Below are 57,671 nucleotides of genomic sequence, written 5' to 3'. Positions count from 1 at the left end.
TCGTCGCGGCGAAGAAGACGTACGCCCGCCTCTACGAGCTGCAAGCGCGAGGATATTCCTGAAGTGGCTTAAGGTCCGTCCAGCGCCGCCGTTCTAGCGAGGGATGCCCAACCTCAAGAAGCTCGCGATGGAGGACTCGGAGTGGTTCAGCGACGACGAGGGCCGCAAGCGCAGCGGCAAGGTCGTCCGCGTACGCCGGCGCGAGTCGCCGATGTCGCCGCGGGTGACCCGCAAGATGGCGAAGATCGACGCCGCGCTCCTGCTGCACGCCTCCGGCATCGACCCCCGCGCCTCTCTCGCCCCCACCGCCCCACCCCCCGCGCGCAACGTCGCGCCCGCGCGCAACGTCGCGCCCGCGCCCGCGCGCAAGGGGCCGCCGCCGTTGCCGGTCGCGTTTCCGTTTCCCTTCGCGAACGCGGCGAATCCGCTGACGGTGACGACGACGAGCGAGGACTTCGTCGACGTCCGCGACAGCTGGCTGATGCCGGCGCCGGACGATCCGATCGCGGCGCGCTCGCTCAAGAGCCTCGTGCCGCGCGAGCCCGATCCGTTCTCGATGCGCCCCCCGACGTACTCGTTCCTCCCTCCGCGCTGAGCACGCGGAGCCCGCCCGCGCCTCCAACTGGCCCCTGGCCTGGCCCTGGCCTGGCCGGGCCATATGGTCACGCGCGATAACCTCCCGAGATCGCTCGCGCGCGCCGTTGGCCTGGCGCGTGCTGGAGCGGCGCCCATGAGCGACGGAATCAATCAGGTGTTTCTCATGGGCAACCTCGGCGGCGATGCGGAGCTCCGCACGTCGGAGAAAGGATCGGTGCTGAAGATGAACCTCGCGACGACGGAGTCGTGGCTCGACAAGGACAACGTCAAACAGGAGAGGACGGAGTGGCACACGGTGAAGGTCTTCGGCCGGCGCGGTGAGGCGCTCGCGAAGCACCTTCGCAAGGGCACGAAGCTCTTCGTGCAGGGCCGCATCCAGTACGGCTCGTACGAGAAGGACGGCCAGAAGCGCTACACGACCGACGTCGTCGCGCAGGAGATCAGCTTCGCGGGCGGACCGTCGAACGGCGCGTTCGTCTCGAAGGGCTCCGACCCGAAGCCACAGTCGCTGCCCTTCTGATCGTCACGCCCGCGCGGCGCTTGGAGCGCGAGCAGGAATCGAAGCCCCTCTCGCCGCGGCTCCCCTCTCGGGGGGTCCGGGGGCGCTGAGCGCGTCTTCGCGCGAAGGCCCCCGGCGGGAGAGCTCGAGAGGGCAGAGCCCTCTCGAACAAGAAAGACTCAGAACGAGGAGCCGGGTTGCTTCAAGAACGCGACCTCCTCCGAGGTCGAGTCGCGCCCGAGGATCTCGTTGCGGTGCGGGAAGCGGCCGAAGCGCTCGATGATCTCCGCGTGCTGCTTCGCGTAGTCGAGGCCGTTCGCGACGTACTTCTGGAGGTCCGGCGGCGCCTTGTCCGCGAGGACGGCGAACGCGGCGATGCACTTGCGCTGGAGGTCGCTGTCCTCCGCGTGCATGAGCGGCATGTAGAGGAACGTCCGCTCGATCGGCTCGAGCTGCCGGTCCTCGCCGGTCGAGAGCGCCTCGAGCGCGAGGTCGCGCGCGCGATCGTCGCACGCGAACGCGCGCGCGTCGCCGCGGTACATGTTGCGCGAGAACTGATCGAGCACGATGACGAGCGCGAGGCGGCCGCGCGGCGTCTCCTTCCATTCGTCGAGCTTGCCGGCGGCGGCGAGCGCGTGCGTCTCGCCGAAGCGCGCGCGGACCTCCGCGTCGAACGCGGCGTCCTTCGTGTACCACTTGGTCGACGACGCGAGCGGCGGCGACCCGGGCGGACCGAACCAGAACTCGAGGACCTCCGCCGGGCTCATCGCGCTACGCCTTGCTCAGGAGATCGTCGAACGCGCGATCGAACTCGTCGTCCGCGCCGACCGCGACCTGACGCACCGGCTGCTTCGGCTCCGCCTTCGCGAGACGGCGGACGCGCTCCTGCACGTCGCGGTAGTTCGGGTCGCGCCGCATCGCCTTCTGGAAGTACGAGAGCGCGTCCTTGATGAGCTTCTTCACCTCGTACGCCGCGCCGATCTCGTAGCAGAGCACCGTCTCCTGCTGCGGCTCCTTGATGCGCGCGTTGAGGCCCTGGAGGAACGCCTCGATCGCCTCGTTCACGCGGCCGCGCTCGATCTCGATCATGCCGATCATCGAGCGGCAGACGCACTCGCGATCGGGATCGCGCGCGGCGGTGTCGAACTCGCGGATCGCGTCGTCGAGGAGGCCCATCTCCTTGTAGGCGATCGCGAGGTCGTAGTGCGCGCCCGAGTCGTCGACGCTGATCTGCTTCGCGACGCCCTCCTTGAACTTCGCGAAGACCTCCTCGACGTCGACCTGCTCTTCCTGGTTCGCGTGGCCTTCCGCCGGCTCGATGTTCGCGTAGTCGAGGCTCTCCAGCGCGTCGAGCGACTGCGCGATGTCGAACGCGCGGTCGTTGCCCTCCGCGCGCGGCTTCTCGCGCGCGCCGCTCCCGCGCTGCTCCTCTTGTGACTCGATCTCGGCGAGGCGCTCGCGGAGGAGCGGATGGTTCGGGTGCCGCGCGAGCTGCTCGGTCAGGATCGCGCGCGCGTCGTCGAAGAGGCCGCGCGAGCAGAAGAACTCCGCCTCGTCGAGCGCGTCCTCGAGCTCCACGCTCGCGCCCGACGGCGGCGGCTTCGACATGCTCCGCGGCACCATCGAGATGCGCCCGAACGCGGGCGGCGCAGCGGAGACGCGGATCTCGGCGGCGCTCTCGGGGTGGACGACGGGCCCTCCTCCCGTGAGCCCGCCCGCGAGCGGCGGCGGCCGGCGCGACCCGCCGTGCAGCGGGCGCAGCGGCGGCGGAGGCGGTGGCTCGTCTTCCTCCGGCGGCAGCGAGTGGATGTCGCCCTCGTAGTCCTCGACCGCCTCCGGCTCGTCGAGCGGGAAGCTCGGGAGCGCCTCGCTGCCGACCGGCGCCTCCTCGTCGTACGCGGCCGCGCCGCGGACGTGCACCTGCCGCTCGTCGGCGTAGTGCGAGGCGACGTCCGACGCGCCCATCTCCTCGAGGTCGTACGACGGGAGCCGATCGTGCGTCGCTTGCGGCTGCTCGTCTTCGTAGACGCCGCCGTCTTCGTAGCCGCCGTCCGCGCCCACCTCGATGTCGGCGCTCTCGTTCTCGTCGACGATCTCGTAGCCGAGCTCCTGGAGCATGTCGATCGCGCGCTGGTTCTGCGGATCGAACGCGAGGACGTCCTGCAGCGCACGCGCGGCCGAGTCGCCGTCGAGCGCGTCGACGTAGAGGCTCGCGATGACGAGCATCTCCTCGACCGCCTCTTCCGTCTGCTCCGACTCGATGAGCACGTCGCGATAGACCTCGTGGAGGTCCATCGATCGCGGCTCGACGTCGAGGCCCGCGCGCAAGACGTCGAGCGCCTTCGCGTACAGCCGCACGCGCCGGAACGCCGCCGCGTCCTCGAGCGTCTTGTTGACCATCTCGGTCGTGTCGGCGCCCGACGGCGGAGGCTCTTCGAGCTCGTAGCCCTGCTGCTCGTAGCCCTGCTGCTCGCCGTACCCCTGCTGCTCGTAGCCCTGCTGCCCGCCATAGCCTTGCTGCTCGTAGCCCTGCTGCTCGCCGTACCCCTGCTCCGCGTAGTCGCCCTCGGGCTCGGGCTCGAGGTTCGATTGCCCGAACCCGTACGGCTGCTGCTGCCGCATCGGGCGGCGGTACGGATCGTCCGCCTCCGCCGTCGGTTGATCGAGCTCGTCGTAGGAAGCCTCCGCGCCGTAGCCGTCGTTCGGGTCGCCGTAGCCCGCGTCCTCCTCGACGACCTCCGCTTCGTCGACGACCTCCGCGTCGTCGTACGACTCGTACTCCTGCTGCTCCTCGTCGGAGATCTCGTGGACGCCGTGGCGCGCCGCGGGGTACGCCTCGGTCTGCGCGCGCGGCGGCACCGGCTGCGTCGCGCCGCGGTTCGGCTGCGGCGGCAGCGGCGCGGGGCCCGGCGGCACGTACGGAATGACGGGGCGCGGGGCGGCCTCGTTGCCGTACACGGCGGCCGGCTCGTTCGGGTACTCCGGGTACGGGTTGCGCTGCGCGGGCTGCGGCGTCGGCGGGGGAGGCGGCGCGCCCGGACGAAGACCACCGCCGAACTGCGGGGCCGGCGCGCTGAACTGCGGGGCCGGCGGGCTGTACGGCGGCTGCGCGCCGAACTGCGGGGGCTGCTGCGCGCCGAACTGCGGGGTCTGCTGCCCGCCGAACTGCGGCTGCGGCGCGCCGAACTGCTGGGCCTGCTGCCCGCCGAACTGCGGCTGCGGCGCGCCGAACTGCTGCGCCGGCGGGTTGTACTGCGGAGGCGGCGCGTTGTACTGCGGGGGCGGAGGCTCTCGCTCCGGCGGCGGCTCCGGCTCCGGCGCGGACGCCGCGACCGCCGCCGCGCCGTAGGGCGGCGCTTGCGCCGCGCCGCCGCCGCCGGTCTGCGCGAGGCGGCGCACGCCCTCGTCGTGCGGCGCGACGCGGTTCAGCCGCTCGAGGATCTCGCGGAAGAGATCCATCTTGCCCGTGTCGCGCGCGACGCGGGCCATCTCCTTCTGCACCTCGATCGCCTTCGCGCCCTGCCCGATCGCGTTGAACGCGCGCGCGAGGAGCGACAGCGTGTCGAAGTCGCGCGGGTTCGCCTGGAAGCAGACCTGCAGCTTCGCGAGCGCCTGCATCCCGTCCTGCGCTTGCCCGCGCGAGAGGTACAGCTCGGCGCAGATCTTCGCCTGCTCGGGATCCTGCTTGTGGTGCAGCAGCCGCTCGAGGACCTTCAGCGCGTCGTCGCGTCGCCCGATGCCCTGCAGCTGCTGCGCCGCCGTCTTGAACTCGTCGACCGCGCCTTCGACGTCCTTCACGCGCGAGAGCGCCTCGGCGAGGCGCAAGTGCGGCAACGGGTTCGTCGGATCGAGCTCGACGATTTTCCTGAAAACCTCGATTGCCTCCTGATCCTTCTGCTGTCGCTGGAGGCGCGTCGCGACCTCGTCGAGCGCGGCGAGCGCGTCGCTCGTCAGCCCGAGCTGCTGGTAGAGCTCCGCGAGCTTGGGCGCGATGTGGCCGTACCGCTCTTCGAGCTGCGGCACGTGCTTCGCAATGATCTCGCGGATTTGCTTGTATACTGCAATCGCTTTGAGCGCGAAGCCCTGCGTCGCGTAGAGCTTGCCGACCGACTCGTAGGTGTTGATCGCGTCGGCGTAGGCCGACTGCTTCGCCTGCAGGTCGCCGATCTTCAGCAGCGTGCGGGCGTCGTTCGGATCCGCCTCGACGAGCTTCCTCAGCTCGACGACCGCCTTGTCGAATTTTTTCTTCTCGACGAACTTCTGGGCGGCCTCGAGAACCTTGTCTCGGTTAATCGCCACGTCGTCGAGCGCCTTCCTGTTGGAACATGCCGCGGATGACTGAGAATAACGGTACTTCCGAAAGGTTGCCTAGTCGCGCGTGACGGATCCGGCATTCTCTCGTGTTCGAGAGGGGCGCCGCCCCTCTCGAGCTCTCCCCGCCGGGGGCCGGTCGCGCGAAGACGCGCTCTACGCCCCCGGACCCCCACGAGAGGGGGGCCGACAGTGCGCCTAGGCGCCTACCTCGCGCTCGCGCGCGCGCAACGCCTCGCCGGCAGTGTGTGCAATTCGCGTCTCGACGGCAGCGCGCCCAACCTCTCACTCCACCGACAGCGCGCAACCTCCTACCGAAACGCGGCCGCGTGACGATAAGTGGTTGAACCACTGGATGAGCGTACCTAAGTTGGCGGGCGTGAATCTCCGCGTTCTCTTCGTTTTCGTGCTTTTTGCCGTCGTGTCTGGGTGCGTCGTGGGGTCTCCGATCCCGAAGCAGAAGTTGCGCCTCTACGTGCCGGCGAGCGGGGAGCTCGGGGTCATGGCGCGCGCGGAGGTCTCGGGGTGGGAGACGCAGCTCGGCGGATGCGAGGTGTACATCGGCGTCGTATGCGAGGACTCACGCTCGCTCTCCGGCACCGTCGACGCCGTGACGTGCGAGCCGGCCGACGCGTGCGGCTCGATCACGCTCGAGGGCCCGCGGGCGACGTGGATCCCGCTCCGCACGTCCTACGTCGTCACCGTCGCCGGCACCGTCGACGGCGAGCGCCTCGAGGAGACGCGCACGTTCACCGCGACGCCGCCGCGCGTGAGGTTCGAGGGCGTCTACGCGCTCGCGAACGACCCGCCGCCCGCGGCGTTCGCCGGCGAGCCGCTGACGATCTGCATCGCGAAGGAGGCACGCGAACGCATCGTGTCGCCGCTCACCGTCACCGCGGAGCTGGGAACGACCGAGCTCGCGCGCGATGACCAGGACGGCTGCGTCACCGTCACACCGGCGCGGAGCGGCGCGCTCGTCGCCACCGTCACGCTGCAGCTCGAGCCACCGGTCGAGCTCCGCCGTCTCCTCTACGCGATCCACACCGTCGACGAAGCGGAGCGCGTGGAGCTCGACCACCTGCGCTGCTCCTCGATCGACCGCGTCTGGCTCGTGGCGTCGGAGAACCACGAGAACCACGAGAAGGATCGCGCGCCCGGCGAGCGCACCTACGGCGCGACGCTCCCGTTCGTGCTCGCGTTCGAGGACGGCGCGAAGCTCCCCGCGCCCGCCTCCGTCTTCACGTACCGCGACGGCGACGAGGTCGTCGCGGCCGCCGCGGGCCCGAACGGCGGAGTGAGGCTCGAGGTCCGCAAGGAGCCGTCGCCCGCCGCCAGGCTCGAGGTCCGGGCGGGGAGGTTCGCCCGCGACGTGCCGGTCTCGGTCATGTCCCCCGGCGGGCGCTGCGACGGGAAGTAGGCGGAAACGCCGCGCTGGAAGCCATCGGCCATCAGCGGTAGGGTGGCCGGTCATGGCCACGCAGTCCGCGCTGTACAAAGCACCTTTTGGCCCCGGCGGCGCGAGCGAGATCGACGTCCAGATGGCCTCGAAGCTCCTCGCCGTCGCGCTCTCGAAGGGCGCCGACTACGCGGACGTGTTCTTCGAGTACCGCGCCGCGGGCGGCTTCGTCTACGACGAGGGCATCCTCAAGAGCGCGTCGCGCGGCGTGTCGATGGGCCTCGGCGTCCGCGCGCAGCAGGGCGACGCGACGGGCTACGCGTACACCGAGCGCCTCGACTGGGACTCGATGAAGCGCGCCTCCGAGACGGCCGCGTCGATCGCGACCGGCGGCGGCTCCGCGATCCCGCAAGCGGTGACGTCGCACGCGCTCCCGAGCCGCTACGACCTCGACCGCGTCACGCTCGACGTGCCCGGCATGGACAAGCGGAAGCTCCTCGAGCGCGCCGCCGCCGCCGCGCACGCGCACGACCCCCGCGTCGTGAAGGTGGAGTGCTCCTTCGCCGAGGAGATCCGCGAGATCCTCGTCGTCACGAGCGACGGCCGCCTCGCGCGCGACGTGCAGCCGCTCATGCGCTTCGGCATCCGCGTCATCGCGGAGAAGGACGGCAAGCGCCAGGAGGGCTCCTCCGGCGGCGGCGGCCGCACGACGATCGGCTACTTCGACGGCAAGTCGCCGGAGTGGCACGCGACGCAGGCGGCGACGCAGGCGATCACGATGCTCGACGCGCAGGAGGCGCCGGCGGGGCAGATGGAGGTCGTGCTCGCGCCCGGCGACAGCGGCATCCTCCTCCACGAGGCGGTCGGCCACGGCCTCGAGGCGGACTTCAACCGCAAGGGCACGAGCAACTACGCGGGTCAGGTCGGCAACATGGTCGCGAGCGAGCTCTGCACCGTCGTCGACGACGCGACGCTCCTCATGTCGCGCGGCTCGATCAACGTCGACGACGAAGGCCACGAGCCGCGCTCGAGCACGCTGATCGAGAACGGCAAGCTCGTCGGCTACATGCACGATCGCCTCTCCGCGAAGCACTACAACCTCGGCCCCTCGGGCAACGGCCGCCGCGAGAGCTTCGCCTGCGCGCCGATGCCGCGCATGACCAACACGATCCTCGTCGCGGGCCCCCACGATCCGGAGGAGATCCTGAAGAGCGTGAAGCGCGGCGTCTTCGCGAAGCGCTTCGGCGGCGGTCAGGTCGACATCTCGAACGGCGACTTCGTCTTCTCGCTCACCGAGAGCTACCTCGTCGAGGACGGCAAGATCACGGCGCCGCTCAAGGGCGTGAACCTGATCGGCAACGGCCCCGACGTGCTCCGCAAGGTGTCGATGCTCGGCCACGACGTCGAGACGTCGGACGGCGTTTGGACCTGCGGGAAGGACGGGCAGAGCGTCCCCGTCGGCGTGGGCTGTCCGACGATCAAGATCAGCTCGATCACGGTCGGCGGCACGAAGGTGTGAGGGTGTGACGGCGAAGGCCTTCGTCCTCGTCGTCGCGCACGAGCCCGACCTCGAGGCGGAGGCGGGCGCCGCGAACATGCTCCGCACGCTCGGCGCGGAGGTGAAGACGCGCGGCCTCTGGGAGGACGCGGGCGGCCTCTTCGAGGACACGCACGCGAAGGTGCGCGCGATCGTGATCGAGACGGGCGAGCGCCCCGACCTCGCCGCCTCCGCCCTCCGCGCCGTCCGCAAGACGACGGAGCTCGCGCAGACGCCCGCCATCGTCGCCGTCTCCGCGCGCCAGGTCTCGCGCATGGACCCCGCGAGCGGCTTCGACGACTTCATCGTCACACCCTGCACCCCGGTGGAGCTCTACGCGCGCATCCGGCAGCAGGAGTGGAAGCGGAGCGAGTTCTCGACCGAGGAGCGCCTCAAGGTCGGCCCCCTCCTCATCGATCGCGCCGCGCACGAGGTCCTCGTCGAGGGCCGCGCGGTGGTCCTCACCGCGAAGGAGTTCGCGCTCCTCTCGTTCCTCGCGCAGAACCGCGGCCGCGTCTTCTCGCGCGAGACGCTCCTCTCCCGCGTGTGGGGCGCGCGCTACGAGGGCGGCCCGCGCACGGTCGACATCCACGTCCGCCGCCTCCGCATGAAGCTCGGCGAGTCGCTCCCGCTCGAGACCCTCCGCGGCGCCGGGTACAAGCTCCGCACCCCGAGCGATCGATGAACGATCGAGAGACGATCGAAGGACGAAATATGGGCCTCGCACTGACGTCGTCTCGCGCGCGAGGTCTCGGTGTGGGGCGTTTCGAGCGTCTTCTCACCGGGGAGGTCCTCGGGTGAAACCTCGCGTCGCGATCAGCGTGGGATGCCCCTGCGGGATCGGCCCCGAGGTCGCGGTCGTCGCGGCGGCGCGCTTCGCGCGGAAGGCGCGCGTCACGCTCGTCGGCGATCGCGGCGCGCTCCTCGCCGCCGCGCGCCTCCGCGGCGTCGACGCCACGAAGCTCGAGGTCGTCCAGCCCACCGCGTCGCTGCCCGCGCCGGAGCGCCGCCCCGGCGCGCCCGGCCGCGCCGCGGGCGCCGCGCAGCTCGCGTGGATCGACGCGGCGACGGACATGGTCCGCGCGCGCGAGGCCGACGCGCTCGTGACGGGCCCCGTGTCGAAGGACGTCATCGCGCGCTCCGGCGGCGCGGTCGCGCGGCGCTTCCGCGGCCACACCGAGCACCTCGCGGAGCGCCTCGGCGCGGCGGAGGTGACGATGGCGTTCTGGAGCGAGAAGCTCACGACCTCGCTCGTCACCACCCACCTCGCGCTCGCCGACGTCCCGCGCGCGATCACCCCCGCCGCCGTCGCGCGCGCGACCTTCTGGACCGGCGACTTCCTCGCCCGCCTCGGCGCGCGCGGCGCCCTCGCGGTCGCGTCCCTCAACCCGCACGCAGGCGAGGGCGGCCTCCTCGGCAAGGAGGAGTCCCGCGCGATCGCGCCGGGGATCCGCCGCGCGCGCGCCCGCCTCGCGAAGGCGCGCGTGGCGATCGACGTCGTCGGCCCGGTCCCGGCCGAGAGCGCCCTCCGCCTCGGCGCGACCGGCGGCTACGCCGGCGTGGTCGCGATGTACCACGACCAGGCGACGATCCCGATGAAGCTCCTCGGCTTCGGCGAAGCCGTCAACGTCTCCCTCGGCCTCCCGATCATCCGCACGAGCGTCGACCACGGCACCGCCTACGACCGCGCCGGCAAGGGCACCGCCGACGCCCGCGGCATGCTCGAGGCCATCGCGCTCGCGCTGCGGCTCGGTGCTTAGCGCATGATCCGAACCACGAAGCCCAGCGCCATCGTCGCTGCGACGGTGGCGCTCGTCGCGGCGATGGGGCGGTCGGGGCGGTCCTTGCTGCGCCAGAGCAGGAGCGCGGCGGCGAGCGCGAGGAGCTCGGCGAAGACGCGGATCGCGGCGTCGCCGTTCTGCTCGTCGCGTGTGACGCCGAAGAGGGTGACCGGGTCCCCGTCGTAGCGGAAGCCCGTCGCGACGTGGCCGATGTCGACGAGGCACCACGCGCGGACGTCGTCGCAGTGGAGCTTGCGCGGCGTGCAGTCGAAGCCGGTGGACAGCGGGGTGTCGGGGCGCTCGGAGGAGAGGTAACAGGTCCCGCGCTTCCACTCGTCGCGGCGGATCCGGTACGCGGTGCCGTGCACCGTCAACGCCGGGCCGTTCGGATGGAGCTCACCCGCGCTCGCGAGCGAGGTCACGTACGAGACCGGCGGCTGCGCGATCCAGAGACGCCACGACATCGGGAGCGACGGGAGCAGGCACGCCGTCACGAACGCGACCGCGGTGATCGCCCACGCCGCCGGCGGCGCGACGCGCGGCACGACGTAGAGGACGACCCCCGCGAGGAAGCCGAACGCGGAGAGGAGCCCGAGCGCGAAGACCGACAGGACGAAGATGGCGCTCGCGTCCCCGGAGGAGACGGGGCTGTCGTCGAACGCCGCGAACGGGACGAGCGCGAGCAACATCGCGATGCCCGGGATGTGCTTCTGGTCGCGCCAGTCGCCGCGCGCGGCGAGCGCCGCCTGGCCGAGCGCGAGGAGGAAGAGCGGGATCGAGGCGACGAACGAGCCCCAGTCGTCGGCGTCGTGCGGGCCGATGAGCGCCGTCGTCGAGAGCAGGAGCGCCACGAGCGCGGCGACCGACGCGAGGCCGATCGCGACGCTCATCGGCGATGCGGGAGGTAGACGAGCGCGTAGCCGAGGTACGTGATCACGACGAGGAAGAAGAGCACCGCGGCGACGTTCCATTGCCACGGGGTCTTCGTCCGCGGCGGCGTCTTCGTCGCCATCATCATCTGCGTCGCCGCGACGACGATCGCGTTGATGCGCTTGTCGGCCTTCGCGCCCTTCTCCGCGTCGTCCTTCAGATCGCGGTAGCGGCCGGCGAGGTCCGGGAGCTTCTCCGATTTGAGCGCGTGCTCGAGGATCGCGTTGTGGGGTTTGTCGTCCTCCCACGCCTCGAGGCAGCGCTTCCAGAGCGCCTCGAAGATCGCGTCGTGGTCGCCGATCTCGGCGAGCTCCTCCGGCGAGGGCGAGGGCGCGTCGTCCTGGACTTCGCTCACGGTCACGGCCTCATCATAGTAGCCGGAGGACGCGGAGGACGAGGCCGCATGCGATCGCCGAGGCCGCGAGCGCGCTCGCGGCGAGGACGGGCCGTTCGTCCTCGTGCTCTCGTCGCTCTGTCCGCCACGCCTTGAAGAGGAGCCACGCCGCGACGAGGGCGAGGACCTCGGCCGCGCCGCGGACGGAGGTGGTCACGCGGGAGCTGACCACCTCCGCGTCGTCCGGCGGTCGCAGGACGATCCCGCCGCCGTCGTACGACGCGCCTTGCGCCCATCGACCGTCGGAGACGACGCACGCGCGGAGGTCGTCGTCGCAGTAGACCGGCTCCTCTCGGATGCACGCGCGCTCGACGACGCTGTTGGTGGTGGGGGAGCGCTCGTGCCAGAAGACGATCTCGCAGTCGGAGGAGCCCATCGTCGCGCGGCGCAGCTCGAAATGGATCCCGTGCGCCACGACCGGCTCGCCCGTGATCGTCACCACGCCGGCGACGGGGCTCCGCGTGATGCTCGCGCCGTCGTGGTGCCGCCGCGGCTGCCACGGGCCGGGGAGGGAAGGCACCACCGCCGCGCCGACGAAGGCGAGCGCGGTCACCGCCGTCGCGAGCGGGAGCGCGACGCGCGGCGCGCGGCGGAGGCCGGTCCCGATCCACGCCGCGACGCAGGTGAAGACGAAGAGGACGGCCGCGAAGCCGAGCGTCAGGATCGCGTCCATGTCGTGCGCCACGCTCGCGCTGCTGAAGTCGATCGAGCCGCGGGCGACGACGGCGACGAAGAAGAGGGGAGAGAGCGCGACGATGCCGGCGACGTTGTTTGGATCGCGCCAGCGGCCGGCGGCGACCACGATCGCCTGCGTCAGACCGACGACGAACACCGGCGCGATCGCCGCGGCGAAGAGCCACGGATGGTTCCACGGGCTCGGCGTCGAGAGGACGCCCACCGTCACGGCGAACGCCGCAAAGACCGCGACGAAGGCGAGGAGCACCGACCGCACGAGGACGTCGTTGGACGGCACTCCCTACGAGGTCTTCACTTCGCGCTGTCGATCCAGATCGTCACCGGGCCGTCGTTGAGGCTCGTCACCTTCATGTCGGCGCGGAAGCGGCCGGTCTCGACCTGGATCCCGGTCGCGCGCGCGGCGGCGACGAAGTCCTCGTAGGCGCGCTCCGCCTCCTCCGGCGGCATCGCGCCGTCGAAGCTCGGGCGGCGGCCCTTCCTCACGTCGCCGTAGAGCGTGAACTGGCTCACGACGAGGAGCGCGCCGCCGACGTCGACGACGCTCTCGTTCATCTTGCCGTCCTTCTCGAAGATGCGGAGCCCGAGCACCTTCGCGAGGACGAAGTCGCGCTCGGCCGCGCCGTCGCCCTTGCCCGCGCCGAGGTAGACGAGGAGCCCCTTCTCGATCGCGCCGGTGACCTCACCCCCGACCTCGACCTTCGCCCACGCGACGCGCTGCACGACCGCGCGCATGTCAGATCCGGAGCGCGCGCCGGAGCTCGGCGACCTTCGCGAACCACTCCTGCCGCTCGTACGGCTCGTTCAGGATGTGGAAGTCCTTCTTCGAGAGCCCCACGCACCCGAAGCAATACGTGCAGCCGCTGCAGGCGACGCAGCGGACGAGGTACGCGCTCTGCGTGCAGCGCTCGCAGCGCTCGCAGTGGGAGCACGCGACGCAGCCGGTCGACGCGGTCGTGTGCGAGCACTCGGTGCAGTCCGTCGAGCTCGTGCAGTAGTGCGAGCGCGCGACGTTCTTGCAGTCCTTCAAGAAGGTCGAGTCCGTGCAGCGCTCGCAGCGCTCGCACGCGAGGCAGCCCGCGTTCGCGGTCACCTGCGCGTGGCTCTTCGCGAGCTCCTGGAAGCGCTTCTCGAAGTCGCTCGGCGTCATTGGGCGCGTTCGTAGATCGCTCTCGAAAAAAGATCCTCCGTTTCTTTGGCCCAAGTCGCCAGATGTAGGACTTTACCCACATACGCCGGCGTACCGCGCCGTGCGCAGAGGAGGACCTCTCATGAAGCCCGTCGTTTCGTCGCTTGTCGCACTCGTGATCTCGATCGCGCCGTTGTCAGCGATGGCGGCCAAGTCCGCGCACGGCCACCACGCCAAGAGCGCCCACGTGCAGAAGAAGGTCGAGAAGAAGTCCGACAAGTCCGACAAGTCCGCGCTCGTCCGCGTGAAGGCGGGCAAGAAGGACGGCGCGGCGATCAAGCCGGTCGTCCACCACGCGAAGGACGTCGACGTGAGCGGCGCGGGCCACCACGAGCCCGGCATGACGCCGCCGAAGAAGAACGATCACGGCGGCGCCCTCGTCTCGGCCTCGATGACGACGAAGATCGCCAAGGTGGACAAGAAGGCGAAGCCGGGCAACGAGCTGCCGAAGCTGCCCGCGCACGTGAAGAGCGGCAAGCCGAGCAAGGGCGGCGCCGAGAAGGGCGCGCGGAAGCCCGCGAAGTCCGAGCCCGCGTCCGCCGACGATGGCGAAACCTCGCGCGACGAGGAGCTCGCCGAGCTCGTCGCGCGGATCCGCGGCGTCCACGGTGACGCGTCCGCGAAGTCGGCGCCTTCGGCCCAGGGTCCGAAGCAGGTGAGCCACAACGCGCCCGCGCGCCCGCCGTGCACCAAGGAGCCGGTGGAGATCGTGCGCGGGCCGGAGGCCGAGCGCTTCGAGCTGACGAAGTGCGACGGCACGATCGCTCCCGGCGCGCTCGAGCGCTTCTCCGTCCTCATCCGCCCCGGCGGCACCGCGCGCCCCACCGCGCCCGCGTCGGAGCTCGCGAAGAAGCCGGGGCCCGACATCGCGCCCGGGATCAAGCGCGTGGACGCGCGCCTCGTCGAGCGCGTGCAGCGCCTCGCCGATCACTTCGGCAAGCCCGGCGCCCCCGCGCGCTTCTTCGTCATCTCCGGCTACCGCCCCGCGTCGATCGGCAGCATGCACTCGAGCGGGCGCGCGATGGACTTCCGCGTCGACGGGATGAAGAACGAGGACGTCGTCTCGTTCTGCAAGACGATCAACGACACCGGCTGCGGGTACTACCCGAACAGCTCCTTCGTCCACATGGACGTGCGCGAGCCCGGCACCGGCCACACGACCTGGATCGACGCGAGCGGCCCGGGCGAGAGCCCGCGCTACGTCACGCAGTGGCCCGAGCCGGCGAAGCACACGAGCCCGCTCGACCGCGTGACCGCGACGGAGTCGATCCCGACGACGCGGCTCGAAGAAGAGGGGGAGGACCTCCTCCGCGCGCGGCGCCCCACCAGCGACGACGAGCAGCCGATCGACTCCGGGATGGTCTCGCCGTTCTGAGCCCTGACAGCTGAGTCAGTCCGCGGCACGCCGATCATGCCACGAGGACGCGCGCTCCCGAGAAAGGGCGCGCGTTTTCGCGTTTTGTGGGCCATTTCGAGCGGGCACGGCCTTCGCAATCCTCCTCCGCATGAAGCGAATCTGGACGGCGGCGATGGTTCTCTCGGCTCTCGGCCTGGCGGCGTGCGGCGGCGACGACGACGCCTCGGCGTTCTCTGTGGCGGGGCGGACGGCCAGTGACTCTCCCAGCGGCGAGAACGCGGGCGCGGCTCCGTCGGGCGGCACCAGCAGCGGCGGCAGCAGCACCAGCAGCGGCGGCATCGCGGCGCCTCCGTCGCCGAACGCGCCGTCGAGCGACGAGACGCCGGGCGCGCAGGCCGGGCTCCTCACCGCCGGCGTGTGGGACGACAACCTGAACTTCGAGTTCTACAAGAAGTACATCGGCCTCTCCTCGAACCTGGCCGGTCTCCCGTCGTTCTCGATCACGGAGCGCGAGCAGGCGCGCGCGCAGTGGACCGCGCGCGGCGCGAAGACCGAGCTCGACATCGCCTTCCTGCTCGACACGACCGGCAGCATGGGCGACGAGCTCAAGTACATCCAGAAGGAGATCGACGGCATCGCGCAGTCGATCAAGGACAAGCACCCGCAGATGACGGCGCGCTTCGGCCTCGTCCTCTACCGCGATCACGGCGACGCCTACCTCACGCGCGAGCTCGACTTCACCGGCCTCGACGAGTTCAAGGCGAAGCTCGACGAGCAGTCGGTCGGCGGCGGCGGCGACTACCCGGAGGCGGTCGAGGAGGGGCTCGCCGCGACGCTGAAGCTCTCGTGGCGCGCCGGCTCCGTCGCGCGGATGGCCTTCTGGGTCGCGGACGCGCCGCACCACCACGGCGACGAGGGCTCGGTGAAGGACTCGATCCTCGGCGCGGCGGCGAAGGACGTGCACATCTATCCCGTCGCCGCGAGCGGCTCGGACGAGCGCACCGAGTTCACGATGCGCACCGCCGCGCAGATGACGGGCGGCCGCTACGTGTTCCTCACCGACGACTCGGGCGTCGGCAACGCGCACGCGGAGCCGAAGATCCCCTGCTACCACGTGACGCGCTTCGACGGCGCGCTCGTCCGCATGGTCGAGAGCGAGCTCACCGGCCAGCACGTGCAGCCGGACGCGAAGGCCATCCTCCGCTCCGTCGGCAACCCCGTCAACGGCCAGTGCGCGACGAAGTCGAGCGGCACAGTAAGCATCTATTGAGTTCGAGAGGGCTCTGCCCTCTCGAGCTCTCCCGCCGGGGTCTCTCCGCGCGCGCGGGGCGCGCGCTCCGCCGCCCCGGGCCCCCGAGAGGGTTGCCCGAGCGATCATGGCGGCGTGGCGGGCTCAGCTTGGGAGCGCGCAGAAACCCTCGTAGTCGATGTATTTGGTGATGCTGGGGGTGGGGCCGCAGACGATGCAGTTTGGGTCGCGGCGGAGCTTGAGCTCACGGAACTTCATCTTGAGGGAGTCGTAGGTGAGGAGGCGGCCGGCGAGGACGTCGCCGCGGTTGAGCAGGAGCTTCACCGCCTCCGTCGCTTGGAGGACGCCGATGACGCCGGGCAGGATGCCGAGAACGCCCGCCTCCTGGCAGCTCGGCGCGAGGTGGGGGGGCGGCGGCTCCGGGTAGAGGCAGCGGTAGCAAGGGCCCGCCTGGATGCCGAGCTTCTTCGCCGCCTTGTCCGGCACGAAGGTCGTGAGCTGGCCGTCGAAGCGGAAGATCGAGCCGTGCACGACCGGCTTGCCGAGGAACACGCTCGCGTCGTTCACGAGGTAGCGCGTCGGGAAGTTGTCGGTGCCGTCGACGACGACGTCGTAGTCGGCGAAGAGGCGATCGACGTTCGAGCTGTCGAGCCGCTCCTTGTAGCCGACGACCTTCACGTCGGGGTTCAGGTCCTTCAGCACCTTCTCCGCGCTCTCGATCTTCGGCGCGCCGATGCGCGAGGTCGCGTGGAGGACCTGGCGCTGGAGGTTCGACGCGTCCACCGTGTCGGCGTCGACGAGGCCGAGCGTGCCGACGCCCGCGGCCGCGAGGTAGAGCGCGGCCGGCGAGCCGAGGCCGCCCGCGCCGATGAGGAGGACCTTGCTCTTGAGGAGCTTCGCCTGTCCGCTCTCGCCGACCTCCGGCAAGAGGAGGTGGCGCGAGTAGCGATCGCGCTGCGCGTCGGAGAGCTGCGGCGGCGTCTCGATCGGATAGCCGAGGTCCTTCCAGCGCACGAAGCCGGGGTTCGCGGTCTCGACGTTGGTGTAGCCGAGCTCCGCGAGCGTCTTCGCCGCGAGGGCGGAGCGCGTGCCGCCCGCGCAGTACGCGACGATCTTCGCGCCCTTGTCGGGGAGGCGCCCCTCGACCTGGATCTCGAGGAAGCCGCGCGGGATCGAGACCGCGCCGGGGATGAAGCCGGCGCGGTACTCCTCCTTCTCACGCACGTCGAGGAGCGTGTAAGGCTCGTTCGCGTCGAGGCGCCGCTTCACCTCGTCGAGCGAGACTTCCTTCGTTTCGCGGCGCGTCTGCGCGATGAGATCGGTGTAGGTCGTGGGCATGACAGAGGATCCGTTATAACGGACATAGGATGCTCCGTCGAGCCGCGCCGTTGCGTCAGCGCGCGGACGCGAGGAGACCGCGCTGGCGCAGGCGCATGAGCCCCGCGTTGACGGCGTCTTCCGACGCGTCGAGGGCGCGGACGAGCTCGGCGAGGTCGAGCTCGCGCTTCGTCGCGCTGAAGAGGCGGCGATCGAAGTCGAGGTCGGCGAGGCAGCGCTTCGACACCGTCTCGACGACCGCCATCGCCGCGTCGCCCGTGCGCGCCGCGTAGTACGCCCCGCCCGATCCGACGCCGAGCCGCGTGAACGCGCGCTCCAGCACCTTGTCGTAGAAGGGCGTGACGGACGGGATCATCCCGAGCGCGTGGAGGAAAATGCCGTTCTCCTCCAGCGTGTTCGCGACGTCGTCGAGCGACATGCCGGTCGGATCGATCGCGAACCGATCGGGGTGCGGTCCGCGCTCTTCGCTGCACGCGTGAGGCGGCGCGTCGCCGACGAGGACGCAGACGCGGTACGCGCCCGCGCGCCACGCGAGATCGACGACCGCGGCGAGGCCGGAGAACACCGCCTCCGCCGCGTCCGTGTTCTCGGGCGGGCTCTGCACCTTCAGCTTGTCGAGCACCGCCTTCGTCTTCGCGCTGTTCGCGGCGAAGGGATGGACCTCGACGAGCTTCACGACCGTGCCGTGATCGCGGTAGCCGACGACCGCGACGCGCACGTCGACTCCCTCCGTCGCGCGGAGCGCATCGAGGATGCGTACCATCTGCGCGCGCGCCGCCTCGATGAACGGCGTCATGCTGCTGGTCAGGTCGACGCAGAAGACGAGATCGAGCTGGGAGATGACGTCGCTCATGAGGCGGCGCAACCTGGGCACGGCGCGGCCACGGCGCAAGATGGTATCCTCCACCGCGATGGCGAAACCGGTGCGCACGGAGACGGCGGTCACGCCCGTCGCTGCGCCTCCGCCGCCGGCGGAGAGCTCGCCGTGGAAGGCGGGCGATCGCCTCGGCCGCTACCAGCTCGTCGCTCCGCTCGCGGCGGGAGGCATGGGCGTCGTGTTCGCCGCGCGCCTCACCGGCGCGCACGGCGTCGAGCGCCTCGTCGCGCTGAAGACGCTCCGCCCCGTCACGTCGAAGAGCGATCGCGCCGCGCTCCTCCGCGAGGCGCGCGTCACCTCGCGCCTCCATCATCGCAACGTCGTCGGCACGCTCGACCTCGGCGAGGTCGACGACGTGCCCTACGTCGTGATGGAGCTCGTCGACGGCGTCTCGCTCGCGCGCCTCGCCACCGCGTTGAAGGAGCGGCGTGACGAGCTCTCGCCCGAGCTCGGGGCGTGGATCGTCATGCAGGCCGCGAGCGGCCTCCACGCCGCGCACGAGCTCTCGGACGCGAACGGCGCGCCGCTCGCGCTCGTGCATCGCGACGTCTCCCCGCAGAACATCCTGCTCTCCACGAGCGGCGAGGTGAAGATCGCCGACTTCGGCATCGCGAAGTTCGAGGGCCGCGAAGAGGCGACCGCGACCGGGATGATCAAGGGCAAGTTCGCGTACATGGCGCCGGAGCAAGCCAACGCGCTGCCGCTCGATCGACGCTGCGACGTGTTCGCGCTCGGCATCGTCCTCTGGGAGCTCCTCACGCTCGAGCGCCTCTTCCACGCCGACACGCCTTCCCAGATCATCCTCAAGGTCGTCCACGAGGTGGTGCGATCGCCGGCGGAGGTCCGCCCCGGCGTCGGCGACGACCTCGCCGCGATCGCGCTCAAGTGCCTCGCGAGGGAGCCCGCCGCGCGCTACGCCACCGCGGCCGACGTCGCGGACGCGCTCCGCCGCGTCCTCCGCGCGCGCGCGCCGGTCGACGAGAGCGATCTCGCGCGCCTCGTCGATCGCTGGTTCGGCGTCGAGCGCCGCGAGGCGATGACGCAGCTCACCGCGAGCGTCGACGGGACGACGATGACGATGGCGGAGGAGAGCCAGGTCGCGGCGAGCCCCGCCCGCACCGCGCCCTCGCGCGGCGCCCGCTTCGGCGTCGCGGCGACCGCGTTCGTCGTCGTCCTCGGCGCCGGCGGCGCCCTCGCGTGGCGGATGCGCGCCCCCACCGTCGACGCGCGCGAGCCCTCCGCGGCGGCTCCTCCCGAGCCCGAGGTCTCCGTCTCGCCGCCGTCTGCGGTGGAGTCCGCGCCGCCGCCGGTGCCCGCGCCGCCGCATCCGAGCGAGACGGCGTCGGCGGCTCCACGTCCGCCGCCGAAGCGCCCGCGGGCGGCGCCGGCTCCGAAGTCGAGCGGCGGCTCGACGCTGTTCCCGACGCTTTGACGATCAGAAGGCGCCGCCGACGCGGAGCTGCGAGCCGTCGAAGCCGACGGTGACGCGCTTCGACGGGCCGAGCACCGCGATCGCGATCGTGATCCCGGCGAGCACCGCCGGCACCGCGTACGAGACGTAGTGCAGCGTTCGCCACGTCTCGTACGTGTCCTTCGCGTCGGCGTAGCGTCCGCTCCCCCGGCCGAGCGCGCGCGCGTCGTCGCCCTTTCCGTCCGCGACGAGGTACGAGGCGACCGGCAGCGCGACGCTCGCGAGCGTCACGCCGGCGCCGACCCAGACCCACGCCGACACGCCGCGCGGCGGCGGTGGCTCCGGCGGCGGCGCAGGTGGCGGCGGCGCGGGCTCCTCCGGCGGCGAGGTGTCGACGACCACGGTTTTACCCTTTTCGACGATCACCTCGCGGCGCTCGATCTTCTGCGTGCCGACGTTGACCTCGATCGCGTGCGTGCCCGGCGCGAGCCAGACGACGTAGCCGGCGGGGCGCGGCTCGGAGGTGCCGACGCGCGTGAGCACGATCGGACCGCTCTTCGGCGCGCGCACGTCGACCGCGCCGTGGGTCGACTCGAGCTGCTCGAGCCGCGTCGTCGCGTCGGCGCTGCGGGCGACGAGGTCCTTCCCCACGTTCTCGCGCCGCTTCACCTGCGCGACGAAGGCGCGGTACCGCTCGATCGCGCGCGTGACGTCGCCGCTCGCCTGGTACGCGACCCCGAGGTTGTACAGGATCTTGTAGCCGCGGCCCTCGCCGAGCGTGGCGAGCAGGTTCTCCCAGGTCGCGATCGCGGCCGGGCGATTGCCCTTCTCGTACTGCTCCATCCCCGCGCGGAAGACGGCCTCGTGCTCCGGCGTCGGCGGCGGCTCGTTCGCGCGCGCGGCGGCGGCGAAGAAGAAGAGGGCGGCCGCGGCCGCGGCAGCGCGCTCACGCATCGTCGACCTTCGCGCCGAGATCGGAGAGCACGCGATAGAGGTTCGCGCGCGACATGCCGAGCCGATCGGCCGCGCGCTGCACCGAGCCGCCGCACTCTTCGACGACGCCGGGGATCACCGCGCGGTGGTACGCGTCGAGGAGCTGCCGCTTCGCCTCGGCGTAGGGGTGCGCGGCGAGCGCGGCGAAGTCGAAGCCGCCGCGCGCGGGCTCGTCGTTGCCGGAGGGATCGAAGAGCATCCGCTCGTCGGTGTTGTCGAACGTCGCGAAGCGATCGATCACGTTGCGGAGCTCTCGCACGTTGCCGGGCCAGTCGTAGCCGGTGAGGACCTTGACGAGCGCGGGCGGGAGGACCGCGTTCGCGTCGCCGCTCGCGATGCGGAGGAAGCGCTCGGCGAGGAGCGGGATGTCCTCCTTGCGATCGCCGAGCGGCGGCACCGACACGTGCACGACCGCGAGGCGATAGAACAGATCCTGCCGGAACTCCTTGCAGCGCACCGCCTCCTTGAGGCGCCGGTTCGTCGCCGCGACGACGCGCACGTCGAACGAGATCGGCGCGCGCCCGCCGATCCGGCGGACGGAGCGGCTCTCGAGCGCGCGGAGGAGCTTCGGCTGCGCGTCGAGCGGCAGCTCGCCGATCTCGTCGAGGAAGATCGTGCCGCGATGGGCTTGCTCGAACGCGCCCGCGTGCGCCGCGACCGCGCCGGTGAAGGCGCCGCGCTCGTGGCCGAAGAGCTCGCTCTCGACGAGGTTGGCGGGGATCGATCCGCAGTCGACGACGACGAACGGCCCGTCGCGGCGCGGGCTCTCGGCGTGGAGCGACGACGCGAGGACCTCCTTGCCGGTGCCGGACTCGCCTTCGATGAGCACGGTCACGTCCTTCGCCGCCGCCATCTCGAGGACGCGGAAGACGTGGCGCATCGACTCGCTGTGCGCGACCGCGCTGCCGAAGGTCGTGCGCGGGGAGAAGGGGAGCTTGAGCGGCTCGCGCCCGAGCGTGAGCGCGAGGCGGGTCGATCCGAGCGTGAGCTCGACGTCGCTCGTCACGCGCAGCTCGGTGACGCGCGCGCCGTGGAAGAAGGTGCCGTTGCGGCTCCCGCGATCGACGATGCGGACGCCGCCCGGCTCGCCGTGGACCTCGAGGTGGCGGCGCGACACGAGCGGATCGGAGAGGCGCAGATCGCACTGCGTGCCCGATCCGACGTGCACGGCGCCGCCTTGCGTCTGCACGCTCTGCCCCGCGTCGGGACCTTCCACCACGACGATGCGCGCGTCGCGTACGAGGAGCGAGTGGATGTCCGCGAGGGCGACGCCTCGCGTTGTCGGATCGTCTCCAGACACGGCCGCTCAGCCTATCAGGGCACGTAGAACGGGACGATACAGTCGACCTCGACCTGGCCCGTCGCGGTGAGCAGCATGTTCGTCGGCGCGCGGCCGTTCAGCACGAGCCCCGGGAGGAGGGCGACGTCGGTGAACTCCGCGCTCGGCGTGACGTCGGCGCTCGGCGGGTTGGAAGGCGCCTGCGCGCCGCCGAACGAGGCGGTGAGGGTGGACGTCCCGCGCGCGCGGATCATGAAGCCGAGCCTTCCGGTCCCCGGCAGCGCGGGGAGCGCGACGCTCAGCGTGGCGCGGGCGCCGATGACGGGCCCGTATCCGTCGCACGCCGCGGCGCAGCTCCCGCAGCCGCATGCGCAGGTGAGGGGACCGATCGGGAGCGACGTCGTCACCTCGTAACACGTCGCGCCGCGCACGCGCTCGAGGACGGAGGGCGGGCACTCGGGCGGCGGCGTGCACTGGCTCGCGCCGGCGCACTCTTCCGCCTCGGTGCACGCGCACGTGCGCCCCTGCGTCTGGAGGCACGGGATCGCGAGCGAGCACTGGCTCGGAGATGGAAGCGCTCCGCCTTCCGGCGACGGCAACGGCGGCGACGACGTCGCGCTCGGCGCGGGCTGGAGCGGACACGCCGTCACCGACGCGAAGCGCGCCTCGGCCGGGCACACGAGCGGCTCCGGCAACGACCCGAGACACGCCGGCGCGATCACGAGGACGCCAGCGCTCGCGGCGAAGACGAGCCGCGAGAGCTGACCTGCACGCACCACGCGCGCCAGAATACAGGTTCTTTTCAACGTCGGGGCTTCGCCCCGACACCCCACCCCAGACACGGCCCTCGCGCTTTGCGCGAGGGTCGCTTCGCGACCGCTTGCGCGGCCGCTTCTGGGGCCCCGGCTTGTCTTCAGCTCTTCGGAGGGGGAGGGGCGCAGCAGCGGATTCCCTTGGGCGGGACGGGGGGCTTCGCGGGGGTGGCGCCGTTGGGAGCGGGGGGAGCGGGGCGCTCGCCGGTGGTGTTCTTCGGCGGCGCGGGGGGCTCGGGGAGCGCGCCGTCTTCGAGCGCGGGAGGAGCGCCGCCGAGGCGCGGGCAGACGAGCGGGGCCTCGAGCTCCGCGCCCTCCGGGATCGCGCCGTCGTCCTTCACCTCGATGTCGCGGCAGCCCTCCTTCGGGATCGGCGGCAGGTTCACCGCGCGGCACTCGAGCGTGATCTTCGTGACGCTGCCGGCCTCGCAGCCCTCGTTCTCGTGCGCGACCGGCACCGGGATCTGCTTGTCCCCGCAGAGCGACTTGATCTCCTCGAGCTTCGGCTCGAAGAGCTCGCGGATCGACGCGCACGCGCCGTCGTCGCTCGTCAGCTCGAGCGACGCCGCGTTCTCGACCTTCGAGAGGACGAGCGCGGACGACGTCTCGCCCATCTCTTCGAACGTCATGTCGTCGTCTCCGCTCGGGGCCGACGAGGAGGAAGCGCCACAAGCGATACCGAGAAGCGAGGTCGCGACGACGAAGACGACAGAGCCGGTGCGGACGAGGGACATGGGCAAGTTCTCCTTGGGAGAGGGTGTGTCCCGTCCCTGGAGCAGCCCGTGTGCCACCATGAAAATTCGCGAAAAATCGGCCGTTTTTCTCTCATTTCGTCCAAGCCTTTGGACGTCGTCTCGAAAGTTGGACGGCGGCGCCGCCGCTCCATGAGGAGAGAGGCGCGCGGACGCGACGGCACGCCGGCTGCTCGTCGAGAGGACATGCCGAACCGCACGTCGCTGATCGTCCGCTCCCCCCTCTTCGCCCTCGTCCTCGCCGCTTGCTCGGTCGACGCCGCGCCCGCCGACACGATCGCGCCGGCCGGCGAACCGACCAGGCCCGCGACGAACGACGACACGACGACCGGAGAGGAGACCGCGCCGGGAACGCCGGCCGCGCCGGCCGAGGAGGCCGCCGCCGTCGCGCCCGCGGCGTGCGCGACCGCGCCGAAGCTCGCGACGGGCCACGCGTACGAGACGGTCGAGTGTCCGACGCAGCTCGGCGGGATCAACCACTGGGCCTCCGCGAACGCGTGGAAGAAGCTCGACGCGGTGCCGGTGACGGTCGCGGTCCTCGACGGCGCGTTCAACACGGAGCACCCCGATCTGAGCGGCGCGTTCGCGCTCACCTACAACTTCGCGAAGCCGCAGTGCGCGACGTACGACGCCGGCGACGCGGCGTGCACGAACGTGAGCCCGCCGCCGTCGCCGCCCGCGGCGCAGCTCGGCGCGATCAACCACGGGACGATCATCTCCGGCGTCATCGCGGGACGCGGCGAGCCGGGGAGGGGGATCGTCGGCGTGAACCCGAGCGCGAAGATCCTCGGCGTCGGCCGCGACGCGAGCAACGACAACCTGAAGGCGCTCGCGTGGGCGGTCGGCCAGAAGCCGGACGTGATCTCGATGAGCTGGCCGCTCGGCCCCGCGCCCGGCGAGAGGGAGGTGCCCGCCTTCGAGGCGCTCCTCGAAGAGGCGACCGCGAAGGGCATCGTCGTCGTCATGGCGGCGGGCAACACGAAGACGAACGTGGACGACAAGGCGCTCTACCCGACGCGCTACTCCGCGATCCCGGGCGTGATCGCGGTCGGCGCCGTCGACGACGACGGCGCGTTCTTCGCGCAGTTCTCGAACTACGGCCCGCGCTACGTCGACATCGGCGCGCCGGGGAAGGTCATCTCGAGCGGCGGCGACTACGCGACCGGGCGCTACAGCGTTCAGGCCGGCACGTCGTTCTCGGGCCCGCTCGTCGCCGCGGCCGCGTCGCGCGTCATCCAGTACCTGAAGGACAAGGACGTCACGTACACCGCGGCCGACGTCGAGCGCCTCGTCGTCGAAGGATCGAAGGCCGACCCGAAGCTCGAGCCCTACTTCCGCGAGGGCCGCGTCCTCGACATGACGACGCTCCACGCGCACGTGACCGCGAAGCACTGAGCGCCGAAGCTCACCCGAGGTTCAGCTCGACCTTGAGCCGCGTGAGGATCGAGCGCCCGTCGGCGGGCCGGCCCTCGTCGGGCCCGGTGCACGCCGCCGCGAGCATGCGGTACGGCGCGATCGCGGGCGCGTGCTCCTGCCCGATCACGGCGAGCGCCTCCTCGAGCACGCGGCCGTAGCCGTAGACGTCGTCGCGCGGATCGCTCGGCCGTCCTTTCATCCGTTCGGGCGAGATGAACCCGAACGAGCCGGGCGGCGGCGGCTCGCCGATGCGCCGCGCGGACCCGAAGTCGGTGAGGATCGCGGCGTTCGTGCGCGAGAGGATCACGTTCGCGGGCTTCACGTCGTGGTGCACCCAGCCCGCGGCGTGCACGCGCGCGAGCGCGGTCGCGAGCGGCAGCGCCCAGCGATCCATCGGGAGGAGGCGCCCCGCGTCCTTGCCCCGGATCGGATCGCGCAGCGCGCCCGCGGGCGCCCACTCGAGCGCGATCCAACCGTGATCGGGATCGACGTCGAAGACGCGCACGATGGCGGGGCCCTCGAGCATCACCGCGACCCGCGCCTCGTGCGCGAGCTGCGTCTTGTCGCGCTCCGGCTGGTGGTAGACCTTCAGCGCGACGTGACGACCGAGCTCGCGGTCGACCGCCTCGTACACCGCCGCCGCGCCGCCGCGCCCGACCTCGCGCAGGAGATCGAACGGCGCGTCCGCCTCGCGCGCGACGACGGTCGCGCCCGCGGCGATCGGCTTGTGCTGGAGGTCGAAGCCGAGCGACGCGCGCCACCGCCGATGACGCTCCCGCGCGCCGGGGTGATCGAGATCGCGGAGCAGCACGCGCTCCACCAGCGCGAGCGCGGTCGCGAGGTCGTTCTTGCGCTCCGCGAGATCGGCGAGGAGCACGAGCGCGGGCGACGACGACGCGGCGGAGAGCACCCGCTGCGCGCCCTCGGCCTCGCCGCGATCGAGCAGCGTCGCGCCGAGCGTGAGGAGGAGCCGATCGGGGAGCTTTCGCATCTGCGCGACGCGCGAGAGCTCCTCCACCGCGCGCGCCTCCTCCATCGTGCCGCGCATGCGCTCGAACGTGTCGACCGCCTCGGTCTCCCCCGGCCCCGCCGCCTCCCCGACGCGCAAGAGCCGCGCGAGCTCCTTCGACATGCCGGGCGGGGGCGCGGGCTCGATCGGCGCCTCGGCCTCGAGCGCCGGCGCCGGCACCGCGGCCGCGGGCGGCTTCTTGCGGAAGAAGTCGAAGAGACCCATCAGGTGCTGATCACGCGGAGCACGGCGCCGCCGTTGCGGGTGGTGGAGAGCGCGTCGCCGAGGAGCAGCGTCGCGCGCGGCACGAGCTCGACGTCGCCGGCGAACGCGCTGCCGACGAGCTCGAGCCACCCGTCCGCCCCGGCGGCGAACGCGATGCCTTCGAGCGGCGTCTTCGTCGGACCGAGCGACGCGTAGTAGGTCTCGCCCGCGACCGCGATCTCGATCGTCCCCGCGAGCCGCTTGCTCGGCCGGATGCGGAGCGGCACCTCCTTCCCGAGCTTGAGCTCGAGCCCTTCGCCGACCGCGAGCGCCCCGGCGAGGTTGATCCCGCGGAGCTGCGTGCCGTTGCGGCTCTCGAGATCGCGCACCATGATCGCGTCGCCCTCGCGCGCGATGCGCACGTGCTCCCGGCTCACCGCGTTCGACGGCACCTTGATCGATCCCTCCGTCCGCCCGAGTACGACCTCGTCGCCGGTGACGAGCGTGTAGCGCTCGCCCGCGGCCTCGATCGTGACGAGCGGCGCGAGCACGCGGCGCGCGCGGAGGCCGTTCGCGCGCTCCCGCAGCGGCGCGTCGTCGGGCGTCTTGGCGAGGAGCTCGTCGAGCGCCGCGAGCGCCTCGCGCCGCCGGCCGCAGCCGATCATGACGTCGACGTCCTTCGTCCGCTCGTCGCGCGCGCGCGAGGACCGCTCCTTGTACTGCTCGGTCGAGAGGAGGAACTCGAGCTCCTCGACGTCGCCCGCGGCCTGGAGCGCGCGGGCCTGACCTTCTTTGTCACCCGCGCGCGCGTAGGCGTCGGCGGCCTTGCGCGGCTCGTTGATCGCCTCGAGGTCCCGCGCCGCCTCCACGATCTCGTGCCGCGCGACCGCGCTCACGGCCGCGTCGCCCGCGAGCGCGAGGAGCAGCTCGGCGCGCTTCAGCCGCGCGCTCCGGTTCGTGTCGGTGCCGTCGGGCGCGACCTTCGCCGCCTGGGTGAAGAGCTGGAGCCGCGCGCGCGCGTCGGGCTCCGCGTCGCCGCGGAGGACCATGACGCGCGCCACCTCCTCCTCTTTCCCCGCCTTGCCGAACAGCTCGGCGGCCTTGATCAGATCGCCGCGGAGCTCGCTGGCCCGCGCTTGCTCGGCGAGGCGCCCTTTGCCGAACCATTTGTCGTAGAAGGCCATCGAGGTGGGACGCGTTGACGCTTTTGCCGGCGGGGAGTGTATCCTACGCAGGCATGTCGAACACGAACAGGCTCGGTGAGCTCCTCGTCCGCGAGAAGCTGATCTCGCTCGCGCAGCTGCGTCAGGCACAGGACGAGCAGAACCGCTCGGGCCAGAACCTCGGCTACACGCTCGCGAAGCTCGGCTACATCAGCGACCAGGAGATCACGAATTTCCTGTCGCAGCAGTACCGGGTCCCGACGATCAACCTCGAGGAGTACGAGATCGACGCGGAGATCCTGAAGCTGGTGTCGCGCGAGCAGTGCGAAAAGCACCGCGTCATCCCGGTCTCCCGCGCGGGCTCGTCGCTCATCGTCGCGATGGCCGATCCGACGAACCTCCACGCGATCGACGATCTCAAGTTCCTCACCGGCTACACGATCGAGCCGGTCATCGCGTCGGAGACCGCGATCGCGACCGCGGTGGAACGCTACTACTCCGCGGGCCCCTCCTACGACGAGGTCATGGCCGGCTTCGACGAGTCGGAGATCGAGTTCACCGGCGACGAAGAGGAGATGAACGCCCTCGAGCTCGAGAAGGCGAGCGAGGACGCGCCGGTCGTGCGCCTCGTGAACATGATCCTCCTCAACGCGATCAAGAAGGGCGCGAGCGACATCCACATCGAGCCCTACGAGAAGAAGCTCCGCGTGCGCTACCGCATCGACGGCGTCCTCGTCGAGGAGATGACGCCGCCGCTGAAGCTGAAGAACGCGATCGCCTCGCGCCTCAAGATCATGAGCCAGCTCGACATCGCCGAGCGCCGCCTCCCGCAGGACGGTCGCATCAAGCTGAAGCTCGGCAAGGGCCGCGAGATGGACTTCCGCGTGAGCGTGCTCCCCACGCTCTGGGGCGAGAAGATCGTCATGCGCCTCCTCGACAAGGGGAACCTCCAGCTCGACATGACGAAGCTGGGCTTCGACAACAAGCCGCTCGAGGACTTCCTCTGGGCGATCCGCCAGCCGTGGGGCATGGTCCTCGTCACGGGCCCGACCGGCTCGGGCAAGACGACGACGCTCTACTCCGCGCTCTCCGAGCTCAACAAGGTCGTCTCCAACATCTCCACCGCGGAGGATCCGGTCGAGTACAACCTCGCCGGCATCAACCAGGTGCAGATGCACGACGAGATCGGCCTGAACTTCGCGATGGCGCTCCGCGCGTTCCTCCGTCAGGACCCGGACATCATCATGGTCGGCGAGATCCGCGACTTCGAGACCGCGGAGATCGCGGTCAAGGCGGCGCTCACGGGCCACCTCGTCCTCTCCACGCTCCACACCAACGACGCACCGGCGACGATCTCGCGCCTCCTCAACATGGGCGTCGAGCCGTTCCTCATCACCGCGTCGGTCAACCTGGTCCTCGCCCAGCGCCTCGCGCGCAAGGTGTGCGTCGACTGCCGCCAGCCGATCCAGATCGAGCCGCAGGCGCTCGCGGAGGTCGGCTTCACGAACGAGCAGATCAACATCGCGCAGGGCCGCCTCGTGAAGGGCTTCGGCTGCCGCACCTGCAACGGCACCGGCTACAAGGGCCGCGTCGCGCTCTACGAGGTCATGCGCTTCAACGACGGCCTGAAGGAGATGGTCCTCCAGGGCTCGTCGACCGCGGAGCTCAAGGCCGCCGCGATCAAGCAGGGCATGGTCACCCTCCGCATGGCCGGCATCATGAAGGTCCTCGACGGCGTCACGACGACCGAGGAGATCCTCCGCGTCACGATGTCGGACTGACCGGGCGCGCCCCGAACGCGTCACGTGCGCCGCGCCTGGCTGCTCCTCTTCCTGACGCCGCTGCTCGCGGGGGCGTCCTGTCACGACCTCTCCGGTTTCACCGCGGGCGGGGGTGACGCCGGAGCCGTCGAGGCGGACGGAGGCGCAGAGTCGGGCGCGGTCCCCCCGCCGATCGAGGTGCCCGACGCCGGCGCGGACGCGGAGGCCGGGACGTCGACGTCGGCGCTCTCGATCGAGCCGCCGCAGCGGAGCCCCAGCGGGACGATCGACCTCACGGCCGAGGGCAGCGTCGATTGGCGCGAGCACCACTCCGACGACGGCGCGACGAACCGTTGCGGCTCCTGCCTCCCCGCCATCTCGGAGATCCGCAGCAGCACGGGCGGCTACTCCGACTACTCCGACGACGATCGGACCTTCGTGTGGTCGAACGGAGCGCCGATCGAGGCGGGGAGCATGCGCGGCGGCGTCTACGTGACGGACGTCGGGAGCAAGCTCTCGCTCGACGTCGCGTCGGCGCCCGAGCCGCGCGCGCTGGTGCTCCACATCAACACGTACTTCACCGGCGCGACGATCACGGCCCGCCTCGAGGGCTCGGACCTCGAGCCGGTCACGACGACGCTCCCCACGGAGCAGGGGGCCGTGAAGTACATGGTCCGCATCCGCTTCGCGTCGGCGGCGCCAGGCACGCTCGTCGTCGACTACACGCTGTCGGAAAAGACCCCATCGGCGCCGGACTTCAACATCGCGTTCAGCGCGGCCACGCTCGCCCCCGCGCCGTGAGCCCCGGCCGCGTGCGTCTCCATGCCACGGGTGCGTGCATGTCGCACGCATTTTCTCCCTACTGGTTCGGAGGACTTTCAATCTCGCGCGCGATCAGGACCATTGTGAGCCCGAAAGGAGCGCCCCGATGCGTCGTTTGTTCTCGGTTGGACTGATCTCGCTCGGAGGCTTCGTCGCGGCGACCGGCGCGTGTGGCAGCGAATCCGGTGATAACACGTTTAACGGCGGAGACGCCGGAAGCGACGCGCCGTTCGGGACGAGCGGCTTCAACCCCGGGACGACGACGTCCTCGACGAGCGGCACGAGCGGCGATCCGATCCCCGACTCGGGCCCGATCATCGACGCGCCCGTCCCCGCGTGCGGCAACTCGATCCTCGACGGCGACGACGAGTGCGACGACGGCAACCCGACCCCCGACGACGGCTGCTCCGCGTCGTGCAAGGTGGAGGACGGCTACGTCTGCAACATCCCCGGCCAGCCCTGCGCGAAGATCGGGGCCTGCGGCGACGGCGTCCTCAAGGAGGGCGAGGAGTGCGACGACAAGACGACGGTGGGAGGCGACGGCTGCACCGCCGACTGCAAGCTCGAGCCCGGCTGGGCCTGCCCGATCCCGGGCGTCGCGTGCGTCGCCGAGAAGTGCGGCGACGGCATCATCGCCGGCGACGAGGAGTGCGACGACGGGGCGAACGGCGCGGGGTGCTCGAACCAGTGCCTCCTCGAGCCCGGCTACAAGTGCCCCACGCCCGGCGCGAAGTGCGTGCCGACGACGTGCGGCGACGGCCAGATCGAAGGCACGGAGCAGTGCGACGACGACAACACGCTCCCGTACGACGGCTGCTCGCCGACCTGCACGAAGGAGCCGGTCTGCCCGAAGGCGGGCGGCGCGTGCGCCGGCGCGTGCGGCGACGGCATCGTGTTCCCCGGCGAGGAGTGCGACGACGGCAACACGAAGGACGGCGACGGCTGCTCGAAGGACTGCAAGCAGGAGCCCGGCTTCGAGTGCACCCTCGCGCCCGAGTCGCTCCCGAACGAGATCGACGTCCCGATCATCTACCGCGACTTCTCGCGCGGCGACAAAGACGGCGTCTGCGCGCCCGACGGCTGCGCGAACGGCCACCCCGACATGGACACCTACAGCGCGACGGTGAGGGGCATCGCCGGCTTCGCGCTCGACGCGACGGGCCAGAACGCGACTAACCTCGGCCGCCTCGACGGCACCGACGGCAAGCCGATCTACGGCTGCCCCTTCACGAGCGGCACGAACGACTGCACCGTGACGAGCGCGACGACGTTCAACCAGTGGTACCGCGACCTCCCCGGCAACGGCACCACGACGCGTGTAAACTACACGATCCCCCGCAACCTCCCGCTCACGCGCCTCAGCGCCGGCACGTACCGCTTCACGAGCAACGCGTTCTTCCCGATCAACGGCCTCGGCTTCGGCAACCAGTACGAGGACGGCAACTCCGGCGGCGACAACAACTTCCACTTCACGAGCGAGCTGCGCTTCTGGTTCAAGTACGACCAGGAGGCGATCGACAGCCCGCCCCAGTTCGACTTCACCGGCGACGACGACGTCTTCGTCTACGTGAACGGCATCCTCGTCGTCGACCTCGGCGGCGTGCACACCGCCCAGGACGGCTCCGTCACGATCAACCCGGCGACGGCGGCGAAGCTCGGGCTCGAGAAGGACAAGGTCTACGAGTTCGCCCTCTTCCAAGCGGAGCGCAACCGCTCGCAGTCGAACTACACCGCGACGTTCAAGGGCTTCGCGCGCGCGAAGAGCGTGTGCGTCCCGAAGTGCGGCGACGGCGTGAAGACCAAGTTCGAGGTCTGCGACGACGGCGCGAACAACGACACGAACGATCCGCCGGGCTACGGCAAGTGCGCGAAGGACTGCAAGTCGCGCGGCCCGTTCTGCGGCGACGGCACGACCCAGGACCCGCCGGAGAAGTGCGACGACGGCCCGTACAACGGCGGCTACGACAAGTGCAAGGTCGACTGCTCGGGTCCGGGCCCGCGCTGCGGTGACGGCGTGATCGACGCCATCTACGGCGAGATCTGCGACGACGGTCCGAACAACGACACCAACGTGCCGCCGGCCGCCCCCGCCTACGGCAAGTGCAGCTCCAACTGCCGGGCGAAGCCGCGTTGCGGCGACGGCATCGTGCAGTCGCCGGAGCAGTGCGACGGCGCCCCCGTCGGCGGCGTGGCTTGCAACAATGCAACGTGCAAGCTCGACACCGGCGGCCCCAAGTAGCTGCTACCCTGTGTCGAGATGACGCAAGAGGCACCCCGGGTCGGACTCCAGCAGCTCCTTCGCGCGATGGTCGAGAAGGGGGCGAGCGACATGCACATCACGGTGGGCGTGCCGCCGCTCTTGCGCATCGACGGCGAGGTCATCCCGCTCAAGCTCCCTCCGCTGACGAAGGAGGACACGAAGCAGCTCTGCTACTCGGTCATGACGGAGGAGCAGAAGATCCAGTTCGAGAAGGACAGCGAGCTCGACCTCGCGTTCGGGGTGAAGAACCTCTCCCGCTTCCGCGCGAACATCTTCCTCCAGCGCACGAACGTCGCCGGCGCGATCCGAACGATCCCGTTCAAGATCCTCTCCTTCGACGACCTCGGTCTCCCGCCCGTCATCTCCGAGATCGCGAACAAACCGAACGGCCTCGTCCTCGTCACGGGCCCGACCGGCTCCGGCAAGTCGACGACGCTCGCGTCGATCATCGACAAGATCAACACCGAGCAGCGCGTCCACATCCTCACGATCGAGGACCCGATCGAGTACGTGCACCAGCACAAGGCCGCGGTCGTGAACCAGCGCGAGATCGGGCAGGACACGGCGACCTTCAAGGGCGCGCTCCGCTACGTCCTCCGTCAGGACCCCGACGTCGTGCTCGTCGGCGAGATGCGCGACCTCGAGACGATCGAGGCGGCGCTGACCATCGCCGAGACGGGTCACCTCGTCTTCGCCACCCTCCACACGAACACCGCGGTCTCCACCATCAACCGCATCATCGACGTCTTCCCGCCGCACCAGCAGGACCAGATCCGCAACAAGCTCTCGTTCGTGCTCCAGGGCGTCATCACGCAGCAGCTCCTCCCCCGCGCCGGCGCGCCGGGCCGCTGCCTCGCGATGGAGATCATGGTCCCGAACGTCGCGATCCGAAACCTGATCCGCGAGAACAAGATCCATCAGATCTACGGCTCGATGCAGGTCGGCCAAGAGAAGTACGGAATGCTGACGCTGAACCAGTCCCTCCTGAACCTCTACGTCCGCCGTTTCATCACGATGGAACAGGCCATCAGCCAGTCGACCGAGCCCGAGGAGCTGAAGGGCATGATCGAACAAGCCTCCGCCAAGATGGGCATGGGCCAACAGCGCCCCCAGCCCCCGTATCGCTAGCCGCCGCAGCACATCGGTGGCGACGCGTCATCCATGTGCATTTATTAGGCGCGCACGACTCTCCAGTCCACCGCAACGCCTTCGGTATGCGGCGTCGCGAGGATCAGCCTTTCCGCTCCACATCACGCCCACACCCCCGCCAACGCACCCTCCCCGAGTCCACCACCCCACCCCCCGCACGCACGCGCAACGCCGACCGCACCGGCGCGGATCAACGTCCTGGCGATGCTCCTTCATCAGGATCTGGGACTGGTCCCGGAGCCGGAGCCGGTTACCGGTTCCGCGATCCGGAAGCCGGAAGCCGGTTCCGCGATCGGGATTGCGGATTTGCGGTGACCGGATCCGGATCCGGTCCTCGGAACGCGGAATCGGAATCGGAATCGGATCCGGAATCCGGAGGAAACCGCGTGGGAAGGCTGGATTCGCGCCGCCGGCCGTGCCGCCGGTCAGCGACGTGAGGACAACGTGCAAGACAGAGAGCGCACTCGCGTGAGGGGCGTGGCCGAAGCCGGCGTCACGCAAGCTGCGCTCGGGGTCGGCGAAGCCGGGCCGAGACGCCCGGCGCTACCGCCAGGAGTCGCCATGTCCCTTCGCATCCTCGACGACATCGCCATCGCGCGGCAGGATCCGGATCTGAGCCGCCAGATGAAGCGCGCCATCAACTCCGTCGGCCTCAACGCCGGAGAAGGGCTCTCCGCGCGGGCGGGCAATCGCACCGCTCGCCTCGAGAGCGCCATGGCCAGCGGGCGCGAGGTCATCCTCGGCCTTCGCATCGTCGGGGGCCGCCGGATACCCCGACGCCGAGCGGCCGCCGGCTCCGCGCCGGCGGCCTACTCCGCGCGTGGTCCACTTCGCTCGAGCTCGCCCCCTCGCTCGCGCGTGCGCGACTCGGGAGGAAGGCTCTGCATCGCGCTCGCACCCCAGCCAAGGCTCCATCCCCGAGTCACCACCCAACGACGAGCGCGCATGCGCCCCGCCTTGATCTACGTGAGCAGCCGAAGCCGCAAACCCAACGGCGTGGTCGCCGGCATCAGCGAGCCTTCTCTGTGCGCCGTGTGACCCGCTCGACGTAATTTCTCGTCGCGTACTCGACCGCGACAATGACGATGTCCTTCTCGACCACCGTGTAGAAGACCATGTACGGGAAGCGTTGGAGCAACACGTAGCGCGCGCCCGAGATGTCCGGATGCTCCGGCCGAACGAGGGGCATCTCAGTGATGAGGGAGGTGGCGTCTTTGAACGCCGTCATCATCCGTGCGGCGAGCTGCTTGCAAGCGCGGGCGGTTTGACGTTGCGGTAGTAGCGGATCGCGTCGCGGAGGTCGTCGCGCGCTTCCGGCAGAACCTTCGTAGCCATCCGTCAGAAATCGAGCTCGGCCCGAAGACTCTGCTCGACTTCGTCGACCGTGAGCGTCGTGACGCCGCCGGCCTGCACGCGAGCGACACGCTCGGCAATGACCGCGCTGCGCTCGTCCACGGCGTCCGCACGGCGGGGGAGGCTCTGGATGGCCTCGATCAGCTCCGCGAGCTCGTCGGGCAGCAGCTCGGCCGCTTCCTCTACGATGTGCTGGACGCGCGGGCTTGGTTTGGCGGCCATTCGCGGATCATAGCGTTCTCCCATGATCCGAACCAGGTCGCTCGCTGAGCTCTGGCCACTCCAACAAGGTCGAGGACTCGCGGAAGAAGCCGTGCCGGTCTGGGTTATAAGGGCGGCATGGAGCTCACCCTTGGCGGCGTGTCGAAGACGTATCCCAATGGGGTGCGGGCGCTCGATGACGTGAACCTCACGATTCCGCGCGGAATGTTCGGGCTCCTCGGGCCGAACGGGGCGGGGAAGTCGACGTTGATGCGGAGCATCGCGACGCTCCAGCGCATCGACGCGGGGACGATGAAGTTCGGCGACATCGACATCGCCGCGGAGCCCGACAAGCTCCGCGAGGTCCTCGGCTACCTGCCGCAGGACTTCGGCGTGTACCCGAAGGTCAGCGCGATCGACATGCTCGATCACCTCGCGCAGCTGAAGGGCCTCCACGAGAGCGGCCCCCGCACCCAGCTCGTCCGCCAGCTCCTCCACAAAGTGAACCTCTGGCAACATCGCGACCGCCGCCTCGGTGGCTACTCCGGCGGCATGAAGCAGCGCTTCGGCATCGCGCAGGCGCTCCTCGGCGATCCGCGGCTCATCATCGTCGACGAGCCGACCGCGGGCCTCGACCCCGCCGAGCGCGCCCGCTTCCACGACCTCCTCTCCGAGATCAGCGAGGACGTCGTCGTGTTGCTCTCGACCCACATCGTCTCGGACGTCGCGGACCTCTGCCAGAACATGGCCATCCTCGCGCAAGGCAAGGTCGTCCTCCACGGCAAGCCCCTCGACGTCATCGCCGCCCTCGCGGGCCGGATCTGGAAGAAGCTCGTCACCGCGGAGGAGATCGCCGGCATCGCGCAGACGTTCCGCCTCATCGCGGTGCGCCGCATCGCGGGCCAGCGCCTCGTGCACGTCTACCACGAGGGGTCGCCCGGCCCCGGCTTCGAGGCGGCGGAGCCCGACCTCGAGGACGTCTACTTCAACGCGCTCCTGCCCGCCCCGACCTTGGCGGGCCCCAGCGCGCCCCCGCCCGCGGCAGGCCCGAGCGCGCCCCCGCCCGCGGCCCCTCCCGCGAGCCCGGAGACGGCGGCGTCGTGATCCTGCGCGCGCTCATTTCCTTCGAGCTGGTGCGCCGGCTCAAGATGCTCTCGACCTACGTCTACGGGCTCATCCTGTTCGCGTCGGGCTTCTTCCTGATGCTCGCGAGCGGCGGCGCGTTCAGCAGCGTCGCGGTGTCGAGCGGCAACGAGCGCGTCGCGGCGAACAGCCCGCAGCTCCTCTTCGGGAACACCGCGCTCATCGCGCTGCTCGGCATCTTCACCGTCGCCGCGATCTTCGGGCAGGCCGCGTACCAGGACTTCGGCCACGGGACCTGGATGATCATCTTCACGAAGAACGTGAAGAAGGGGCCCTACCTCCTCGGGCGGTTCCTCGGCGCGTTCGTCTTCAGCGCGCTCCTCTTCCTCGCGATCGGGCTCGGCCTCGGCACCGCCTCGATCGTGATCTGGAAGCTCCACCCCGAGAACCTCGGGCCGACGATGGTCACGGCCTACCTCTGGCCGTACGTCGTGCAGGTGTGGCCGATGCTGTTCTTCACCGGCGCGCTCTTCTTCGCGCTCGCGGCGGTGACGCGGCGGATGGCGCCGGTCTACGTCGGCGCGGTCGTCCTCGTGCTCGGCTACGTCGTCGCGACGACCGTGCTCGGCGACGTCGCGAACCAGACCCTCGCCGCGCTCCTCGATCCCTTCGGCTTCCTCGCCTTCGGTGTGACCACCCGGTACTGGACGCCGGTCGAGCAGAACCGCGATCTCGTCCCGCTCCTCTCGGTCTTCGGCCTGAACCGGCTCCTCTGGACGGGCGCGGGCGCGCTCCTCTTCGCGCTCGCGGTGCGTCGCTTCCGCACGACGGTGGAGGAGCTGGGCGGAAAGAAGTCGGACGACGCGCCGTCGGTCGCGGAGCTGGGGCCGATCGTGGTCGTGACGCCGTCGAAGTCCGCGTTCGGCTGGGTGCGCGCGTGCGCCTTCCTCACGCGCGCGTACGTGCGCGAGATCCTGCAGTCGGCCGTGTTCTGGTCGCTCGTCGTCGCGGGCGTGCTCCTCGGCACGACGGTGGTGTTCGTCGCGAAGGAGATCTTCGGGACCGCGACGCTTCCGGTGACGTACCAGGCGATCGAGCTCGCGAGCGGCGGCTTCAAGCTGTTCACCGTCATCATCGTCGTCTTCTACGCCGGCGAGCTCGTGTGGCGCGAGCGCGACGTCGGCGTCCAAGACGTCCTCGACGCGACCCGCGCGCCGGCCTGGGTCACCTATGTGGCGAAGGTGCTCGCGCTCTTCGCCGTCGCGCTCTCGGTGAAGGCGATCGTCGCCGTCGTCGCGCTCGTCTCGCAGCTCGCGCGCGGCTATTTCGATATCGAGTGGAGGCTCTATTTCATCGAGCTCGTCGTCATCGGATTCACGGGTACGGCGCTCACCTGCGTCCTCGCGCTGTTCGTCCAGGTGCTCGTGAATCACAAGTACGTCGGGCACGCCGTGATGGTGCTCTATTACGTGCTCGGCGCCGTGCTCGCGGCGGTGGGGGTGGAGGACCCGTTGTTCCGCTACGGCTCGGAGACGAGCACGACGTATTCGGACATGAACGGCTACGGCGCCGCGTTCCGCGCGTGGGGCTGGTTCCGCCTCTACTGGTGGGGATTCGCGCTCGTCCTCCTCGTCGCCGGATATGCCCTCTTCGCGCGCGGCCGCGACACGAAGCTGAAGGAGCGCGCCCGCGCCGGGAGGGCCCGCCTCCGCGCGGTGCCCGTCGCGCTGGGGGTAGTCGGGATCGCGGCCTGGCTCGGCGGCGGCGGCTTTCTCTATTACAACACCCACATCCTCAATCGGTTCGAGACGTCGAAGGACGGCGAGCGCGATCGCGTCGCGTACGAGAAGAAGTACAAGCCGGTCCAGGCGGAGCCGCAGCCGAGCATCGTCGGCTTCGACGGCACGATCGAGCTCTATCCCGAGGAGCGGCGCTGGGTCGCGAAGGCGACCTACCGGCTGAAGAACAAGGCGAGCGCGCCGATCACGAAGGTGATGATCAACGTCGAGGATCGGGCCGTGTTCCGCGAGCTCCGCGTCGGCGCGAGCGCGGCCCCGAGCGAGGACGACACGAAGCTCGGCGTGAAGACCTTCACCCTCGCGACGCCGCTCGAGCCGGGCGCGGAGACGGACCTCGCCTTCGAGATGGAGCGCGCGCCGAAGGGGATCCGCCACGGCGGCAGCTACACCGGCGCGGTCGGCAACGGCTCCTTCATCAACAACTTCGCGCTCCCGATCGTCGGCTACAACGAGCGCGTCGAGCTCGATCGCGACCGCGACCGCAAGAGCTACGACCTCCCCGCCAAGGAGCGCATGGCCCCGCGCGACGACGCGACGGAGCAGCAGCACAACTACATCCGGCAGGACTCCGACTTCATCTCGTTCGCGGTGACGGTCGGCACCACGTCCGACCAGATCGCGATCGCGCCCGGCTACCTCGAAAAGGAATGGACCGAGAACGGCCGCCGCTATTTCCGTTACGTGATGGATCAACCGATCCTGAACTTCTTCTCCGTCCTCTCCGCGCGCTACGCGGTGCAGAAGGACACCTGGAACGGCGTCAACCTCGAGATCTACTACCACCCCGCCCACACCGCCGATCTCGACCGCATGATGCTCGGGATGAAGGACGCCCTCGCGTACTGCAGCGAGTCGTTCGGCCCTTACCAGCACAAGCAAGCCCGCATCCTCGAGTTCCCGCGCTATCAGTCCTTCGCGCAGTCTTTCCCGAACACGATCCCGTATTCGGAGGCGGTCGGCTTCATCGCGCGCGTGCGAGACGACGATCCCGACGACGTCGATTATCCGTATTACGTCACCGCCCACGAGATTGCCCATCAGTGGTGGGCGCACCAGGTCGTCGGCGCGAACGTCCGCGGCGCGACGATGACTTCCGAGTCGATGGCGCAGTATTCGGCGCTGATGGTGATGCAGCGCAAGTACGGAAAGGAGAAGATGCGCCGCTTCCTCAAGTTCGAGCTCGACGGCTATCTCCGCGGCCGCTTCACGGAGCAGAAGAAGGAGCGCCCGCTCGCCCACAACGAAAACCAGATGTACATCCACTACCAAAAAGGCAGCCTCGCGATGTACGCGCTCTCGGACTACATCGGCGAAGACCGCGTGAACCGCGCGCTGCGCAAGGTCGTCGACGAGTGGCGCTTCAAGGGCCCGCCGTACCCGACCGCGAAGCACCTCGTCGACGCCTTCCGCGAGGAGACGCCGCCGGAGCTCGCGTACCTCATCGACGACCTCTTCGAGACGATCACGCTCTACGACAACCGCGCAAAGTCGGCGACGATGAAGCCCAACCCCTCCGGCGGCTGGGACGTCACGCTGAAGGTCATGGCGAAGAAGCTCCGCAGCGACGACAAGGGCGAGCAGCAGGAGATCGACTTCGAAGACAGCATCGACGTCGGCGCCCTCGACGAACGCGGCAACGCCCTCCACACCGAGAAGCAACGCATCAAGAAGGGCGAAAGCGAGCTCCACTTCACGGTCCCGCAAAAGCCAACCAAGGTCGGCATCGACCCCCTCTGCAAGCTCGTCGACCGCGACTCCAGCGACAACGTCACGACCGTGAGCGAATAGCTGCCTCGGCTTCTTCGCTCGGCGCGCTTCTTCGTCATCGCGGCTTCTTCGCCGCGATCTTCGGAAGCCCCACCCGCTCCGCGGCCCAGACCATGTCTGGGTTCGTGAAGCCCGCTTGCACGATCGCCTTCACGTAGTCGTCCGCCTTGCGCGTCTTCATCGCGCCGTACGCCATCGCCGCGATCTCGCGCGTCGGCATCGGGGCCGCGGTCGGCGGCGGGTCCTCCGTCGCGACGATCGCCTTCGCGTCGTCGGCCTTGCCGTGGATCGCCTGGGCGTAGGCGCGGAGCCACTTCGCGAGGGGGCCGCCGAGGTTCGAGTACGTCTTGAAGAGCGCGGCCGCGTCGGCGTCGCGCTTCAGCGCGATCAACGTGTACACGCGCTCCGCGAGCGCGCGCAGCGTCGGCGTGCCCGCCTCGAGGCCGATGCGGCTCAAGCGATCCGCGTCCTCGAGCTTGCCCTCGTAGCGCGCCAGCCGCGCGAGGCGCACCGCCCGCATCGCGCGGGGCTCGCCGCGCCACGCCTCCGCGATCTTCTTCGCCGTTTCGAGGTCGCCGCTCTCGAGCGCCCAGTCGATCGAGACGAGGTCGGCCCACGGCGCCTCGTCGCGCGCGGCCTCGAGCGCCTTCGCGGCGTCGGCGAACGTGTCGAGCTTGCCGGCGAGAAGCGCCTGTCCGCGGTGGAGCGGCCCGATGTACGGGTGCTTCCGCGCCTCGTCCGAGAGCGCGTCGAACGAGCGGCCGAGGCGCTCCGCGTCGAGCTTCTCGTACGACGCGGCCGCGCTGACGAGCGCGACCTCGGGCGAGCTCTGCGGCAGCTCCTCCGTCGCCTTGAGCGCCTCGTCGAAGCGCGCGGCGAAGAGCGCGACGCGCGCGGCGAGGATGCGCGCCGGCGCGTAGGCGGCGGAGAACGAGAGCGCGGTGACGGCGGCCTTGCGCGCGAGATCCTCGTCGCCGGTCATGAGCGCGATGCCGCCGAACCACGTCGCCATGCCCGGCGTGTCGGCGAGGTTGAGGCCCTTCTGGGTGGAGGACTTCGCCTCGTCCTGCATCCCCTTCGGCACCGCGAGGACCGCGCGCGCGGCGAACGGCACGCTCCGCAGCGCGAGCGGGAGCGCGTCGGCGTGCTCGATCACCTCGCGCGTCTCGGCCGGCGGCTCGCCGCGGGGATCGCGCGCCCACGCGAGCACGACGAGGGCCGCGCTCTCGAGGCGCTGCGGGTGGCGGATGCGGATCTCCTTCGCGAGCTCGGTCGCGCGCTTGACGTCGCCGTCGACCGCCATCGCGCGGTTCAAGAGGATCTGCGCGGTGAGCATGTCGGGCGCGAGCTTCACCGCCGCTGCGTAGCGCTCGAGCGCGCGCGGATCGCCGGCGCGCTCGAACGTCGCGCCCGCGACGAGGTGAAACCACGGATCGTCGCCGCTCCTCTCGTCCCACTTCGCGACGTTCGCGATCGCGCCCGCGGTGTCGCCCTGGAAGAGGAACGACGCGACGTGCGCGAACGCGTACCGCTTCTCCTCGATGCCGACCTCCTTCGCGCGCGCGGTCGCCTCCTCGAACGCGATGTCGCCGCCGCCCTTGAGGAGGCCGAGCGTGACGCGCTCGTGGAGCCACGTCAGCGCGGCGTGCGGCGAGCGCGAGTCGAGCTCGAACGCCTTCGCGATCGACTTCTCCGCCGGATCGAGGAGCTTCGCGTCGGCCTGCTCGAGGTCCTTGTCGACCTGGACGAGGAGCTGCTCGGCCTCTTGCCTGTCGCGCGCGCGCGCGTTCGTGACCATCACGAACGTGGTCGCGCCGCCGGCGAGGAGCGCGACCGCGAGCCCGACGAGGACGCCGATGCTCTTCTTCGAGCGGACGACCTCCGGCTTCGTCCACGGGAACACCTGCGGCACCGCGACGGCGTCGCGCTCGTAGACGCCGGCGAGCTCGAGCGCGTCGAGGACGTCGCGCGCCTCCGGGATCGCCGCGCCGCCGAGCTTGATCTCCGGCCGCGGGAGGCTCTCGAGCAGGATCGGATCCGACGGCGGCGGCTGGCGAAACGAAGGCGGCGGCTGCGGCCCCGACGGCGGCGCGGCGGGGATGCGCCCCGACGACGGCGGCGCGACGGGCATGCGCCCCGACGACGGCGCGGGCGGCGTGAACCCACCCTGCGTGCGCGCGACGGAGCGCGACGAGTCGGGCGGCGGCGCGAACGGGCCCGTCGAGTTGACGATCGCCTCGGGCTGGATGTCGAACTCGAGCGCGCGGGTCGGCGCCTTCAGCGCGATCTCGTCGTCCGGCGTCAGCACGCCGAGCTGCGAGCCGCGGCGGCTCGAGCGCGGCGCGGGGATGTCGACCGGCTCCGAGAGCACCGCGTCGATCTGCGCGCGGAGCTCCGTCTGCTTCCGGATCATCGTCTCGATCTCGCCGTCCGACTCCGGCGGGACGAGGCGGCGCGAGCCGAAGCTCGGGCCGGTCCGATCGTCGCGTCCGCCGCGCCCCATCGGCGACTGCGCGAAGAGGTCGGCGACGGCGCCTTCTCCCGCCGCGTGCTGGGTGGGGATGAGGGAGCGCGCCTGTTCGAGCATGACGGTCGCGTTCGTGCTCGACCCGAACATCACCGCCTTCTCGAGGACCTTCTCCGCGCGCTCCGCGTCGCCGCGACGGAGGAGCACCTCACCGAGCCAGCGATAGACCTCGCCCTCGCGCGGCTGGAGGCGGCCGGCGGCGAGGAGCGCGCTCTGCGCCTCGTCGAAGCGGCGCACCTCGAGGTACCGGCGCGCGGCGACGATGAGCTGCCCCACGTCGGCGTTGCGCAGCGCTTGGCCGTAATGCTCGTCGATCGACTCGTGACCCATCGAACCTGGCCGAAACAGCGTACTATGGCCGGGGCTGAAAAGGTGAGGTCGGGATGAGCGAAACAGAAGCCACGTTCCAGCATCAGGCGTCCTTCGAGGCGGGCGAGGTCACCGGCAACCTGCGTCACGGCAAGCTCGAAGCGATGTACGAAGAGCTGTTCGCTGACGTCATCGAGGACGGCATCATCACGCAGGAGGAGCGGAACCAGCTCGACAAGATGGCCGACAACCTCGGCCTCGATCGCGCGCGCCTCCGGAAGCTGGAGAGCGCGCTCCAGGCGGCGTACGAGTCGCGGCATCGCATCGTCATCAAGGACCTCTCGTTCACCGACGAGCCGCCGCCCGCGACGATCATGCCGCTCGAGCAGCCGACCGATCAGCGCACCCTCGCGCTCGAGCGGCGGATCAAGTTCCTCGAGGACCGGATCAAGGAGCTCGAGACGGAGCTCGCGGACGCGCGCGCGCACGTGGCGGTGGAGGTCGACCTCTCCGACGTCGAGCCTCCGACGAGCCAGCGCGGCCCGATCCCCGACGACGATCCCGCCGAGCTCGCGCGCCGCGTCCGCCACGACCCGCGCGACGTCGACACGCTGAAGGCCCTCTTCCGCGCCTACAAGAAGGCGGGCGACAGCGATCGCCAGTGGTGCGTGTCCCAGGTCCTCGCCTACCTCGACGCGGCGGAGGGCGAGGAGAAGGAGGTCTACGTCCGGCACCGCGAGGCGGCGCTCATCCGTCCGACCGCCGCCGTCACGCCGGACGCGTGGAAGCGCCTCCTCTTCCATCCCGAGGAGGAGCCGCTCGTCGGCGAGATCTTCTCCGTCGTCGTCTCGGCGGTCCTCCTCGGCCGCATCTCGGCGATGCGCCGCGACAAGCAGCTCATCAAGCTCGATCCCGCGAACAAGCAGGACCCGGCCACGACGACGGTGCAGGCGGTCCGCTGCTTCTCGTGGGCGGCGGCGATCCTGGGCATGCACTCGCCCGCGCTCTTCACCGACGTGGACTTCGAGGGCTTCGTCGAGATGGTGCCGGGCGTGCCTCCCGCGTCGCGCATCGGCGCGAAGGCGCTCTCGGGCCGCTCCGCCGCGGAGCTCGCGTTCCTCGCCGGCCGCCACCTCGCGAACTACCGCGAGGAGCACTTCGTGAAGATGCTCGTCCCCTCGGCGCGCGGCCTCGAGGACATCTTCCTCGCCGCGCTCTCGATCGGCAACCCGGGCCTCCCGCTCTCGGCGCAGGTGAAGCAGCTCGTCGTCCCGATCGCGAAGGCGATCGAGCCGATCCTCGAGCCGGCGCAGATCGATCGTCTCCGCGGCCACTTCCTCCGTTTCGTGGAGGAGGGCGGCCGCGCCAACCTCGCGCGCTGGGCGACCGCGAGCGACCGCACCCTCGCGCGCGCGGGCCTCCTCCTCGCGAACGACCTCCGCGCCGCGCACAACGTCTTCTCGCTCGAAGACAAGACGCACCTCGACGAACAGATGGACGACCTCATGAGCTTCGTGGTCTCGGACCGCTACGCGAAGCTCCGCAAGCAGATCGGCATCGCGATCCCCGAACAATGACCGGAACTCAAAAGACCCTCGCCTTCGTCGCCGCCGCCGCCGTCGTCGCCGTCATCCTGGGCATCGCCTTCGGCGGCAAAGACGATCCCAAGAAGACGCCCGACGCCGAGCCCACCTCGAGCGGCATCGTCGAGACGACCGCGGCGCCGCGCGCGCCGTCTCCGCCTCCACCCACCCCCGACCCGTCGGCGGCGCCGATCGCGAGCGGCCCTCCGGTGAACATGGCGACGCTGGCGCAGGAGGCGAAGCACGTCGCGAACGCCCGCGAGGCCCTCGCGAGCGGCGACGCGAAGAAGGCGCTCCACGAGATCGACCTCTACGAGGCCATCCCCGGCCGCAACGCGCTCACGCCGGAGGCGACGATGGTGAAGATCGAGGCCCTCTCGAAGGTCGGCCGCCGCACCGACGCCCTGGCCCTAGGCATGTCGACCCGCGACGACCCAAAGATGGCCTCCTACCAGGGCCGCGTCGAAGACATCCTCCAAGACGCAGGTCTCATCTCTCCGCCCCCGCCCCCGATGCCGGCACGCTAACTCCCAAACGTCTCTTCTCTTACTTAGGCCAGCACGAGTAGCCGGCCTTTCGCTACGTCGTCGGTCAGGGGCGCTGTGAGGCTCTGCCTTTCGCAACGCCTCGCGGCACCTACCAGCCATCCCTCCCCACCCCCGCGCGCCCCCACCCCAGACACGCACGCCGCTCACTTCAGGATGCCACTCCGCGGGGCACGCCGCTCCGCCGGGGCACGCCGCTCCGCCGGGGCACGCCGCTCCGCCGGGACACGCCGCTCCGCCGGGGACACGCCGCTCCGCCGGGGCACGCCGCTCACTTCAGGGATGCCACTCCGCGGGGGCACGCCGCTCGGCCGGGGGCGCCACTCCACCCGATACGCCGCTCCGCCAGGCGTACCCGGCATGCTCCGGCGGAGTGGCGTCTCCGAGCGGCGTGCCGCGGCGAAGCGGCGTCGCGACGTCGCTGCGGTCGCCTTGGTCCCATGAGGTGTTCACGCGGTTGGCCGCGAGAGCGGTGACACCGATTGGGCGATGAAGACTCGAGCCGTGTTCACAGGTTCTCCCAAACTTTCTCCCAAATATTTCGCGTTCGTGGGTCATGCGTCACGACCCACCGGCCGCCGCTTCCAGCCTTGTCCACAGGTTCTCCCAAGCATCCCGTTCCTTCGGTCCCGCGAACGGACAAGCCACGAACGCATAACGCCCCCATGCACTTGCAAGTGCCGTAAAAATAGCTATGCTAAACAAATGGCGAGGGCTCGGAAACGACAGCGAAGAGGGCAGCTTCCGCTGTTCGTCGAGAAGTTGCGCGTTGGTCGGGGCGGGCGGCCTCCGCGGCCGGAGCGGATCGGGTTCGTGAAGCACGTGACGCGAAAGCCGCATCATCGCGATCATCCGTTGCACGTCTCGATGAAGCGCGTCCCGGTTGGGCCGAGCTTCCGCGCGGAGCGCGTGCATGCGGCGATCGTCGACCAGATCGCCGCGTGCGTCGCGCGCGGTGTTCGCGTTGTGCATTACTCCGTGCAGCACGACCACTTGCATCTGCTCGTCGAGGCTCAAGACAAGAAGGAGGTCGCGCGTCGCCTGCAGCTCCTCTTCTCGCGCATCGCGTTTGCGGTGAATCGTGTCGCGCGCCGCCACGGCTCGCTCTTTCGTGATCGCCACCACCGTCGCGAGCTCACCTCGCCGACGGAGACGCGCAACGTCCTCGTGTATCTCTTCTTCAACACGCGGAAGCACGCGATCGAGCACGCGCGCGCCACGAACGCGACGTTCGAGCTCGACACGATGACCTCCGCGGCATGGTTCGACGGCTGGCACCCCATCGCACGGCCGCCGCCCGCCGCATTCGCCCGCGCTCGCGGCGCACGAGCATCACCTCCGACCGCGCCGCCGCAAACGTGGCTCGCAGCAGAAGGCTGGCTCCGCGGCGGCGGCCCGATCGGCTTCCACGAGCTCCCTTCCGTGCCTCGCCAGCTGCGCGCGTGAGAGCCTCGCTACAGCGCGTGAATTCGCCAGCTGCGCGCGTGAGAGCCTCGCTACGGCGTGCGTGAATTCGCTAGCTGCGCGCGCGGGTGAGCTCGCCAGCTGCGCGCGTGAGAGCCTCGCTACAGCGTGGGTGAATTCGCTAGCTGCGCGCGCGGGTGAGCTCGCCAGCTGCGCGCGTGAGAGCCTCCTATGGTGCGGGTGAGCCAGCTGCGCGAGTGAGAGCTTCGCTACGGCGTGGGCGAATTCGCCAGCTGCGCGCGTGAGAGCCTCGCTATGGCCGGGTGAGGGCCTCGCGTCGGTGAACTGCGTTGGCGTTTGGGCGGTGCGGGTTTCGCGTGCTCGGATACGGCGTGGGTGAATGCCTCGCTCGCGTCGGCGAGCTGCGTCGGCGTTCGGGCGGTGCGGGTTTCGCGTGGTCGCGTCGGTGTTCGGTGCTCGGATACGGCGTGGGAGGGGCTCGCTACCGCGCGGGTGAGGGCCCGCGTCGGCGTTGGCCGGTGCGGTTTGCGTGTTCGTGTTCGTGTCGTGTCGGTGTTCGGAGGGTGGGGCGCGAAGGGGCGGAGCGTCCGTTACGAAGCGTTCAGCTCGGCGTTGGAGGTCGCGGCGTCCGTTACTGCTTCGTGTACTTTCCTGATAGCGATGCGCTGCCGGCCTTCTTCGCCTGGAGGAGGGCGTCGATGTCCTTGGGGTCGGTGGCGCCTTCGACGGGGATGCTCGCGTCGGTGAACGCGAGGAGCGTGAGCTCGTAGGTGTGCGTCGGCGGGCCTGAGATGGGGCACATGTTGCCGTAGCCGAGCTCCTCGCCGAAGCTCCACTTCGCTTGCTTCGCGCCTCCGCCGGGCGGGTCCGGGCTCGCCGTCTTCGCGATCCCCTTCGGCAGCGACGTCGTCGACGCGGGGATGTCCCAGAGGACCCAGTGGTAGTTGTTGCCGCCGTTCTCGAACGTCTTGTCACGCATCACGATCGCGAAGCTCTTCGTGCCGGCGGGCGCGCCGCTCCACGCGAGCGGGATCGACTCGCCCGCTCCGTCGCACGAGTGCTCCTTCGGGATGTCGCCGCCCTCCTGGAACGCCGGGCTCGTGAGCGCGAACGTGCTCGACGACGCTTCTTCGCCGGCGTCGCTCCCGTCGCCGCCCGAGCTGCTGGAGCTGGCGTTGCCCGAGCTGCCGGAGCTGCTCGACGTGCTCGAGGAGCTCGAGGTACTCGACGTGCTCGAGCCGCTCGGCGCGTCGTCGTCACCGCACGCCGCCGAGAGCGTGGAGAGCGCCGCGATCGCCACCAACGATCCACAAACCCCATGGATGAAACGCATCCCGTGAGGATACACGCGAGCGGCGTGGGCGCGTCAGCCCGTGGCTTTGAGCCAGCCCGTCTTCTTCTTCGGGATCGCGCCGCAGTAGCCGCATTGCGGCGTCGTCTCGTGGAGCGGCGTGTGGCAGTGCCAGCACTTGCACGCCGGCGTCTTCGTCTCCACGCGCGAAGCGTAGCCGAGGTACGACGTGGAGTGCGGCGGCGGCGGCGTGCCTGCCGGGGCGGCGGCGCGGGCGAACCAGGCGGACGTCGTCGGGCTGCTCTCGGCCGGCACGACGCTCGCGACCGGCATGTGGCCGGAGGCCTGCGGGCGCGCGGAGAGCGCGAGGACGTGGAAGGCGTCCATGCTCGCGTCGAGCACGTCCTCGTCGTCGATCGTGATCGCCTCGTCGTCGACGAAGAGGCGGCGGCCGTCGATGAAGAGGCGATCGGGATCGATGTCGCGCCACTGGATCGAGCAGGCCGGCGCGCCGACGTTCTTCCAGCAGAGGCGGCGCGTGGTGACGATGAAGCCCTCTTCGCCGCTGCCGAGCATCGTCGCGTCGTAGAGCGCGAGGAGCTTCTCGGGGGAGGGGAGGTGCACGACGTGCGCGCGGCGCGCGGCGGCCTCCTTGCGCGCGGGGACGTCCGGCGCGACGAAGACGGTGCCGAGCACGCCGAGCTGGCGGCGGAGCAGCTCCACGATCGCCTTCTCCGTCATCGCGATGCGCGCCGCGTCCTCGCCCGCGTGGCTCGGGCGGTCGACCGGGAGCGTGCGCTCCGTGAGCGCCGCGAACTCCCCCGTGCTCGCGAGATGCTCGAGCCCGCACGTCGGGCAGCTCGTGGAGCCGTCGACGAACGGCGGCAGGACGACACCGCACTCTTCGCACGCCGTGATCTGGTCCGCTTCCATCACCGCTCTCCTACGTTCCTCGAACCCTGATTCTTCACCCGATGAGGGTGGATCGGGCGCCTCCCATGCGTCTCTTCGGTTCGTCGGCACATGGTGCGAGATGCGCGTACGTTCGCGATTTAATCCGAGAAATCGTTGGTCATGTAGAGCCGACCGGCTGAGTTGAAGAGCCCCACCCCTATCCGGCGGAGCTCCTTGCTCATCATGTTGTCGTAGTGGCCGCCGCCGGGGCCCTCCGCGAACATGAGCTCGAGCATCGCGTCGATCTGGCGCTGGCCGTTCTTCGTCGGGTTGGGATCGAGCACCGGGACGCCGTTCTCGTCGCCCTGGTTCTCGGCCGCGCGCGAGCCGAAGCCCGGCGCGCCCTTCGCGTGCGCCGCGAAGTGCGCGTGCGGGCGGTGATCGCTCGCGAGCTGCTGCGAGCCGCGGAGCGCGAGCTCGCTGATCTTCCGATCGTAGAGCAGCGGTGGGAGGCCCTTCCGCGCGCGGTACGCGTTCACGCGCTCGACGTTGTAGCGAACGAGCGGATCGGCGGGGTACGGATCGGCGGGGCGCGCGGGCGGCGGGGCCATCGGAACCGTGCGCTTCGTCGTCCGGATCGTCGTCTTCTTGATCGTGCCGTCGGGCAGCTTCTCGATCACGACCCGCTCCTCGACGTTCGCGCCGCCCCCAGAAGGCGCGTTCGGCCCGCCGCCGCCGCACGCCACGAGCACGAGCACGAGCACGAGAAGCAAGAGCACCCGCTTCATCTCGACCGCGCGATCTCGGCGAAGGACTTGTCGAGGTCCGCGCGTGTCAGCGTCGTCGCGGCGAGGTCGGCGTCGTCGAGGGCGCCGCACGCGAGGCCGCGGCGGAAGAAGGCGACGATCGCCTGCGCCGTCGCCGCGTCGTCGAAGTCCTGACCGACGCGCGACGCCTGCGTCGCCCGCGCCACGAACGCCGCGAGCCTCGCCGCGAGCGGCGCGCGCTCCTCGAGGAAGCTCGCGAACACCGCGCCCCAGCGCGCGGGGAGCTGCGCGGGATGGAGGTCCCAGCCCTGCCAGATCCCGAGCTTGATCGCGCTCCGCACGTTCGCGGCGTGGAGCCTCCACGCGCGATGGACCGCGGCGGTGTCGCCGCCGGTCGGCAGCGTCGTCGTCGCGCCGTCGGAGACGCCGACGTCGGGCAGCGCGAGCTTCAGCGTCATGCGCGCGAGCTCGTTGTACGGATGATCGAGCGACTGATCGCGTGCGCCGACGCCGAGCTCGGCGGTGAGGTCGTAGGCGCCGAGGTGGACCGCGACGACACGACCTCCTCCCGCGTCGACGAGCGCGCGTACGTCGCGCAGCGCGGCCGGCGTCTCGATCATCAGCTCGATCCCGACCTCGCGCCGGCCGAGCGCGTCGAGCAGCTCCACGAGCGCGTGCACCTCCTCGCCGCGCGTCACCTTCGGCAACGTCACGGTGAAGCCGGGCCGCGCCGGCGCCGCGTCGAGGAAGATCTCCAGCGTGCGGACCGCGCGCGCGAACGTCGCGGGCGAGAGCGACTTGACGCGAATGCCGATGACCGGGCCTGCTGCCGGCGCCGCCGCGAGCTCCGCCGCCGTGCGCGCGGCGTCCGCGTCTTCCTCCTCGTCGCTCCGCGGGCCGTAGCCGTCCTCGAAATCAATGCAGAGTGCATCGATCGCCGACGTCGCGAGCTTCGCGCGGACACGCGCGGCGACGCGCTCGGCGCTCTCCGGATCCGTCAGGCCGATCGCCTCGCCGAACGCGCGCGCGTCCTCGCCGTGACGGTCCATCGACTCGCGCGCCCGCGCCCCGAGCTTCTCGACGGTGCCGCGCGAGAAGAGGTGGGCGCCTCCGTAGAGGACATGGAGAGGGCGGGGCGGCGGCGATCCAGGGGCGGAGGCTCCGCGAAAGAGGCGCTCCGAGATCGCGGCGACGGTGGAGGCAGGAAGAGCCATACAGGCGACTAGTGTAGGCGCACTGCTTGCCTATATCTTTCTGTGTCGGCAAAGGAGCTCGGGATGATGCGGTTGCGCCTTGTCTGTTTCCTCGGTGTTACAGCGGTTTTCGCCCTGGGTCAGGGTTGTTCCAGGGCAACGGAGACCCCGCCCACCGACGAGGAGGAGCCGGGGGGAACGACCCTCGGTGACGACGACGACGAGAAGGACGACACCGACAAGAAACCGGAAGGGACCGGTGAGGCGCCCGTCACGACGCCGCCCCCGGTCGTCGACGACACGCCCCCGCCACCCCCGCCGAAGTCGTCGATGACCTTCTTCGTGACGAGCGTCCCCGCCGGCACCGGCGGTAACCTCGGTGGCATCACCGGCGCCGACGCGAAGTGCAAGGAGCTCGCGGCTGCCGCGCCGATCAAGGGCGACGATCACACATGGGCCGCGTACCTCAGCACCGCCAACGAAAACGCGAAGGACCGCATCGGTCCGGGGCCGTGGCAGAACCAGAAGGGCGTCGTGGTCGCGACGAACGTCGAGACGCTGCACACGCCGGAGGATGTGACGGGTCAGCTGGTCATCAAGAGCGACCTCCTCGTCGACGAGAAGGGCAACGCGATCCCGGCGGAGGGGCAGTGGATCCTCACCGGATCGCTCCTCGACGGGACGCGCCGCGGCAACGCCCACTGCAACAACTGGACGGCGAACCAGGGCAACCAGACCGGATTCGGAAGCGCGGCGCCGGAGACGAACCCGCAGATCGGCTCGGCCTGGAACTTCACCGGCAACGGCTCGCCGACCTCCAACTGCACCGTCCAGGGGCAGGCGGCGCGCAAGAGTCAGGGTCGCATCTACTGCTTCGCGAAGGACTGAGTCGGATCGTCGAGGCCGAGTGCCTCGACGTGCTTCGAGAGCTGCCGGACGCGTCGATCGATCTGATCTACGTCGATCCCCCGTTCAACACGGGCCGTGTCCAGCGGCGCGATCGGCTGAAGGCCGTCCGCGACGAGGAGGGGGACCGCACCGGGTTCGGCGGTCGGCGCTACCGCACCGAGCGCGTGGCCGACGACGCGAGGTACGTCGACGTCTTCGACGACTACCTCGCGTTCCTCGAGCCGCGCCTCCGCGAGGCGCACCGCGTCCTCAAGCCGACGGGGAGCCTCTACTTCCACATCGACTACCGCGAGGTGCACTACTGCAAGGTGCTCCTCGATCGGATCTTCGGGCGCGCCTCGTTCATCAACGAGATCATCTGGGCCTACGACTACGGCTCGCGCACCAACAAACGCTGGCCGGCGAAGCACGACAACATCCTGTTCTTCGCGAAGGACCCGGCGCGTTACCACTTCGACACCGCCGAGGTCGATCGCATCCCGTACATGGCGCCGGAGCTCGTCGGTGAGGAGAAGGCGGCGGCGGGGAAGCTCCCGACCGACACGTGGTGGCACACGATCGTGTCGCCGACGGGGAAAGAGAAGCTCGGCTACCCGACCCAGAAGCCGCTCGGCGTCCTTCGTCGCGTCGTGCGCGCGTCGGCGCCGAAGGGCGGCGTCGTCCTCGACTTCTTCGCCGGCACCGGCACCGCGGGCGCGGCCGCGCTCGAGCACGGCTGCACGTTCCTCCTCGTCGACGAGAACCCCGAGGCGATCGCGGTGATGGCGCGGCGCTTCGGGGGCGCGCCGAACGTCGAGATCACGCGGCGACGTCCAGCTCGAGCTCCTTGAAGAGCGGCGCGAGCTCCGGGCGCGCGCGGAGCGGACGGCAGAAGCGCGCGGTGAGCTCGAGGAGCTCGCCCTCGAGGCGCTCGGCCTCCTTGCCTTGCTCGTGGATCGCGCCTTCGAGCTTGGCCCGCTCCTCGTCGAGCTCCTGCTCGTGCGCGCCGAGCGCGCCGCGGAGCTCGCGGAGCTGGAAGTCGAGGTCGTTCGCGGTGCGCTCCGACGTCTCGACGTGCTCCTGCGTGCGGCGCGCCTCGGCCTGGAGCGCGATCCACTCGTCGACCGCGTCCGCGATGGCGCGGTAGGCCTGCGCGAGGTCGGCGGACGGCTCCATGAAGCCGCAGCGGCCTTCCCAGAAGAGCGCCTCCTTGTGCGCGGCCTCGAACCGTTCGCGCGCGGTCTTCGTCTCCTCCTCCGTGCGCTTCAGCGTCTCGCGCGCCGTGCGCACGTCCTCCTTCGCCTTCGACGCGTCGACGCCGAGCTGGTCCACCGCGAAGCCGAGCTGCGCGCGCTTGTCGCGGCCCTTCGCGTCGATGTGCTCGAGCTTCTCCTGCGACTTGAACGCCTCGAGGCGGCGCTCGACGATCTCGCGGACGAGGCCGTTCGCGCGCTCGAGGAGCTCGGTCAGCTCGCCCGGCGCCGACTCCTTCGCGCCGAACGCGAGCGAGAGCATCTGCTCGAGCACGAACACGCGGCGCGCCCACTGATCGGCCGGACCGGCCGCGAGCGTGACCGGCGCGACCGAGTGCGCCATCTCCTCGTCGGCGGAGGGCGGCGGCGCGGCCTCGCGCTCCTTGATGATCTCGAGGAGGTCCTGGTGCACGCGGTGCGCGTCGACGGGGCGGTCGGACGGCGACTTCGCGAGCATGCGCTGAACGAGCACGTCGAGCCGCTCGGGGACACGCGCGTTGAGCGAGCGCACCGGCGGCGGCGGCTCCTCCATGTGCTTCACGAAGAACGTCGCGACGTCGGGCGCGCTGAACGGCAGCTCTCCGGTGAGCATCTCGAAGAACACGACGCCGAGGGCGTAGATGTCGCTCGGGCCGCCGTCGCCCTTCCCGGTGATGCGCTCCGGGGCCATGTATTGCGGCGTCCCGAAGAGCTCGCCCTGGGTGGTGAGGCGCGAGTCCTGGCGCGACTTCGCGATCCCGAAGTCGAGCACCTTCACGAGGTCGGAGCCGTCTTCGCGCCGGACGAGGAAGATGTTCTCCGGCTTGATGTCGCGATGGATGATCTCGAGGTCGTGCGCGCGCGCGACGCCGCGGGCGATCTGGATCATCACGTGGATCGCGCGGTCGACCTCGAGCGGACCGCGCGCGATGACGGGCGCGAGCGACTCGCCCTGGAGCAGCTCCATCACCATGTAGGCGGTGCCGTCCTCGGTGTCGCCCTGGTCGAAGATCTCGATGATGTTCGGGTGGGTGAGGCGCTGCGCGGAGCGCGCCTCGCGCCGGAAGCGCTCGCGCACGACCGGATCGGTCGCGAGCATCGGGTTCATGATCTTCACCGCGACGAGCTTGTCGGTGAGCTTGTGCCGGGCGCGGTACACGGTCGCCATGCCGCCCTCGCCGACCACCTCCTCGATGACGTAGCGGCCGGCGAGCAGCGTGCCTAGGCGCGGGTCCGGCAGTGTGATCAGATCGGACCCCTCGACGAAGCAATACGTCGCCTCGTTCGGGTACCGCATCTTGCACTGCGGACACGTCTTCACGGCCGGTCAAGCATACGCGCCTCTTTCCCATTTGCCGCTGGATGACGGATACTTCGAGCGGCGTTTCCTCTCGGACATGCATTTCCCCGATCCTCCGAGCCCTTACGTCCCTCCGCCGCCCGGTCCTCCGGCGGTGCGATACGTTCCGCCTGCACGGCGGCCGCACCGATGGGGCCTCCGGATCGGCCTCGCGGCCGCGATGTTCGCGGCGCTGGGCGCGGGCGCCTTCGCCGCGAAGGGCCGCTGGTTCCCGGATGCGCGCGTGCTCCCCGGCGTGAAGATCGACGGCGTCACCTTGCCCGCCGGCGCCGATCCGAAGGCGTTCGCGGACGAGCGCGCGACGGCGCTCCTCGCGCGCAAGGTGTCGCTCCACCTCGGCGGCAAGTCGGTGCTCGAAGGCACGCTCGGAGAGCTCGGCGTCCGCGTCGACACCGCGCGCTCCGCGGCGTTCGCGGAGCGGGTGGGGAAGGACGGCGACGTGCTCGGCCGCGCGTACGCGGCGGACGAGGCCCGCGAGGGGCGCGTCGACGTGCCGCTCTTCGTCTCGCTCGATCGCGAGGCCGCGCTCTCGCGCCTCGTCGCGCTGAAGGAGGTCGAGGACACGCAGCCGGTCTCGGCGCGGCTCGACCTCGACAAGCACGAGACGATCGCGGAGCGCGACGGCCACTACATCGACGCGGACGAGACGCTCGCCGCGATCGAGGAGACCGCGCGCGCGGCCCGCGGCGCCGACGCGGTCGCGATCACGCTGCCGACGCGATCGTTCGTGCCGCGCGTCTCCTCCGCGTTCCTGAAGAGCCTCGAGATCTCCGCCGTCGTCGCGGAGTACGAGACGTTCTTCTCGCGCTCGGGCGATCAGTCGAGGCGCGGCAAGAACATCGACAACGCGGCGCAGAAGCTCGACGGCCTCGTCATCTCGCCCGGCGAGATGGTGAGCTTCAACGAGGTCATCGGCGAGCGCAGCGAGTCGAACGGCTTCGAGAAGAGCTGGGAGATCTTCAAGGGCGAGATGGTCGAGGGGATCGGCGGAGGCACGTGCCAGGTCGCGTCGACGTTCCACGCCGCGATCTTCTTCGGCGGCTTCGACGTGCTCGAGCGCCTGCCGCACTCGCGTCCGAGCGCGTACATCCCGATGGGCCTCGACTCCACCGTCGTGTATCCGGCGGTCGACCTCAAGGTCCGGAACCCGCATCCGTTTCCCGTCGTCGTCCACGCCAAGACGGTCGGCGGCAAGCTGCGCGTCGAGCTGCTCGGGAAGGAGAAGCCGGTGAAGGTCGGCTTCAGCCGCGAGGTCGACGAGACGATCCCATACAAGCGGAAGATCGAGGAGGACCCGACGCTCTCCGGCAAGAAGGTCGTCGTCAAGCAGCACGGCATCAAGGGTTACAAGATCAAGATCACGCGCACGTTCACGTACGCGAACGGGACGAAGCGGAAGACGGAGGAGAAGGACCAGTACCCGCCGACGACCGAGATCTACAAGGTCCCGGTCGGCTTCGACGTCGCGCAGCTCCCCTCGTTGCCGGAGGAGGACGAGGAGCTCGGCGGCAACCCGGCCCCGGCGCCGCCGGAGGCGAGCACGCCGACGGCGCCCGGCACCGATCCGACCGCGGCGGTGGATCCGGACATGACGAGCAAGCCGGAGAGCGAGATCGAGTTCGTCGACGCCCCCGGCGCGCACGCCCCGACCGCGCAGCAGCGCGACCCGTCGAAGACGCTCCACCTCCGTCGCTGATCATCGCCGGTGCTTGGACGGACGATCGAGCCAGCGCAGCAGGTTCTCGATGACGGCGGCCTGCGCGAGGCGCCGCTCTCGGCCGCGGGTCGCCTTCGCGGGATCGAGCATCTTGACCTCTCCCGCGGCGTCCACCGAAGCGATCGCCCAGCGCCAGCCGAACCGTTGGGCGTCGGCTTCCATGCGCTTCCAGTCGGCGTTCGCGAAGCGCAGCGGCGGCGCGGCGCGCTTCACCTGGAGGCCGAGCTGCTCGTGCCCGCGCAGCGCGAGCAGGTCGAACGCGCCGCGCGACGCACGCGACTGGTAGACGAGATCGAAGCCGAGATCGGACAGGTGCCGGGCCACGGCCTGCTCGGCCTCGTCGCCGACGATCGTCATCGGCACGACCGTGCCGCCGGGGCCGCGCCAGCGCACCCACGAGCCGAAGAGCGGATCGGCGAGGGAGTAACGTCCGTCGTCGGCGCGGACGATGGTGTCTCCCAGGCGCTCGAGGTAGCGAGCGGTCGAGGCCGTCGACGCGCCGATCGCCTTCGCCACGTCCGTCATTCGCGTGGGCCCGAGCTCCGCGACCGCCGCGAGCGTCGCGGCGGCGGTCGTCGCCTTGCCGACCGCGCGGGCGTATTCGTTCTCGAAGTACAGCGCGAGCCGGCCGGTGCGCGAGAAGACGAGCGCCTGAACCATCGCCTTGAGGCTCTCGTCGTCGTACGGAGGCGGCTCGGTCACGAGCGCTTCCCCCGCCATCTGCAGGTAGAAGGGGTGCGTGCCGATGACCTCGACGAGCCGCGCGGCGATCGCCTTGGGGATCGGACGGTCGGGCGGCGCCGCGTCGACGAGGAGCTTGATCGCGTCGGCGGGGTGAAAGGGGCCGAGCTCGAAGAGCGTGAAGTGCTGGAAGAACGGCGAGTGGCGCGCCGTCACGAGCTCGCGCAGCGTGCTCTCTGCCGAGCCCGAGATGACGTACGCGACGCGCTCGTGCCGCTGCCACGCCGCGCGCATCGCGACGAACGGTTCGAACCGGCTGAGCGAGCCGAGCTCCTGCACCTCGTCGATCGCGAGCACCAGCTTGCGGTCGAGGAGCGCGCAGAGCTCCTCCGGCAGATGCAGCCAGCGCCGCACGGCGTCGGGGGTGGCCGGCTCGTCCGGGAGCCGGTCCAGATCGGAATGGAGATCGGCGCTCGCGTTCCGGAGCGAGCCTGTCTTGTGAAGGAGCGCGCGGAACTCCGCCGGCGTGTGGAGCCGGCGGGCAAACGAGGCGCCCGCCTCCTCCGCGAGCAGCGCGTCCAGCGCCCGCGCGGCGAGCAGCCGAAACACGTCGAGATCGAGCGGGGCGCGCTCGAAGACGTCGAGCAGCGCCACGTGCACGCCGCTGGGCGACCGGCGCGAGGCCTCCAGCAGCAAGCTGGTCTTGCCGACCTTGCGCGGTCCGACGATGGCGAGCCAGCGCGGCGCACCCTGGCGCAGCGCCTCGAACGCGTCGAGGAGGCCGGCCAGCTCGGTCTGCCGATCATGGAACGCGGTCGCCGTCACCGGCGCATTCGAGCGGAACACACGCTCGACCTTACCCGATGTCGTCAGGTAGGCAAGGTTGCCTACTGGCAAAATTGCCTACTGGCAGAATTGCCTACTGGTCGCGCGGTCGGAGGGAAGTAGGCTCTACCCATGCGTCTCTCCGTCCTCGTCGCGGTGCTCGGCGCGTGCGCGCCGTTCGGTAGCGAGCCGCCGCCGGTCGAGGAGAAGGCGCCCGTCGACGCGGGGGTTCAGTCGATCGCGGACGCCGCGCCGCGGGACGCGTCGTTTTGCATGACGGCCGCGAGACACGTGGCGTGCGAGGACTTCGAGGGCGACCGTCACCCGGGATGGGAGAGCGTCCCGGAGGAGGGGGTCGTCGTCAGGCATCCGTCGGGGGATCCGGGACGAGGGAACGTCGGGAGGGTCTCGATCCACGGCAGGTCTGTGCTGCGCGACGTGTTCGACGTGTCTCCCAAGGACGCCTCCGCCTACACGCTCTCGTTCGAGCTCCGCGTCGTCGCCGCGCCGCAGGAGCCCGCGCATCGCAACGAGATCGCCGGGATCAACGTCGGCGGACGCAACACGCACCTCGACATCGAGCACTTCGGGGGGAAGCCGGCGCTGACCGTTCGGTTTCACGCTGCGCCGGGGGACCTCGGCCCGCCGCTCCACATCGCCGACGTCACGCCGGGCGTATGGCAACGGGTCACGATGCGCGTCATGATGCAAGGGGTCGCCTCTCTGAAGGCGGAGATCTCGATCGACGGCGCGCCGCCGAAGGGGCGCGAGAACGTCCCGTTCGAGCCGCGCGATCAGGAGCGCTACGCCGCGATTGGCATGCCGTGGGCGGAGGAGAGCCCGGGCACCGTGGAGTACTGGATCGACGACATCCTCGTCACCGCCGAGTGATCCGAGCGACTCGCGAGAGGCGCCGCATATTTGACGCCTCCGCGCACCGATGCACATGATCCGCGGATGAGGCCGTCGTTTGTCCTCCTGCCGCTCGTAGCCGCGCTCGTGGCGACGCCCGCGTTCGCCGCCCCCGAGCCGGCGGCGTCCGCCTCCGCGGCG

General features: G+C 70.5%; 47 protein-coding genes and 1 pseudogene (1 of these 48 running past the window's edge). 24 read left to right on the top strand and 24 right to left on the bottom strand.

Annotated features, from left to right (window positions below; translation table 11 throughout):
- The 3 genes from KF837_38715 to KF837_38705 form a co-directional block, all read left to right on the top strand.
- Positions 1-62, top strand: partial view of an ABC transporter ATP-binding protein gene (locus KF837_38715; protein MBX3233321.1) — the end only. Its footprint begins 1,798 nt before the window's first position; only the last 62 of its 1,860 coding nucleotides appear in the window; its start codon lies off the left edge, out of view; it ends in the stop codon at positions 60-62.
- Between the two features lie 41 nt (positions 63-103).
- Positions 104-595, top strand: coding sequence for a hypothetical protein (locus tag KF837_38710; protein MBX3233320.1), 492 nt, complete (start codon positions 104-106; stop codon positions 593-595).
- 135 nt (positions 596-730) lie between these two features.
- The gene (locus KF837_38705; protein MBX3233319.1) at positions 731-1,117 is read left to right on the top strand and encodes a single-stranded DNA-binding protein; all 387 of its coding nucleotides are present in this window, start codon (positions 731-733) and stop codon (positions 1,115-1,117) included.
- 158 nt (positions 1,118-1,275) lie between these two features.
- On the opposite strand, the gene KF837_38700 is transcribed toward KF837_38705, so the two are convergent.
- Both KF837_38700 and KF837_38695 read right to left on the bottom strand, forming a co-directional pair.
- Positions 1,276-1,863: a DUF924 domain-containing protein gene (locus KF837_38700; GenBank protein MBX3233318.1), complete on the bottom strand. Its 588-nt coding sequence runs from the start codon at positions 1,861-1,863 to the stop codon at positions 1,276-1,278.
- Positions 1,864-4,483: 2,620 nt separating this feature from the next.
- Positions 4,484-5,395 (bottom strand): annotated as a pseudogene (locus tag KF837_38695) (tetratricopeptide repeat protein).
- Between the two features lie 448 nt (positions 5,396-5,843).
- Between KF837_38695 and KF837_38690 the strand changes: the two are divergent.
- From KF837_38690 to KF837_38675, 4 genes are all read left to right on the top strand, one after another.
- Positions 5,844-6,824, top strand: a complete 981-nt coding sequence (locus KF837_38690; protein ID MBX3233317.1) for a hypothetical protein — start codon at positions 5,844-5,846, stop codon at positions 6,822-6,824.
- A 52-nt stretch (positions 6,825-6,876) separates the two neighbouring features.
- Entirely contained in the window at positions 6,877-8,322 is a 1,446-nt protein-coding gene (tldD, locus tag KF837_38685) for a metalloprotease TldD (protein ID MBX3233316.1), read from the top strand.
- 76 nt (positions 8,323-8,398) lie between these two features.
- Positions 8,399-9,025 (top strand): response regulator transcription factor, encoded by a 627-nt coding sequence (locus KF837_38680; GenBank protein MBX3233315.1) that lies wholly within the window; start codon positions 8,399-8,401, stop codon positions 9,023-9,025.
- A gap of 112 nt (positions 9,026-9,137) precedes the next feature.
- A complete protein-coding gene (locus KF837_38675) occupies positions 9,138-10,100 on the top strand; it encodes a 4-hydroxythreonine-4-phosphate dehydrogenase PdxA (GenBank protein MBX3233314.1) in 963 nt (320 codons plus the stop codon).
- Here the strand turns inward: KF837_38675 and KF837_38670 are convergent.
- From KF837_38670 to KF837_38650, 5 genes are read right to left on the bottom strand one after another with little or no spacing between them, the layout of a single operon-like run.
- Complete coding sequence (locus tag KF837_38670) at positions 10,097-11,011, bottom strand: hypothetical protein (GenBank protein MBX3233313.1); 915 nt, start codon at positions 11,009-11,011, stop codon at positions 10,097-10,099. The genes KF837_38675 and KF837_38670 overlap by 4 nt on opposite strands.
- Positions 11,008-11,412: a hypothetical protein gene (locus KF837_38665; GenBank protein MBX3233312.1), complete on the bottom strand. Its 405-nt coding sequence runs from the start codon at positions 11,410-11,412 to the stop codon at positions 11,008-11,010. Before KF837_38665 ends, KF837_38670 begins: the two co-directional genes overlap by 4 nt.
- Positions 11,413-11,419: 7 nt before the next feature.
- Positions 11,420-12,418: a hypothetical protein gene (locus tag KF837_38660; GenBank protein ID MBX3233311.1), complete on the bottom strand. Its 999-nt coding sequence runs from the start codon at positions 12,416-12,418 to the stop codon at positions 11,420-11,422.
- A 14-nt stretch (positions 12,419-12,432) separates the two neighbouring features.
- Complete coding sequence (dtd, locus tag KF837_38655) at positions 12,433-12,873, bottom strand: D-tyrosyl-tRNA(Tyr) deacylase (GenBank protein ID MBX3233310.1); 441 nt, start codon at positions 12,871-12,873, stop codon at positions 12,433-12,435.
- Position 12,874: 1 nt separating this feature from the next.
- Complete coding sequence (locus KF837_38650) at positions 12,875-13,288, bottom strand: hypothetical protein (GenBank protein MBX3233309.1); 414 nt, start codon at positions 13,286-13,288, stop codon at positions 12,875-12,877.
- A gap of 181 nt (positions 13,289-13,469) precedes the next feature.
- On the opposite strand from KF837_38650, the gene KF837_38645 reads away from it, so the two are divergent.
- Both KF837_38645 and KF837_38640 read left to right on the top strand, forming a co-directional pair.
- Positions 13,470-14,702, top strand: coding sequence for a DUF882 domain-containing protein (locus KF837_38645; protein MBX3233308.1), 1,233 nt, complete (start codon positions 13,470-13,472; stop codon positions 14,700-14,702).
- Between the two features lie 154 nt (positions 14,703-14,856).
- Positions 14,857-15,954 carry a VWA domain-containing protein gene (locus tag KF837_38640; protein MBX3233307.1) on the top strand — a complete coding sequence of 366 codons (1,098 nt, stop codon included), beginning with the start codon at positions 14,857-14,859 and terminating at the stop codon, positions 15,952-15,954.
- Positions 15,955-16,077: 123 nt separating this feature from the next.
- On the opposite strand, the gene moeB is transcribed toward KF837_38640, so the two are convergent.
- Positions 16,078-17,271, bottom strand: a complete 1,194-nt coding sequence (moeB, locus tag KF837_38635; protein MBX3233306.1) for a molybdopterin-synthase adenylyltransferase MoeB — start codon at positions 17,269-17,271, stop codon at positions 16,078-16,080.
- A gap of 55 nt (positions 17,272-17,326) precedes the next feature.
- Complete coding sequence (locus KF837_38630) at positions 17,327-18,124, bottom strand: VWA domain-containing protein (protein MBX3233305.1); 798 nt, start codon at positions 18,122-18,124, stop codon at positions 17,327-17,329.
- Between the two features lie 58 nt (positions 18,125-18,182).
- On the opposite strand from KF837_38630, the gene KF837_38625 reads away from it, so the two are divergent.
- Positions 18,183-19,580: a serine/threonine protein kinase gene (locus KF837_38625; GenBank protein ID MBX3233304.1), complete on the top strand. Its 1,398-nt coding sequence runs from the start codon at positions 18,183-18,185 to the stop codon at positions 19,578-19,580.
- 3 nt (positions 19,581-19,583) lie between these two features.
- Here the strand turns inward: KF837_38625 and KF837_38620 are convergent, their stop codons facing one another.
- From KF837_38620 to KF837_38605, 4 genes are all read right to left on the bottom strand, one after another.
- A complete protein-coding gene (locus KF837_38620) occupies positions 19,584-20,513 on the bottom strand; it encodes a tetratricopeptide repeat-containing protein (GenBank protein MBX3233303.1) in 930 nt (309 codons plus the stop codon).
- Entirely contained in the window at positions 20,506-21,852 is a 1,347-nt protein-coding gene (locus tag KF837_38615) for a sigma 54-dependent Fis family transcriptional regulator (protein ID MBX3233302.1), read from the bottom strand. Before KF837_38615 ends, KF837_38620 begins: the two co-directional genes overlap by 8 nt.
- A gap of 14 nt (positions 21,853-21,866) precedes the next feature.
- Positions 21,867-22,610, bottom strand: coding sequence for a hypothetical protein (locus tag KF837_38610; GenBank protein ID MBX3233301.1), 744 nt, complete (start codon positions 22,608-22,610; stop codon positions 21,867-21,869).
- A 134-nt stretch (positions 22,611-22,744) separates the two neighbouring features.
- Positions 22,745-23,272, bottom strand: coding sequence for a hypothetical protein (locus KF837_38605; protein ID MBX3233300.1), 528 nt, complete (start codon positions 23,270-23,272; stop codon positions 22,745-22,747).
- Between the two features lie 309 nt (positions 23,273-23,581).
- Here KF837_38605 and KF837_38600 point away from each other — a divergent pair, with 309 nt between their 5' ends.
- Positions 23,582-24,790: a S8 family serine peptidase gene (locus tag KF837_38600; protein ID MBX3233299.1), complete on the top strand. Its 1,209-nt coding sequence runs from the start codon at positions 23,582-23,584 to the stop codon at positions 24,788-24,790.
- 10 nt (positions 24,791-24,800) lie between these two features.
- On the opposite strand, the gene KF837_38595 is transcribed toward KF837_38600, so the two are convergent.
- Together KF837_38595 and KF837_38590 are read right to left on the bottom strand one after the other, a co-directional pair.
- Positions 24,801-26,045: a serine/threonine protein kinase gene (locus tag KF837_38595; GenBank protein ID MBX3233298.1), complete on the bottom strand. Its 1,245-nt coding sequence runs from the start codon at positions 26,043-26,045 to the stop codon at positions 24,801-24,803.
- Positions 26,045-27,208, bottom strand: a complete 1,164-nt coding sequence (locus KF837_38590) for an FHA domain-containing protein (GenBank protein ID MBX3233297.1) — start codon at positions 27,206-27,208, stop codon at positions 26,045-26,047. Before KF837_38590 ends, KF837_38595 begins: the two co-directional genes overlap by 1 nt.
- Before the next feature lie 53 nt (positions 27,209-27,261).
- On the opposite strand from KF837_38590, the gene pilB reads away from it, so the two are divergent.
- The 4 genes from pilB (at position 27,262) to KF837_38570 (ending at position 33,157) form a co-directional block, all read left to right on the top strand.
- The gene (gene pilB / locus KF837_38585; GenBank protein MBX3233296.1) at positions 27,262-28,968 is read left to right on the top strand and encodes a type IV-A pilus assembly ATPase PilB; all 1,707 of its coding nucleotides are present in this window, start codon (positions 27,262-27,264) and stop codon (positions 28,966-28,968) included.
- A 24-nt stretch (positions 28,969-28,992) separates the two neighbouring features.
- Positions 28,993-29,748 carry a hypothetical protein gene (locus tag KF837_38580; protein MBX3233295.1) on the top strand — a complete coding sequence of 252 codons (756 nt, stop codon included), beginning with the start codon at positions 28,993-28,995 and terminating at the stop codon, positions 29,746-29,748.
- A gap of 127 nt (positions 29,749-29,875) precedes the next feature.
- Positions 29,876-32,008 (top strand): DUF4215 domain-containing protein, encoded by a 2,133-nt coding sequence (locus tag KF837_38575; protein ID MBX3233294.1) that lies wholly within the window; start codon positions 29,876-29,878, stop codon positions 32,006-32,008.
- A gap of 18 nt (positions 32,009-32,026) precedes the next feature.
- Entirely contained in the window at positions 32,027-33,157 is a 1,131-nt protein-coding gene (locus tag KF837_38570; protein MBX3233293.1) for a type IV pilus twitching motility protein PilT, read from the top strand.
- A gap of 1,030 nt (positions 33,158-34,187) precedes the next feature.
- On the opposite strand, the gene KF837_38565 is transcribed toward KF837_38570, so the two are convergent.
- Both KF837_38565 and KF837_38560 read right to left on the bottom strand, forming a co-directional pair.
- Entirely contained in the window at positions 34,188-34,409 is a 222-nt protein-coding gene (locus KF837_38565; GenBank protein MBX3233292.1) for a hypothetical protein, read from the bottom strand.
- Positions 34,410-34,516: 107 nt separating this feature from the next.
- Positions 34,517-34,753 (bottom strand): hypothetical protein, encoded by a 237-nt coding sequence (locus KF837_38560; protein ID MBX3233291.1) that lies wholly within the window; start codon positions 34,751-34,753, stop codon positions 34,517-34,519.
- Between the two features lie 117 nt (positions 34,754-34,870).
- On the opposite strand from KF837_38560, the gene KF837_38555 reads away from it, so the two are divergent.
- The gene (locus KF837_38555) at positions 34,871-35,836 is read left to right on the top strand and encodes an ABC transporter ATP-binding protein (protein MBX3233290.1); all 966 of its coding nucleotides are present in this window, start codon (positions 34,871-34,873) and stop codon (positions 35,834-35,836) included.
- The gene (locus KF837_38550) at positions 35,836-39,402 is read left to right on the top strand and encodes a hypothetical protein (protein ID MBX3233289.1); all 3,567 of its coding nucleotides are present in this window, start codon (positions 35,836-35,838) and stop codon (positions 39,400-39,402) included. The genes KF837_38555 and KF837_38550 overlap by 1 nt, the downstream gene beginning before the upstream one ends.
- 34 nt (positions 39,403-39,436) lie before the next feature.
- On the opposite strand, the gene KF837_38545 is transcribed toward KF837_38550, so the two are convergent.
- Entirely contained in the window at positions 39,437-42,238 is a 2,802-nt protein-coding gene (locus KF837_38545) for a hypothetical protein (GenBank protein ID MBX3233288.1), read from the bottom strand.
- Positions 42,239-42,291: 53 nt separating this feature from the next.
- Between KF837_38545 and KF837_38540 the strand changes: the two genes are divergently transcribed.
- From KF837_38540 to KF837_38530, 3 genes are all read left to right on the top strand, one after another.
- Positions 42,292-43,794, top strand: a complete 1,503-nt coding sequence (locus KF837_38540) for a hypothetical protein (GenBank protein MBX3233287.1) — start codon at positions 42,292-42,294, stop codon at positions 43,792-43,794.
- Positions 43,791-44,327: a hypothetical protein gene (locus KF837_38535; GenBank protein ID MBX3233286.1), complete on the top strand. Its 537-nt coding sequence runs from the start codon at positions 43,791-43,793 to the stop codon at positions 44,325-44,327. Before KF837_38540 ends, KF837_38535 begins: the two co-directional genes overlap by 4 nt.
- Before the next feature lie 885 nt (positions 44,328-45,212).
- Entirely contained in the window at positions 45,213-45,791 is a 579-nt protein-coding gene (locus tag KF837_38530; protein MBX3233285.1) for a transposase, read from the top strand.
- A gap of 610 nt (positions 45,792-46,401) precedes the next feature.
- On the opposite strand, the gene KF837_38525 is transcribed toward KF837_38530, so the two are convergent.
- The 4 genes from KF837_38525 to KF837_38510 form a co-directional block, all read right to left on the bottom strand.
- The gene (locus KF837_38525; GenBank protein MBX3233284.1) at positions 46,402-47,103 is read right to left on the bottom strand and encodes a YbhB/YbcL family Raf kinase inhibitor-like protein; all 702 of its coding nucleotides are present in this window, start codon (positions 47,101-47,103) and stop codon (positions 46,402-46,404) included.
- A 33-nt stretch (positions 47,104-47,136) separates the two neighbouring features.
- Positions 47,137-47,994, bottom strand: coding sequence for a hypothetical protein (locus KF837_38520; GenBank protein ID MBX3233283.1), 858 nt, complete (start codon positions 47,992-47,994; stop codon positions 47,137-47,139).
- A gap of 119 nt (positions 47,995-48,113) precedes the next feature.
- On the bottom strand, positions 48,114-48,734 hold the full coding sequence (locus tag KF837_38515) for a CAP domain-containing protein (protein ID MBX3233282.1): 621 nt from the start codon (positions 48,732-48,734) through the stop codon (positions 48,114-48,116).
- A gap of 5 nt (positions 48,735-48,739) precedes the next feature.
- Positions 48,740-49,936, bottom strand: coding sequence for a phosphoenolpyruvate kinase (locus KF837_38510; protein MBX3233281.1), 1,197 nt, complete (start codon positions 49,934-49,936; stop codon positions 48,740-48,742).
- A 66-nt stretch (positions 49,937-50,002) separates the two neighbouring features.
- On the opposite strand from KF837_38510, the gene KF837_38505 reads away from it, so the two are divergent.
- Together KF837_38505 and KF837_38500 are read left to right on the top strand one after the other, a co-directional pair.
- On the top strand, positions 50,003-50,803 hold the full coding sequence (locus KF837_38505; GenBank protein ID MBX3233280.1) for a DUF1554 domain-containing protein: 801 nt from the start codon (positions 50,003-50,005) through the stop codon (positions 50,801-50,803).
- Entirely contained in the window at positions 50,737-51,654 is a 918-nt protein-coding gene (locus KF837_38500; protein ID MBX3233279.1) for a site-specific DNA-methyltransferase, read from the top strand. Before KF837_38505 ends, KF837_38500 begins: the two co-directional genes overlap by 67 nt.
- Here the strand turns inward: KF837_38500 and KF837_38495 are convergent.
- Entirely contained in the window at positions 51,623-53,356 is a 1,734-nt protein-coding gene (locus KF837_38495) for a protein kinase (protein MBX3233278.1), read from the bottom strand. The genes KF837_38500 and KF837_38495 overlap by 32 nt on opposite strands.
- Before the next feature lie 133 nt (positions 53,357-53,489).
- Between KF837_38495 and KF837_38490 the strand changes: the two genes are divergently transcribed.
- Positions 53,490-55,091 (top strand): VanW family protein, encoded by a 1,602-nt coding sequence (locus KF837_38490; protein ID MBX3233277.1) that lies wholly within the window; start codon positions 53,490-53,492, stop codon positions 55,089-55,091.
- On the opposite strand, the gene KF837_38485 is transcribed toward KF837_38490, so the two are convergent.
- Entirely contained in the window at positions 55,092-56,639 is a 1,548-nt protein-coding gene (locus KF837_38485; GenBank protein ID MBX3233276.1) for an ATP-binding protein, read from the bottom strand.
- Positions 56,640-56,750: 111 nt separating this feature from the next.
- On the opposite strand from KF837_38485, the gene KF837_38480 reads away from it, so the two are divergent.
- On the top strand, positions 56,751-57,509 hold the full coding sequence (locus KF837_38480) for a hypothetical protein (GenBank protein MBX3233275.1): 759 nt from the start codon (positions 56,751-56,753) through the stop codon (positions 57,507-57,509).
- Positions 57,510-57,671 lie beyond the last annotated feature (162 nt).

The sequence above is a fragment of the Labilithrix sp. genome, assembly GCA_019637155.1.
In the GTDB taxonomy this organism is placed as follows: domain Bacteria; phylum Myxococcota_A; class Polyangia; order Polyangiales; family Polyangiaceae; genus Labilithrix.
The sequence above is the reverse complement of the archived record's forward strand: the minus strand, read 5'-3'. Positions and strand labels throughout refer to the sequence as shown.

Excerpts from the sequence above, each read along its gene's own strand:
- KF837_38710 (MBX3233320.1), top strand. The coding sequence starts at position 104 with ATGCCCAACCTCAAGAAGCTCGCGATGGAGGACTCGGAGTGGTTCAGC.
- KF837_38705 (MBX3233319.1), top strand. The coding sequence starts at position 731 with ATGAGCGACGGAATCAATCAGGTGTTTCTCATGGGCAACCTCGGCGGC.
- KF837_38700 (MBX3233318.1), bottom strand. The coding sequence starts at position 1,863 with ATGAGCCCGGCGGAGGTCCTCGAGTTCTGGTTCGGTCCGCCCGGGTCG.
- tldD (MBX3233316.1), top strand. The coding sequence starts at position 6,877 with ATGGCCACGCAGTCCGCGCTGTACAAAGCACCTTTTGGCCCCGGCGGC.
- KF837_38680 (MBX3233315.1), top strand. The coding sequence starts at position 8,399 with ATGCTCCGCACGCTCGGCGCGGAGGTGAAGACGCGCGGCCTCTGGGAG.
- KF837_38670 (MBX3233313.1), bottom strand. The coding sequence starts at position 11,011 with ATGAGCGTCGCGATCGGCCTCGCGTCGGTCGCCGCGCTCGTGGCGCTC.
- dtd (MBX3233310.1), bottom strand. The coding sequence starts at position 12,873 with ATGCGCGCGGTCGTGCAGCGCGTCGCGTGGGCGAAGGTCGAGGTCGGG.
- KF837_38650 (MBX3233309.1), bottom strand. The coding sequence starts at position 13,288 with ATGACGCCGAGCGACTTCGAGAAGCGCTTCCAGGAGCTCGCGAAGAGC.
- KF837_38645 (MBX3233308.1), top strand. The coding sequence starts at position 13,470 with ATGGCGGCCAAGTCCGCGCACGGCCACCACGCCAAGAGCGCCCACGTG.
- KF837_38640 (MBX3233307.1), top strand. The coding sequence starts at position 14,857 with ATGGTTCTCTCGGCTCTCGGCCTGGCGGCGTGCGGCGGCGACGACGAC.
- moeB (MBX3233306.1), bottom strand. The coding sequence starts at position 17,271 with ATGCCCACGACCTACACCGATCTCATCGCGCAGACGCGCCGCGAAACG.
- KF837_38630 (MBX3233305.1), bottom strand. The coding sequence starts at position 18,124 with ATGAGCGACGTCATCTCCCAGCTCGATCTCGTCTTCTGCGTCGACCTG.
- KF837_38625 (MBX3233304.1), top strand. The coding sequence starts at position 18,183 with ATGGCGAAACCGGTGCGCACGGAGACGGCGGTCACGCCCGTCGCTGCG.
- KF837_38620 (MBX3233303.1), bottom strand. The coding sequence starts at position 20,513 with ATGCGTGAGCGCGCTGCCGCGGCCGCGGCCGCCCTCTTCTTCTTCGCC.
- KF837_38605 (MBX3233300.1), bottom strand. The coding sequence starts at position 23,272 with ATGACGTTCGAAGAGATGGGCGAGACGTCGTCCGCGCTCGTCCTCTCG.
- KF837_38600 (MBX3233299.1), top strand. The coding sequence starts at position 23,582 with ATGCCGAACCGCACGTCGCTGATCGTCCGCTCCCCCCTCTTCGCCCTC.
- KF837_38595 (MBX3233298.1), bottom strand. The coding sequence starts at position 26,045 with ATGGGTCTCTTCGACTTCTTCCGCAAGAAGCCGCCCGCGGCCGCGGTG.
- KF837_38590 (MBX3233297.1), bottom strand. The coding sequence starts at position 27,208 with ATGGCCTTCTACGACAAATGGTTCGGCAAAGGGCGCCTCGCCGAGCAA.
- pilB (MBX3233296.1), top strand. The coding sequence starts at position 27,262 with ATGTCGAACACGAACAGGCTCGGTGAGCTCCTCGTCCGCGAGAAGCTG.
- KF837_38575 (MBX3233294.1), top strand. The coding sequence starts at position 29,876 with ATGCGTCGTTTGTTCTCGGTTGGACTGATCTCGCTCGGAGGCTTCGTC.
- KF837_38570 (MBX3233293.1), top strand. The coding sequence starts at position 32,027 with ATGACGCAAGAGGCACCCCGGGTCGGACTCCAGCAGCTCCTTCGCGCG.
- KF837_38565 (MBX3233292.1), bottom strand. The coding sequence starts at position 34,409 with ATGATGACGGCGTTCAAAGACGCCACCTCCCTCATCACTGAGATGCCC.
- KF837_38560 (MBX3233291.1), bottom strand. The coding sequence starts at position 34,753 with ATGGCCGCCAAACCAAGCCCGCGCGTCCAGCACATCGTAGAGGAAGCG.
- KF837_38555 (MBX3233290.1), top strand. The coding sequence starts at position 34,871 with ATGGAGCTCACCCTTGGCGGCGTGTCGAAGACGTATCCCAATGGGGTG.
- KF837_38545 (MBX3233288.1), bottom strand. The coding sequence starts at position 42,238 with ATGGGTCACGAGTCGATCGACGAGCATTACGGCCAAGCGCTGCGCAAC.
- KF837_38540 (MBX3233287.1), top strand. The coding sequence starts at position 42,292 with ATGAGCGAAACAGAAGCCACGTTCCAGCATCAGGCGTCCTTCGAGGCG.
- KF837_38535 (MBX3233286.1), top strand. The coding sequence starts at position 43,791 with ATGACCGGAACTCAAAAGACCCTCGCCTTCGTCGCCGCCGCCGCCGTC.
- KF837_38530 (MBX3233285.1), top strand. The coding sequence starts at position 45,213 with ATGAAGCGCGTCCCGGTTGGGCCGAGCTTCCGCGCGGAGCGCGTGCAT.
- KF837_38525 (MBX3233284.1), bottom strand. The coding sequence starts at position 47,103 with ATGCGTTTCATCCATGGGGTTTGTGGATCGTTGGTGGCGATCGCGGCG.
- KF837_38520 (MBX3233283.1), bottom strand. The coding sequence starts at position 47,994 with ATGGAAGCGGACCAGATCACGGCGTGCGAAGAGTGCGGTGTCGTCCTG.
- KF837_38510 (MBX3233281.1), bottom strand. The coding sequence starts at position 49,936 with ATGGCTCTTCCTGCCTCCACCGTCGCCGCGATCTCGGAGCGCCTCTTT.
- KF837_38505 (MBX3233280.1), top strand. The coding sequence starts at position 50,003 with ATGCGGTTGCGCCTTGTCTGTTTCCTCGGTGTTACAGCGGTTTTCGCC.
- KF837_38480 (MBX3233275.1), top strand. The coding sequence starts at position 56,751 with ATGCGTCTCTCCGTCCTCGTCGCGGTGCTCGGCGCGTGCGCGCCGTTC.